The sequence below is a fragment of the Vibrio glycogenivorans genome, assembly GCF_051660965.1.
GTDB lineage: Bacteria > Pseudomonadota > Gammaproteobacteria > Enterobacterales > Vibrionaceae > Vibrio.
The window spans coordinates 230,687-288,357 of sequence record NZ_JBPVIS010000006.1; the positions used below are offsets into that span (position 1 = coordinate 230,687).

Below are 57,671 nucleotides of genomic sequence, written 5' to 3' on the forward strand. Positions count from 1 at the left end.
TACCGACATTTACCCCGCTGTTGAGTGAGTTGATTGAGGGAGCAAAAGGCGAGTTGGATACCGCTCACAGCTTTATTCGTTCCAAGCGTATCAGCTTATTTAACCGAGCGCGTGGAGGGGTGGATAGTGAACAAGCGGTGATCGCTAAAGGGTCGGTATTGGTGTATCGCAATGTAAGTCTCACTACAGCGCAGTTAAACTTAATCGGCCAAAAGGGGATTGGCATCAATCGCCAACAAGGACTGGGCTGGGTAGAGGTCAACCCGCACTGGGCAGCAAGTGCGCGGCTTAATAAAGCCCCTTTGTTTAGCCGCTATCTGCTAGCGCCTAAGCTGGAAAAACAGCCAGAGTCTGACGTCTCTCAACCTGAGTCACTTCTCGTGAAATGGGTACACAGTAAGCACCAAGAGCAAGTAGGTCAAGTTGAGCAGCACCAGAAAGTTAATGGATTGATCGCTGATATTCTCTCGGCATATCAACATGTTCGAAGTTATAACCGGGTTGGCACGCAATACGCTATAGGCCCGTCGAAAACACAATGGGGCCGAGTCAGAGCAGCCGTTGCGACCAAGCCAGAAAACTGGCAAGCGCTGCTCTTTGCCGGGCGAACAGAGGTCAAAGGTGAAGCCGTTTGTAAAAGTGCCAATGACCCGTTCGGCTGGGGAGCAGCTTGGAACAATGGCCAGCAACTAATTGACTTTTCGACCTATATTAGCAAGCTGTTTGCAGACTGTTCTCTCACTGTCATCGCCATCGCAACGGAGCGATTGAGTCGTTATGACTTGTCTTATGCCAATCAGGTGGCGCTGGCGCGTCATGAGTTACTGCAAACCGTCGAAACGCAAAAAGAGGTGCAAGCATGAGTGAATCACATCAAACCATCACAGTCACTCATTTAGTCTTGGAGACACAAAGTCCAATGGCGATCAATACGGGGGGCAGGGAAACTCAGTTCGACACGGAGTTAATGCGTAATGTCAATGGTCTCCCCGTGATACCAGCAACGGCGATAGCAGGTGTATGGCGCCATCTTGCGCAACAAGCACTACCTGACTGCGCCGATTTATGGTTTGGTTGTACTGAGCAGGCTTCTGTGGTCTCAATCTCCAATGGCGAGTTGCTTGATAGCCATGGCCGGCGAGTAGAAAATTATCTCAGTAAAGAGCAACTAGAGGACGATCCAATCCTTTCGTTGTGCCTCAACCAACGCCCTCACCACCGCGATAGAGTGGCTATCAATGACCGTGGGGTCGCCAAAGACACGGGCAAGTTTGACCAAATAGTCTTGCCGAAAGGGCTACGATTTCAAGTCACCCTAGAGTGGGGCGATAAGCCACACAAGAGTGGATTCGTGCCCCAGCAGGATGACTGGCAACAATTGTTGTCATTATGGTCGCTACGCACTTTTGCACTGGGGGCAAATACCCGCAATGGACTAGGGCAAATTAAGGTTATTGCAAGTACTGAGCATAAGATCAATCTCAAACAAAACCGCGCGGCGGGAACACAGTTAACCAAAGTAAGACAAGAGTGCCTGCCCACACAGCACCAGTTATCAGAGGTATTTGACGCGGATGATGCCGGTCAATCTTGGTCAATCCCTTTAATCGCGCTAGACAATTGGCGCTGTGGCCAAGGGACTCAACTGCTGTCGAAATCACTGCCAAGGGATTCAGTCAATATCATCACTTACTCCGAGCCGACGATAGACTGGCAAAAAGGCCAGGCCCGGATCACTGAGCCGGTGCCAATATTATGTGGCAGTAGTATCAAGGGCATGCTCGCGCACCGCATAGCTTATCACTATCGCCGCATCGAGCAACAATGGGCGCAAGGCATGGCTGACGCTAGTCATGATGAATGGCAGCAGCGCCCTAAAGCACTGAGTGAGTTATTAGGCTGCGCCGATGACGAGTCAGAAAACAATATTGCCGGGTCGCTTTGGGTCGAGGACGCAACCTTGGATTTTGAGCACACGGTCATTCGCCAACACAATAGTATTGATCGCTTTACCGGTGGTGTGCGCAAGGGGGCCTTGTTCAGTGAAGAGCTGCTTTATCAACCGAGATTCACCATCAATCTTTACTTGGCCAAACCGCTGACAGACACAAGTCTTGAGCAGGCACTGAATTGCACAATAGAGGATCTGCAAGCAGGCATGTTACCAATGGGAGCGGGCAGTGGTCGCGGTGCCAGTCTAGTTATCAAGGATGAACAAGGAGTGATGGCATGAGCATAAAACAGTACAATCATTTGGCCCAAGACTCGCATCAAACACTCGCGGTCAAAATACCTCAAATGACCTCAGCGCAACTGTCACTCCAAACAATGCAAGGGGAATGGGAGCAGGTTTTACAAGCCATCACTCGCCTTCAACCCACAGACGGTTGGGTCATGTATCGTGATAAGGTCGAACTTAGCGCTGACTTGCCCACTCGCCAAGACGTGTTAGAGGCGGAATATGCCAACGGCACTCGCAGCCTTGCGATTCGATTATTAAGCGCAAAGAGGTATCAAATGACCGAGTTTGATTCTTCAGACAATGAGGGTGAAACCCACGCCTATTACGAGCAATCGCTGATATTGCGTAAGCACCTCCAAGGTCAGGCACAAACGGCCCTTTATCGGATTTGGTTTGAACAAACTGACTCGCGCTGGTTACCAAAAGCCCAACAGTTTATCGGATTGAGCAAGGAGGCTCATTATGGCTGAGCAAATGCACGCACCTTACCATTTTGTGCCCCTGTCAAAGTGGGTCTATATGCCTGAGTGGGCACACCTCGTCAGTCATGATCACCCTTTTTCTGACGGGCATTCAGGCGTACTTGAGTACACCCTTACGAACCACACAGCATTGTGTGTGGGCGATCAGCCGGACTCAGACGAGTCAAGTTACGTGCCGTTTGTCAAAGACCCACAAAACCGGCCGATTATACCGGGCTCCAGCTTAAAAGGCATGCTGCGTAACGTCATGGAAATCGCCAGCTTTGCCAAGTTCGGCTCGATCGACGATCGACGCTTCGCTTATCGTGATATTAGTCATTCACGCACGAAATATGCAGAAGAGCTAAGAGATACCAAGGCGCAAGCCTATTGGTTGAAATACTGTCAGAAACGTCAAGCATGGACCTTTCGCAAGGCACGCCACACGGTGATCTTTCATGATGATCTCAATCTTGCCTACAATACCGCGATATCTAATGTCGTATTTAAAAATGAAAAAGGCACACGCAAAAAAAACCTAGTACCGACCCAAGAAAAGTACGCCAAGTTTCCCCTTGCGAAAAGGGTGACATTCTCTTTGGGTCAGCGAAGTGTTATGGGTACAAAAGGCAACATGGTGACCGTCGATTGTGCCACCAAGCTAAAACAGGGTGAACTGAGTGGCTCTGTGGCGTTCAGTGGTTTTCGCCCAGGCAAAGATAAGGATCAAAAGGTCCGCCTTAACTTCAGCTATGTGTTTTTTGCCGAGGCTGAAGAAACTCAGCTGAGGCCGACAGCCGCACGAGTTGTTCAAGACTTTTTTGACAATCATGATTCCGACCTTATCGATTATTTACAGCAAAATCCTCATCCAGACTATGGCATACCCGTGTTTGCACGCGAATCGAAAAATGGTGATATTGTCGCTTTAGGTGTGGCCAAAATGCCGAAGAAAAGCTACCAGTTGGCTACTCAAGATCTGTTGCAACAAAATCAATCGCTGGCACTCTCACCGAACACATTTGACTTGGCAGAGTTGATGTTCGGTACCTTGCGTGAGCACGGCTTTAGCCTGAAGAGTCGGGTGTTATTCTCTGATGCCAATTGCACTCGGGTCACCTCGCTGTCAAAGTCAGCGCCTGTTGTGTTAAGCAGCCCCAAAGCCAGCTTTCTTGCGGGGTATATCGAACAAGCTGACGAGCGCGTAGCGGGCGAACTTGCCAATTATCAAACTGGCAGTCGGCTTAAGGGTTGGAAACGTTACCCACGTCAGGCGAGTTTTTCGAACCAGGCGACCGTCCAAGCTGAGGGTAATGAAAAGATGCAAGCAAGCCTTGAGTTAATGGCGCCCAACGCACAGTTTTCAGGAAAAATCCTGTTTCACAACTTAAAAACAGAAGAGCTTGGTGCCTTGCTCTGGTGCATGCAGTTGGGTCAGCATCAAGCTGACACCCAACATAGCCTAGGGCATGGGAAACCTCTTGGGGCGGGGCAAGTGTCTTTCTCGTCAATACAGCTCACAAGCTTACGCTCTAATGGCGAAGGGACTGATCAGCCCGCTGCTATAACCGCGTTTGTGAATACAATGGAACAGGCCTATCCTGGTGATAGTTGGTCGTGTAGTCCGCAAGTACAACACCTGCTCGAAATGTCGAAAGCCAACGACGCAAAGCTAGAATATATGGACCTTGAGACCTATTCTTATCACCAAAAAGGCAACACCAAGCAAACTTTGCCTAAATGGAACCACCTTGAACGCAACGAAAACCTCAAGCAAGATCAAATTAGCAGCTTTGCACGGGGTAGATTAGCCAACCTGTTTGATAAGCACCGAGAGGCGGGATACCAGGTAACGGCCAAAGAGTCTGATTTGTTTGGCCATGCCGAGCAGTTGGCTGAAAAGGAGAAGTTCGCTAGCTTATCAAAAGTCGCCCAAGCTTACGCGACGCTGTGCGAAAAATTGGCAGCGGCAGAGGTGCGAGCCTCCAAAGAGCGTCGTCAAGGGCTTAATGCAGAACTCGAAAGCCTGTTAGCCTTGGCCTTAGAGGAAGATTTTGAGTATGCAGAGGAGCTACTGGTCATGTGTCAAGATACCCAGCGCACTGCCTATCTTGACCTTGCTAAGAATCCCAAAAATAAAAAGAAACTAGCGCAACGTAAAGCGACACTCGCCAAGCTCGCGCAGCACTATGGGTTGGAGTATCAATAATCGCCTATGTTAGATGCTTTGATCCCGATTGCCGAGTCTTTCTCTCTGCTTAAGTTGCAGCTCACCTTGAAGCTTGATGCGCCCACCAGACTGCCGGCGTTTAAGGGCGCGATGTGGCATGGACTGCTTGGCCATGCCCTAAGAGCCTATGATGCACAGGCTTATCATGTGTTATTTGGTGCTCACCATCAGCAGCAACCTAAACCTTACGCACTGGCACCCGACGGAGACCATAAAATCGAGTGGGGTCAAGGTGAACTGCTCAGCTGTGAGCTGAGTTTGTTCGGTGACGCCTGCCAGTTGGCTAATGTGGTTGTTGCGGCGCTGCAACAAGCCGGTGATCACCCTGAAATCGGTATTGGTGAGCGCAGAGTGTCTTATCAATTGCTGTGTGTTGGCTCATTGCAGCCTTTGGGCCTGACGCCTGGAATAAGAGTCACATACTTAGCAGATTGGCTGAGTATGCCAAGGCAAGCCGCAGAGCAGGAGGTTGCTTTGCACCTGCTCACTCCTGTGCGGATAAAGCACCAGAACCGCATTATCACAAACACAGCACCCGAGTTGGAGTTTTGGCTAAATCATACCCTCAGGCGTTTAACCCAGCTCAGTCGTTATTGGGCGATTGACAATGCAGGCTTGTTCGATGCCCTGTACACTCAGGTTTATTCTGTGGTTAGATCTCCCGTTGATACCCAGTCGCACTGCTATTTTGAGGACTGGCAACGCTATTCAGCACGCCACGAGAAAACCTTGCCTCTCGGCGGGCTGAAGGGGCTAGTGAGTTTTTATGGAGACTTAGCCCCAGTGATCGATGTATTAAAAGTGGGGGAGTTACTTCAGTTGGGTGGCAAGACCACATTTGGCTTGGGTAAGTATCAGTTAATCGCGAGCATATAAGCAAACAAGCATGAATGAGTTAGTTTTATGGTCTAGCTCTATGAGGTGAACGATGCTGGTCATATAATGCGCTCGAATAAACAGCCCTTATCTATTCACTTTGGTTATTTATATATATTTCAATGCTTTAAATTGAAAAATGCAACACTGTAATAACGTGGGTAAATTAGTGTGATAGATGTCAGGTTTTTTGCAGCAACTTGCCTCTGGAGGCCTTGATTTTAAAGGGCTGCAGAGGGTAGAGTATTGAAGGTGCCCTGATTAGAAGGGATTAAGACATATTACTCACGCCCGCAAAGGCACCCAAAACTAAGTATTGAAGGTGCCCTGATTAGAAGGGATTAAGACTGAGGAATAACACTGGGGTCTTGCCCTCCTCCAAGTATTGAAGGTGCCCTGATTAGAAGGGATTAAGACCACCTCTCCAGTCGCGTCCACCGATTGAACCGGTAGCGTATTGAAGGTGCCCTGATTAGAAGGGATTAAGACAGTTTTCACGTCCCATTTCATCGTCGGTGTATATGTATTGAAGGTGCCCTGATTAGAAGGGATTAAGACAGTGGTCAAGCGACCATCTCGCGTTAGCTAGTGGTATTGAAGGTGCCCTGATTAGAAGGGATTAAGACGGATTTTTCTTTTTTCTTCTTCTAGCGCCTCAGGCGTATTGAAGGTGCCCTGATTAGAAGGGATTAAGACATAAGAAACAACACCGGTTCCTGCCCTTCCTCCAAGTATTGAAGGTGCCCTGATTAGAAGGGATTAAGACACATTGTACCTGTCTGTTCATCTCATAAATTTCTTGGTATTGAAGGTGCCCTGATTAGAAGGGATTAAGACAGAGTAACTATCGACCCATGGATTCTTCCATCTGGAGTATTGAAGGTGCCCTGATTAGAAGGGATTAAGACAGATAGTCGAAGGTCAGAAAAGCGACAGTCCAGGTATTGAAGGTGCCCTGATTAGAAGGGATTAAGACAAGGGAGTGTAGGTAGATCCAGTAGGTGAACTTCTGTATTGAAGGTGCCCTGATTAGAAGGGATTAAGACACGAGGTCCGTGCTGTTGATAACTGCCCATAGGGTATTGAAGGTGCCCTGATTAGAAGGGATTAAGACACTACGAGAGTACGGCTATCATAGCCAGAAGTAGGTATTGAAGGTGCCCTGATTAGAAGGGATTAAGACATCTCATCCCAAAAGTCATCATTTGCAATTTGTTGTATTGAAGGTGCCCTGATTAGAAGGGATAAATCAACGATGTCCCTTTCCCGCCACTTGCTGTATTACGTATTGATAATGCCCAAATTGGATGGGCATAAATCAAACAACGTTGTTGCCAAATGCTAAATCTTATTTGCCTACCGAGCGATTTCTTCCCTAATAAGCCAGATTTTGCTCTACAAATTTGTCTTCCCCCTTTTAGCTCATAAAGCTTTTTACAATAGTTACACAATCGGATGATAAATCATTTCGGGGGCGTCTATGGAAAAGCTAACTACCGCGTTACGTCAATTAACCATTGCGATCAACAACCTTAGTCAAGCACTGAGTGAATTCTCTAGCCAATCAACTATACAGCTGGCGAACGAACCTAAGCACAGCATTATTCCCGAACCAGTCACTGACACGGTTATTGCAAAGCCGGTCATAACATCCGATACCAACAGTGAAACGCACGACTTTCCAGAGAGAATTGCGCAGTGGTTTCAAAAATATCAGTTGGGATTTGATCACTTTAACCCTGCGAAAGGTGAGACCAACAGCTCACGAAAAATTGCCTTATTGTTGGCAAAGCAGTTTGCAGATTGCCATGAAATGGTCGCACTTCTTAATCGGATGTCAGATGGCAATCGCAACATTGTTATGGATTTACGCAATCACTCAGTAGAGACTATCGCCAGTTGCTGCGCATTGAGTCATGCATTAAACGAAGCCGGTTTTTTGCAGCAACGGAGTTACAAAAAAAGCCCTGTGTGTCGCTTGAATCTAAGAAGTAACGGATTGCCTGTGACCAAGAGCTTTTTTAATGGTCGATGGTTTGAACAGGCGGTGGATATGCAACTGGCGGCCTTGTGTGAGAGATATAAGGAAATGTGCTGGACCAAAAACATCGTGGTAAGAACGGCGCAAGGCCAGCAGCGTGAGATGGATTTTATTCTTAGCTTCCACAAGCAGGTGTTTGTAATTGAAGTCACCATTGGTGCTTGGCAGAAAAAAGCCACACAGATGCTCTCGATGGCGAATAAACTCAGTATTCCCGTTCGCCAATGTGTCGTGATTTCACCTGGCACTTACACATCCGCAATGGATGAGTTTTCGCAACTACATGGGTGTCAGGTAATCACTTTCTCCAGACTGGAGCATTGGCTGGAGTCTCTGGACAATCAAAGCTCTAAGCAGATTGATCATGATGACATTATTGACATGGAGACTTATGCAGTATGAATGACATCATCAGCCCTTCACCCTGTGTTGACACTCAAGCGCTTGAGATGGCGTTTCTAAAAGTCAAAGAAAATAAGGGGGCGGCCGGTGTCGATGGTGTGACGATTGAGTGTTTCGAGCAGGGCAAGCAGCGTTATCTTTCTCAACTCAAGCTAGAACTGGAGAGGGACGCATGGACCCCGCAAGCTTTTAAAACCTATGATATTCCCAAATCAAACGGCCAATCCCGGCGTATCGCGGTCCCCACCGTAAGGGATCGAGTGGTACACACTTGGTTAGCCCAGCAAATCACCCCAAAACTTGACGCGATTTTTCTAAGCTCAAGTTTTGCTTATCGAAAACACAGAAGTTACATAGACGCAATAAAACGCGTTGAGTTTCTGCGCGACAGCGGATTTCAGTGGGTAGTAGATGCTGATATTAAACAGTATTTCGATAGTGTCTCTCATCGGATTTTATTCGAGAAACTATCAGTAACACTGGGCGATTCGCAACTGTGCCAGTGGATTGAGAGAGCAATCACGCTAGCGCAGTGTGATACACAGGGGCAACTTGCTTATGGGCGGGAAATAGGCAAAGGCATACCCCAAGGATCAGGTTTATCACCGGTTTTGGCTAACCTCTACTTGCATGAGCTTGATCATACGATGCAAATGCATAAATTTGCGCTGGTGAGATATGCGGATGATTTTGTGGTGCATTGTCAGACTGAACAGGAGGCGCACAGCGCCCTTGCACAAGTGGAAAGGGTACTGGCGAAATTAGAGCTTGAGTTAAATCCTAGCAAGAGTGGTATCCGGCACTTTTCTGATGGTTTTGTCTTTCTCGGCGCTCAGTTTATTGATCAATTGACCTTAGCCTCAAGCGAACACACCGAGCAATGTTATTACCAATATCCCACGCAGTCACTCACAGAGCAGGACAATGAGGCCGATATAACCGCGCAACCCGAGTTAGAGCATGTGCACGAGCCTTTATCTCCACACTACCAGCAATTAAACGCATTGATTGAGGGTGATTTCGAGTCTGACGACGTTAAAACAGAGCCTATAAAGCAATCACTAAGTCAGATAGCCAAGTTACGAACGCTGTATGTTCAACGCCAAGGGAGTGTTCTCTCCCTGAGAGGAGGGCAGTTGATTGTCTCTTTCAGAGGTGAGGAGTTACAACGGTTTCCAGCCTCTAGCCTAGATACGATTTGGCTGTTTGGTAACATTCATCCCACATCGGCCGTCACTAAGCACTGCCTTGCCCATGCGATCCCCTTAGTCTATTTGAGCCAGTCGGGTCAAAGGCAGGGAATGTTATCAAGTCTAGAGGTTAAGAACCCTTTGCTACTGCGTGCTCAGGTAGAAGAGGGGAATCAGCCCGAGATTATTATTCAACGCGCAAGATTTATCGTCACACAAAAATTGAGCCATCAGTTAGCACTGCTGCGTCGATGGAACAAGCAAGGCCTACCGACAGAAGACACAGTGATCAATGGTCTCATTGATGCTCGAGCACACAGCGGCCTTTGCCAAGACATCGCACAACTTCGTGGTTACGAGGGGATGGGCGCGCGTTTCTATTTCCAGCAATGGAAAGCATGGCTAGCAACTCAGTGGAGGTTTGAGGGAAGAAACCGTCGACCCCCTAATGATCCGGTCAATGCCTTATTAAGTTATGGCTACCAATTGCTTTTCAATAATATTCAGACCTTGCTTGAGTTGCGTGGACTGAGCCCATTGTTTGGTTATCTACATACGCAAGCAACCGGTTTTCCAAGTTTGGCCCTCGACATGATGGAGCAATGGCGTCCATTTGTTGTCGATGAGGTTGTGTTGCGTATGGTGCTGCGCCAACAGTTTTCCCCCAATGACTTCACCGTTGCAAGCGATGGCTGCGTGATGAGCAAACCGGTTCGGCAGAGTTTCATTGCTGCGATTGAGCAGCGGATGCAGCAATCATTCACTCATCCTCAACTAAGAATTAGGACTGATCTGCGTCGATTTATGGATATACAAATTATGGAGTTACGTGAGCTGATTTTACATCAACAAGGGGCGCTGACTCCGCTGCGCCTGCGTTGATAGAGGGGAAGTCAATGCGTGCATTATATGTGATTTGCTACGATATCAGTGATGACAAAATACGCCGATATGTTGAAAGAAGGCTTGCCTGTTACGGGCTTCGAGTGCAATACAGCGTGTTTGAATGTTTACTAACGCCCAGCCAGTTGGTTCGATTGCGCCAGCAATTGTGTCGATACATCGACCCAGAGACCGATGCATTACACTATTTTTCATTGTGCAAACATTGTGTCAGTAAGCGTCTATTGCATGGCAAGGCGCTTCCTTTCAGTTGGCAATCGCATGAGTGGGTAGGGTAAACGATGTTTATCTTGGTGTGCTTTGATGTTTCACAGTCTAGAGTTCGCCGCCGTTTGGTCAGGGCACTGCTCGAGCATGGTTGGCGGATCCAGTATAGTGTGTTTGAGATCCGACTGAGACGCGGAGAATTTACTCGCTTACAACAGAAAATTGATAAACTTTTACAGCCGGGCGACCGCGTTCACTATTACCCTCTGTGCGGCAAGGATATTGGGCAGCGCAAAGCTGATGGAAAAGGAACCATTGCTTGGCATTGCGATTGGTTAATCGTGTCATAATTTGGCGTTTTACCTAGCACAAATATATGGCAACCTGGTCGGATTCAAGGTCAAAGAGATTGGCCTCGAAATCGTCTGCTGACTTCCCCCACACTTTCTTAATGTTGTTTTTCCGTAGACCCCCATCTAAAGCGTTTTGTATGCTCGTAGCGTTTACTGTCTATTTACCTGTTCTGAAAATCTTTCAAGCGTGCTGTGTCGACATCTACCCGATAAATAATGTTGAAAATGAGGCATCGCTGGGGCACAAAAACACGGCCGAATTTGAAATTATCAATCGGGATCCAATAGAATGCGCTCGAATAAAAAAACGTTTAGTATTACTAATGGTTATTTATAATAAAAACATGCATTTAGAATAGATAATGTAACGATGAAAAAAAGGCTTAATACCAATGAGAATTGCGTCACGTTTTTTGCAGCAAATAGGCTCTGAAGGCCTTGATTTTAAAGGGCTCTAGAGGGTAGGGTATTAGGTATGCCCTGATTAGAAGGGATTAAGACATGCCGACGCAGCAGCGCCCCAGCCTAAACCTGCGTGTATTAGGTATGCCCTGATTAGAAGGGATTAAGACCAAAGGAGGAGGTGAAGCCGAACGACTGCTCGGCTGTATTAGGTATGCCCTGATTAGAAGGGATTAAGACTTTTAGTCGCACTTCATTTAGGCAGCAGAAGTTTTGTATTAGGTATGCCCTGATTAGAAGGGATTAAGACGTTAAAAAAAGTGGACTATATGCAAGAATTTCGTATTAGGTATGCCCTGATTAGAAGGGATTAAGACAGACAGTTCTCTTACTCTCTCAGCGACGCCTTGTTTGGTATTAGGTATGCCCTGATTAGAAGGGATTAAGACCGATTAACACGGAACTCATTACCGAGTACGTTGTTAGTATTGGGTATGCCCTGATTAGAAGGGGCAGTAGCTACTACTTTCACAGTCTAACAATGCGCTTGACTCCCTCAATAGAAAACTATCGAGAATATTATTATTGGCACTAAAAAGAGATGCCAAGTAACGACAACAAATTTGTCGGCGCTGAAAACCTCACCATTGGCGTTATTATTGCTCTGGTGAAATTGAGCAATAATGAGTTTCGGTTTCTACTCATGACTCACCACCTAGGTGAGAGAGATCCACTGCGATTGTGGGCAATTTGTGACGCTGGTTTTGAATGGTGAGGATAAAGGCTATGGAAAGAAAAAAGAACATTTTGCTCGCGGTGACAGGTATGTCGCCCGCTGTGGTAACCGAAACAATTTATGCCCTTCATCAAGAGGGCACAACGATTGATGAAATTCAGATCATCACGACTAAAAAGGGCAAAAAACAAGCCTGGTTGACTCTGGGCGTGTCAAAAAACAATCAGCCGACACCGCTTGAAAAGCTTCAGCGCGATTACCAGATACCAGCGATTAAGTTTGATGAGTCAAGTATTCATGTTGTGCCTGATGCCAAGGGTAACTTGGTTGAGGACGCTCGCACCAAGGAAGATCAGGTAGCGTTGGCAGACTTTATTACCCAGAAAGTGCGTGAGCTAACCAGTGATCAAAATAATACTCTGTTTGCATCGCTTGCGGGTGGGCGCAAAACCATGACCTTTTTCTTGGGGTATGCCATGAGTCTGTTTGGCCGTAGACAAGACAGTCTATCCCACGTATTGGTTACGCCGGGTTATGAAACCCTGACAGAATTTTATTATCCTACTCCGTACGTCGATACACACACCAATCGCGATGGGGAAAAGTTAGATGCTCGCGACGCGCAGGTCGAGTTGGCCGATATTCCGTTTATTCGTATGCGTGAAGAAATGCCCACTCGACTGATTGATGCAAAGCAGCCATCAACGTATAGCGAGACTGTCGAGTTGATGAACTTACTTGAGGAAGAGCCTAAGCTCACCATTCACGTCGACGGTAAAAGCAGCAAAGTGCTGTTAAATGGAAAAGAGCTGATACTCACGCCAGTCAACAAAATGTTTTATTGTTGGTTAGCCGTCAGAGCCAAATATTGTGTCGGTGGTATCCCATACGCGACCAATGTCGGTGCCCTAGTCAATCAAGACTTGCAGGATGAGGCGCAATTCTTCTATCAGGTCTTTATCGATAATGACGTTAAGTTTGAGCGCTTTGGTATCGACTTTATTCGCGATCGTAAAAACCAGATTGCTCAAGAGTTGAAAAAATGCTTGCCGGTGGTGTTGGCCAATCAATATAAGGTCACCACGACGGCGAAAACTGACAGCTTTAGCCTCAATGGGATCAATTTACCTCCAGAGCAAATTGAGATCGTTATAGAAGACCCGACTCTCAATGGCTTGCACCATTCATACAGCGGAATAAAGCAAGAGTTTGACTGGCAAGAGTACGTCAACTCCTATGCTCAGCTAACAAGGCAATGCCTGTTTGGCTAATATCACAACAAGGAACTGATCCCAAGCCACTTTGCTCAACCAAAGTGGCTTTTTAGTGTTTAGTGTTTAGTGTTGAGAGAAGTATTCTGACTTTGAGATAATAATGTAACTCACTATATAAATGCATGCCCAGAGGTAGAGTTAGCGGCACGAATAATTTGTCCCTCTTAATTTATTATTTACATAGTGAGATGCATAGAAGTGAACATAGATGCTAAATCTAGGAGGAAAAATTAAAAATCGAGTGATATTTATCTATGGATTGAATGACAGATAATAGGATGCTCTGTAATGGTAATGTTCTTTATATAAATGGATGCATGGTATTCAAATCGCGTTTTGATTAGGTGATAATACTGCAATTATTCTGCGTATTGATATGTAACGGTAATATGCTCTATAAACATTAGTGCTTTGAAGTAATGACACTAATGAAAACTCTACCTGAGATACGGCAGTCATAGTGATAAACAGTGAGAAAAGGACAATTCTCGATGAAGAAGTTACACTTATTATCTGTGCTAGTGCCAGCATTATTCATGGCTGGCTGTTCAGAAGCACCATCTCAAGCGGTATTTACTGATAATGACTCGCGTCTGAACACTCGCATAGAAAATAGAATGAGCAAAACTAGTTTTGATGTCGTTGTCAACTATCTTCAAGAGCAAGATATGAAAAATATCTATAATGCTTACCAAGTTTACGACTTGGTTGGAGACGAAATGAGTTTCGAAGTTCTCGATGTCTCGTCTTTTGATAACAGTGATGGAGAGATTAAGTTAGGCTATGTATTAAAATATAACCATCAATTAAACCTTGCAAAAGAAGAGTGGGATAAAAAACGATCAGAGATAATGCAAGAGTATGACAGCGTTGCGAATCCTAGCATTACAAAACTCGAGGAAGCACAAAAAAACCTGACACAACTTAGAGATTCATTGTCTGAGTATAGGAATTCAATCAAACAACTCGAGAAAGAGTATGAAAATTTAACGAAAAAAAGAAGTGACAATTTTAACAAAATCCTTCGTTTTGCGAATGACCACATAGTTGAGCATGAAATACCGATAAGAAAAGCAGGAAGGATGGATCAAGTAGTATACCTCCGATCTAGAGGCGCATGGCAAAACATTTGTGGTAAAAACGGGTATCATGAAAAACACTTGCGAGTAGAAGCTGGCGAAGGTAAGAATAAGCAATGTCGCTCGGTTGGACTTCACCATGAAATTGAGAAAAATGGTGACATAGAGAAGTTACTTAAAGCGATTGAACCCTTTGTCAATATCGCCTGGGATATAAGCACTGAACGAGCAAATAATCGCGCTAAGCTGTCAAAACTTAATAACGAACTGAGCAAGCGCACTATCATAGCCACGAACAAATTTGGTGATGAGAGGCAGCTCTCAACTACGATAACCAGAACAAAAAAAGAGATTGAAAAGCACAAGACTTGGTTAGAACCAAAGGTGAGTGATGAGGCTAGACGTCACTATATTTCGGCTAGAGTGAGCTCTGAGTTTCAACAACTAAAGCGCAACGCCTCTTCAACGTTTAGTGATTCGGTGAATTCAGCGTACAGTTCTAATCAGAGAGAAAGACAAACAATCGAAGGTGCGTTTACACCTTTTGCATTAGATTATAAAAATAATGACTTTGCCATAGTTTCGTTGATCGATTCCAATTACCCGGTCAGAAACGGTAGGGTTATTATTGATATGAGGTCAAATCTAGACGGCATGAAGCGAAACGCTGATAAGCAAGTTGAAATCGATATCTACCAGACTAGAGGGGTTAGTCCCTATGACCTTATCAAACGGTTCCTAAAGTCTAATGCTATTTAGTGTTTTAATTGATTAAGCACTAATTTAGTTGCGCTTATGAAAAGGGTAAAGAATGAAACTCAAACAGAAATTGATACAGATACTGAAGCTGGAACAGAAACTGAAACAGGAACTGGGGCCGTGGCTTGAACTGGTAAAAACAAAAAAAGAAGTGGAACTAGGGCATGTACAAGCCGGTAGGGATGCTGAAGACTTATTCCAAGGTATGGTTGAAAGACAGATGACCTTCAACCGAGGGACGATATATAGTGGCAAGCGGATACCGAACCCAAACGGAGGACGGTTTGAGATTGATGCGATCATTTTGACGCACTCGCGAATTCACTTAGTGGAAGTCAAGAACTGGAGTGGTATTCTACATGCGTGTGAGGGAGGCTGGAAACAGACAAAAAGGTCCGGAGAAGTCATCGAGCACAGAGATATTCTAGAGCTAAATAAGGAAAAGCTTGCTGCGTTCAGACAATACCTAGAGTCACAGGATGTCGAGTTACCGTCTTACCTTGACGAATTGTTCACGTTCAAGACGATCTTTATGAATGATAAATTGCGTATCGATCCCATCATTCAGCAAGACGAAGATGTTGTCTGTCGCTCTACTTTGGATGCGTATTTAAGAGACAGCACCACAAGTCTTCGCGAAAGGATGCTATCTGCTATTGTCGAAGTGTTGGCGAGTCGTGATGCAGAGATAATCAATGCTGGTCTAACGTCTCAGATGTTAAGTTCGCAACAACAAAGCATCGCGCAATGCCTTGAAAAACTCAGAACCTGGGACGAGGTGGAGCTGTTCGGCGGCCGCATCATTTCAGGGGATGCTTTAAAGTTGGTGTTAGAAAGTCAACCCTACGACCTGAAAGATAAACAAGGTGGGGAAGGGTTCAGGTTGAGATGGGTACGAAATAGGATTTGGAGCTTGCTGCTTGCAAAACGAGGCAAGTCACTCGGTAAGATCAAGCTGGCAAAGGGTAAGCTAGATGTTTCACCTCTCGCAGATAACTACGTACTTTTTCACGCTGCCGGCGACCCTAAACCAACAAAAATACCATTAAAACAGGTCGAGGCATTTGTTAAAGGTTAAGGTTGAGAGTATTTGCAAGGGATATGTATGTCGAACGTAAATATTAACGATTCTACGGAAATTAGCAAACAAGCAATGATTGCTTACTTTGAACAACCAAGTCGCGGTATTGATCTGAACGCAATGAGGGCAGAATACGCAATGTACAATGAAGACGTCACTGGTAAAAAGTGGTTTGAAACACATTATGGTGGTTTTTACGGATCTGAGCCTAGTACGCTTGAATCGACATTGAGCTTTTTCATTGGATCACCGATACTAACGCTTAGTATTCTATTTTTATGTTATTACACTAGGCACTGGTTACTTAGGTTTTGTTTATCAGTGATAACGAATTTACCAAAAGTAATTTATATTATTTTCGATGTTTGTACGAGCCCGCAAAAAGGCAATAGGCTCTATGAAATTGGCAAGCGAGTATCCTATCACCTGATTGAGAAAAGTGTGGATTGGCATGAATCCAGACAGCGTTTGGTGATTAGAAACATGATGGATATCAGAACGGAAAAATAGACTGATAGCGCGTTTTTTTTAGATTGAGTTAGAGGCAATATTGAGTCTATTGCCTCTAGTGTTTATTCGGCTATAGTAAATAGCCCATAGCCATTCGACGTTTTGGCACCGAGACCAAGAAAATCTAAGGCATCAGAAAGCGCTTTGGCGACCTTGGACATATCAATTGCGGCTTCTTGCCCGGGCACAGGTGCAATGGAGAAGTGAAGCACCGCAGGGGCGCAGGATAGAAATGGCACGGGCACTGGATTGATCCAGTCTGCAGGCGCGTTTTTTTGCCCGCCTTCTGACAACCAATTGCCGCAATGTGGTGTCATCACATCAAGCACTAAACTCACCGGCTCGACTGGAAGCGCATCAAAAAAGATTAATCCCCCCTGACTCGGTTCATTTTTGCACTTATCGGCACGCTTGTCCTCACTGCCGAACCATAGCTGAATGGCTTTAAGATCCGGTTGTTGCTGAGTTTCCATCCAGGCTCTGAGTAGACCTTTGATTGAACTACCCGAGAAAAAGGGTACCGCGAGGGTTGGATGCCATTTAAGTCCATTTTCCACCGGGTGAGCGTAGCCTAAACCCGACACCCAGTTCCACTCACTCTTATACTTGAGACTAATTCCGCCAAGTTGCTGCGACAATTGAGTCTGCCTTTGATAAAAACGCGATAATTTTTCTCGATCACCCACAGCGTTTTGACCTGAGCGGGGCGCGCCAGCACTGAGTATACTCTGCAAAAATTTCACTTTACTGCTGGTCTTCTCTTTGCCTTCGCCCTCTTGATCAATCTGCCATTGGCTATCATAGCGATTGAAAAAGCGATTAAACAGCAACCCAGTGTTGGCATGAGTCAAGTCCAGATCATTGAGTACGTCCTGACAACCGAAATAATGAGGTAGTTGATTGGCCATTATGCCTCCTCAAGCGTTTCAGGTTTTTCAGCGGCCACAAACGCTAGGACAAACTTTTGCACCCAGCCCAAAAAGGCCAGTAGCTCAATTTGCGCCATCCGATACTTGTGCATGTCTTCGCTAACCAGGGCAGTAAGCAAATCATGATGAGAGGGATAAACGGCTAACGGTCCTTTGCATAACCAATCTGAGAGCAAGTCGTATAGCTTTTGATAAGCCACCCCACCTTTGCTACTTTCACCGGCTTGAAAGCGTGAGCGGTAGAAAGCAATTGCTTGTCCCAGACCATTGATCTGCACCATGGCGGGTAGCGCCTGCACATAGGCTTTGAGCTCTTTTTGTGCGCTATTCGATAACGCACTGGGTCCCGAAGTGAGTTCAGTGATAACACTCAGTGCATATTTTGCTCTGGTTTGTTCGGCATTGAGCTGAACCTCGCGCGCAGCGGCCTGCTTTGGGGCAGTTTGTGTTTTTTTCGCTTGTTTTTTATACCTAGGCATTGCTTATCTCTCCATCACCGGGTGAGTGGAGAACCAACCCATTCCAACGGTTGTGTTTCCCCCAACTTGCAAATAGTTTCTGCTGCTGATCAAGTGCTTGTCGAAAAGGTCGCTGACTTGCTCTGCCGCCATAGTGAGCCGCCCTCTGCCTGAGCTAAAGCTTAAGCAGTTGTACATGATGGTTTCAGGTGGCAATGACTCTTCGTACCACAACGCGCCATCAACAACGACTTTGGTTTGACTGTTGATGGCAATTCTGGCTTGCAAGGGGATAGCAGCGCGACACAAGTAGTTGAAATGGTCGTTGCTGATGATGGTGAGGTTGGCTTGCAACTCATCACGGTAGTCTTCCCCCACGAGCTCCACGAGTAAGTCAAGCAAGGCACTAAGATCGGCACATTCTGGGCTGAATCGGTACTCTTCGAGATACAGCGTATCTGACTCAATGTCGGTTGCAACCAGCGCTTTTTGTGCGGTCACTTTCAAATCAAGCGCTTTATCAAGCTTAAATCCAAGCCGTTGACGATCTCTTACGTAGCGATTGATCAGAGCGGGGCAGGTTACCCATTTAAAATGGCTGGTCAGCGAACGCACTGGAAGCAGTACTAAGCGTGCGTCAGAAACCATCACCGCGCCTGCATGATCAGAGGCATTTTGCGTATCAGGACCGAATATCGTGATAACTTCATTGCTTGCGAGATCACTGTTCGTTTGCGCGGCACTGCGCCAAGCGCCCTTCATTCCAGAGCCTGCAATCACCGGCCAATCGGTATGCGCTTCACGTTGAATAGGCAGATCAATCAGGTTATCACTTGAAGATGCGCAGACATGAATCGAGGTTTGTGAAATCAACCCGACAAGTTTGTGCTGAATTTTAGACATTATTTTGTATCCTTACACTTATTGTTCTTTCCACGCTAACAGCGTCGCGTTACCGTAGCCAAACTGAGTCAACTCACCAATGGCTTCAACATCTTTTTGAACCAGGCTTTGCTCACTTTTAAGATACCAGCAGCTTCCCTGAGGTAAGTACGCTCGAAGAGGTTTGGGCTCACGCTTGATGAAATCCCAGCCACCAACCTGAATGGGCTTATCACTGATTTGGCAAAGCAGGTCCACTTGTTTGCCATTGATGCTAAAGCGCCAAATATCATGGTCGTATTCGCTCGATGAATCATGCGTTATTTTGAACGCATCGGGAGGTAGCCAGCCTAGGTCAGATTGTAGATAGACGGGTGAGCCAAAGACGAGTTGATAGGTACTGCTGTTAATCTGGTTGTTATCTATTTTATCGGGTTGAGACGACACGCAAACAAAAGCCATTCGCCCCTCACCACCAAAGCGAACAATTTGCTCGCTCTCGCCTAGTTCAGAGGCCAGCTCCATAGGAAGCCCATGCACAACCATTTTAATCGCCACATCTTCAAACCTGCTGTGACTGACCCGAACATGTCGAGTTTGATAGAGCATCCCATCAACGCTAGTCGCAGTGTGGTTATCTCTTGAGATCCCAAGGCGCGGCTCGTCAACAATGAGATCTTCAAGTGTGACGACGTCTTTATGGCTAACGGGGTGGCCAATCTTGTAGTTGTGCCAACCCTTGGGCAGCAGCCAAGATTTACCCAATGGTTTAGCGCGTTTCTGCTTCGGTGGAAGGCAAGGTAACCTGACTCGCCCCAAGTCACAGGCAATGGGCTGTTTGGCGATTAATAGCCGCACAAGCTTGTTGTCCTCGGTTTTCAGCAAGTCGGCCGGGGTTGGGGCGAGCTCTTGCCACTTTCCGGCGTGTTTGACCACAATCTTGGGATGCTCAAAACGCAGTTTCCCCGTGTCATCACCGTTACCGATGAGTTCGTTTGGATTAAGATTAAACTTGAGTTGTTGCTCTTGACCACGATGATATTTTTGCCAGTCGATACCTAAGGTTTCACCAATCAGAGAGCGGATCGTCCCGGATAAGGTGGCGCAAGAGGGGGGAAAGGCACTGGAAAGTTCGCTTCCTCCAACCGATTCCATCGGTCGTGATTCCTTGAAAAACCAAGTGTCTAGCTGAGTAAAAACAAAGCTTGTGGCCATTGGGTCATACTCCCTTTGCAGCAAGAAAACGAATAAGTTTGATAGCGTCAGGCTGATAAGTCGTCTCAGAGACACTGATTAAATTGTGGTGTTCGACGATGACACTTCGTTTAGGCTCAGTGGGGTCTGGCTTTACCTCATGCTGTCGAATCACTACTCGACACATATTCAGTAGTTTGTCGATGGCATCCTCAATTTGCTTTGGTAGGTTTTGGGCCGAAGTACTGTGTAAATACTCTTGCCTAACCAATGCTCGAAAAGCAGGCGGGTCGATGATGAGCTTTCCGGTTGTATCGGTCAGTTGAATCATCAATTGGTGGACACGGTTTAACCATCCATGGGTGGCTTTATTCTCACTCAACGTTGAGAGAGATTCGATGGTATAGAGCAGGTCACAGTCTTTGAGAAAGACCTTCCATGGCATACTCCACTCGCAATGAACACCCCCGGGTTTATTGACTCGTATGGCAATACTGTCGCGCCCGGTTTGGTCTTTGGCAATATCATCTAATAAGTGATGTGCATCAGCGATGATTTTCATTAACGGCGATTTGATGTGGGCGTATTGAATAGCTGCTGATATGGTTGATGCGGCTAACTCTTGGTCGAAAAGGCGCTCGTACGTTTCTCGGATATCGATAGCGCAGGGCAGAGCAAACTCCATTGGCAACAGCGCTAACACATCGTCTCCACCAGCATAAATTAAGAATCCATTGTGCTGTTTTACGATTTCTTGGACTTGTTGAGTAAATTGATTCAACGCATTACTGATACCTTCCTGCTTATATCCTTCACTCATTTGAGCGCCAAGGCTGTCTCCATCCATGATCAACAGCGCGTAAAATGGGGAGGGAGCCTGCATACCTGCCGATTTAAGTAAGTGGCGGAAAGAGTTCTCAAGTTCACGTTTATCAGCTCGGGTGTCTGCGTCATTGAGTCGATAGCTCATTTCGGAGGTGAGCATATGGGGAAAGAAGGTCATGCCATCAATTTTTGTGATTGGGTGATGATGGTTCTCGAAACACGCAAAGCGGATATTGCTGGCTGGTCGGCCATTAAATGCACTCTCCGATGTGACCACAATATGGTCAACCTCCATTTGAACATCACGATCACTCTGAGCACAATCAAGCACGTTTTTGAGCCAAGGCACAGCCGCCAAGTAGGGCAATGATGGCACATGCAGCGGCGTATTATGATCATTGTCTAACGGCTTGAAACTCCAACCTCGAATCTCAACCCCAGACTGGAGTGTGACCGCTAATCGATGAAAATGATGGGCAAATCGCCTTTTAATTAGGGCGAGAGCGCACAGTTGCTCACCCTTATTGAGATCTGTATGGCCCAGATACTGTCTGAGCTCTGCCCAAAACGTTTTGGAGTCAGGTTGGGCAGGGTTGACTGTCCCTGATAGCTCTTGCCATGACCCCATCATCATACATTTGCTGCCAAACTCTTCTGACGGGTAGTGAGATCGCCAGTTTTTACGTCGGTCGAGCAGGTTAGTCTGTGAATCATCTTCCGCCAGCACCCAACTGATATCCCAGATAGCCGCAATCTGGCGTGACCAGATGTGTTGAATTTGCGTTTGGTCGTATTGTGGGTGTGTTGACAAAAATGGCGCAAGGTCATTTTCCCATACTAACTGCGCTAGCGCTTTCCATGCCGCTTGAATATCCGCCACCACCTTTTCACCACTGAAATCGCTCGGAACCGAGCCAAGTAGTTGCTTTGTCTTAAAGCGATTTGGGATACCACCTTGCAACGGGTTGTGGTCTGGACGCTCTCGACGACCATCCATGGCTTGCATAAAAAGTTTATTAGGCTGGGGAAAGTGAATATCGCCCCGATACTGTTTCACAGACAGAATCGCGACACCAGATAGCCACGACAAAATAAACGAGCCCGCCCAGTAATCACGGCTTCTTCTGGCTTGTGCAACGAAGCCTTGAACCGGTCCAAGAGTCAGATGGAAATAGTGTTCGTTCATTCGCAAAGCTCCTCGCTTGTGTTTCTCTCAGTAATGGACAGGCGATGGACAAAACCTGGATAAGAATGCCCTGAGGGCGACTTATAACGTGGTAATTGCATATAATCCCGGATCACTTGCCAATCAATATCCTCGGCGCTTAATGACTTTTGAAGATGGTTATAAGTAAGATGGCCATCAAGAGGGTAAAATTGAGCAGGAATAAGCGTTTGAACTGCGGCGTAGCTGCCATCAGTAAACTTATGCACATGGATAAAAAGTGGGCTGGCTCTGCGACTGTCGTTTCCGGCCCCATTGATTTGAACCTTATTATTGTTACGTCTGTCGCGAATACTCGAAAAGTAATAATTGTGAGGTAAGCCAAACACAATACGCTGGGGGTGGCTGGCTAACTTTTTGCTCATTATAAAATCAAAAATAACATCATGGTCTTTGTGAAAAAGTTGTAAGGCCTGCTTACCAGCGACTTTATTATGTCGGCCGAAACTACGATAAACCTGTTGCTTATCGCCAATTTCCTGCAAGCATGCCTGCCAATCACGACTGTTTGAGACGGAAACATCTGACTCGGTCAGGGCGGAAAGTGCAGTGAACGGGGCGAGTGACGCACTGCGACGGCGGCCTTGAAATATTTGTTTGAGCTCATTGATATACTCGACTTGACCTGCAGGCAGGTGCAGGGGTTGGTCATTAAGCGACAAGGATTTAATCACGATAGACCCGAATCCTTTTCTATTGCGCGACCCTAATCCCCCAAGGAGGCCAAACAGCCGCACTGCATCGATAAGTTGCGATTGCTGAAGCTCCGATGCGCCTTTTAAAACCAGATCCAATGAGAACACACTCTCTGGAGCAAGGGATTGTTCCGTGACTAGGCCGCCTTGATGCTTGGAGCTATAGTTGTATAGGCCAATGCCCAGAAGGTAAGCTAGGCCATTGGCTTTTACGACACCCCAGTTGTAGTGTGTCGAGCGTTGTTTATTGACCCTAACCGAGACAATCCCTTGTCCCCCGCCGTGAGAGTCAGCGGGACCACCAAACAGTGATATCTCTTCTTCACGCAATTGAGCTAAGGCATCAGCGTCGTTGCTATGTCCAGAAATAATCTCATCCCACCTTAAGGCTCTCCACCAAAAACGCAATGCGCCCTTGATTGAAGTCGGTCTTACGCCTGAGGCCATTTGCTGACCATCCCGAATAAACATGGGGGTAATGATTTCAAACTCAGCCTTGATCTTGCTATACATAATTATCCTTTCCGCTGTTCAATTTAGGCGCGCAATAGTTTGGCAAACTTTTCCTTAGACCCTAGCACCACGATTCCTTTAATTGGCCGATCACAAATTTGTATAAATTGCAGATAAACAATATAGTATGTTGTATTTAACTCTTTGCATATAGTTCTTGGTCACGTTAAAGCAATGCGACTTAAAGAAAACAATAAGAAATATTGATAAGCAACAAAATAAGCTTCAAGTATACAAATAGTATATTCGCTCTATAGATAACAAAGTAACTATAGAGCGAGTGAAATTTGATCTACAACAAATGAACGAATCAAAGGGAGTGAACTTATGCGCGATATGACAAATTTGTTTTGGAAACGCTAACTGACGCTCTAGATTATATTGATGCTAACGCATATTTCAGGTTCTTTAGGAGGCAGTGATGAGTATTACAAATGTAGCCAAAAAGCTAGTTAATTCTCTGAAAACTTTCTTTTCGACAGAAAAAGCTACAGTGCAACAAGTCAGCACGGCCCCACATACGTCGACGATAGACCAGTATCGCAACAATGTGCGTTCAATTAATAATATGAACACCTACTTAAATATTGAGGAGTCAAATCGCTACTTTAATGCTTGGGAAGAAGGACTGAATGACGGGCCGGAGGGTGAACCTGCCGATGATGCTGTCGGGGTATTCACTCGTTTCGATAAGCAGGTGATCCATCACTACAAAAAGACGATAGAAAAACTGCATGCGATCACATCAGACTTCATCACTTCCCTCGTCGAATCAATCAGAAATGACACCCCTCAAGCAAGAGAGAAAAAATTTAATCAGCTGGTTGCAGATACCAAATCAGCGTTAGATAAAGACTTTGAGGCAGCGTACCAACAGGGCGAAATGGAGTTACGTGAACTGGAAAGTGAGATGATAAAGCAGCAAAGCTATCTGATGTACTTTCGTGAGCGTAATCAGCTTAACTTTCGTGATGCTTATTTGCCAGGGAGTCTAGTGTCAATAGGCATATTCTTCATCACTTTAATATTACTAGAAAGCATTTTTAATTCGGTGTTCTTTGTAGAGATGCAGGCAAATGGTCAAATCGGAGGCCTTCTAATATCACTTGGTACGTCAATCGCTAACGTATCATTTAGCGTATTTTTGGGGTACTTTTCTCGGTATACCAAAGTTCCTAATCGAATGATGAAAACTCTTGGCTACGTTGCTCTTGGAGGATTTGTCTTATTTGCCTTGGGTCTCAATGCGTTTGTCGCGCTATCGAGACTTGGCGATATGAACAGCTCTCTAGAAGAGCTATTCACTCCTTTACTTCAACTAGCCAATATAGGCCTACCTAGGTTTATGGAGAGTGTAATTTTGCTTGTGTTGGGTCTAGTGATTGGTGGTTTATCATTCAGAAAAGGCTACTGTGGTCTGAGTGACCCCTACCCAGAATTTACCAAAATGACCCTCAATGCGCTTCAAGCGAAACAGGCTTATCAGGATAAAGTGACTGGCTTTAAGCGCGCATTAGAGCAGATTAAAGAGCAATGTCTACAACCGGTAACATCACAGTATGTTGATATTAAGGCCCGTTATGGGCAAACACAGTCGAAACTAGAAACCTATGAACAGATCTGTACGGAAGAGTTGAAGGTTGCTCAAAGTATGATCGATGCTTGCTGTGGTGTGCTTGAAGAGTATCGTCGAGCCAACCTGAAAACTCGGGTCTATGCGCCAGAAACTCTCAGAGTCGTCCCGGTCGAGGACTTAACCACGGAAATGGCGATCGAAAGAGGCGATGGTCAAGAGATCTACAACTATGTCGAGGAGTGTGACGAAGTTTTTCAGAATATCTTGGAGCTTTATGAGCAACTGAAAAGTGAAGTTAACGACCAAGAGCAAGAGTTACTTACTCGCTGGCAACGGCTCTGTGGGGAGGTGGATTCAAGTGAGCGCCTTAAGTTTGCATTAAGCTCGAGCCCAAACGAGGTGGCCATGTTTGAAAAAATGCCCCAAAAAGAGGGTGAGTTACATGGGCATTAAGAGCTCCACAATTGATTTGCTCTGGTCCAGGAATTAAATATTGCCACGCGCGATCCTTGGCAGCAATAAGTGCCTGCGTTGACAAATTTGTAACGGTTATTGATGGCGAAATTTCGAGTTAGAGTCTCTATATCGACAAAATAGGAGAAGCGTTATGTTTGATCTGTCTACACGGGTAATGGCACCGTCAAAAACCTTTGGCTCAGCGCATTGGATGTCACGCCGCGACTTGTCAAATACTAACTTGTGCGAAAATCAGGGCAATCCTCTCCTTGGAGGACTTGCATCTAAGCACCTATTCAAAAAAGACTATTTACCCGTCTATCTGAATGCCAACACGCATAGCTTAACGATTGCGCCAACCCGCTCTGGCAAGGGAACCTGTCATATCATCCCCAATCTATTAACCATGGAAAAAACCTCCATATTTGTATTGGATCTGAAGTCTGAGAATCATGATATTACCGCTCAATATCGTGAAGAGCATTGTAATAGTAAAGTTTATCGTTTTGCACCCTATGACTTGTCGATCAGTGATTCATGGAACCCGATCAAAGCAATCTATGTCGACCCAAACCATCCGGAGCGTTTGTCGCTAGAGCAAGAGTATGCTGAGCACCTTACCATGATGTTGCTCTCTGAGCCGGATAAAAATGCTGATTCGTTTTGGATAATCACGGCGAGGCATGTACTTCAGGCTTTCATTATGTACGTTGCCTACAATGAATCGTTTGAGGGTACGACTGAAGAGTGTTATCCGCGGGAGCAAACGATGGCAGAGGTCGTTCGTCTGCTGGGGCTCAAAAAAGAACAGATGCGCAGTGTGATTGACATGATGCGTGACCATAGCAACCCAAAAGTTGCGGTGTATGCGGCTGAAATAGCCAACCTATTGGAGGTGGATAAAGCGTTTTCTTCTGTTCTAGCGCACATTAATAACGATCTTTCTGTATGGACCGACGAAAGAGTTAAGTCGGTAACAACAGAGCATAATATTGACTTTGCAACATTTCGCGAGAAATTATCCACCTTTTATTTAATGATCGACCCAGAACATATCCACCGTTACAAACCGGTTATTCGGGCACTGGTCGGCTGGGGGATTAAATCAATGCGCGCGAGCTATGATGAAAGTGTGCACCGAGACCAACTGCCGGTTTATTTTTTTCTCGATGAGTTTCTGTCACTGGGACGTTTTGAGCCGGTGCTCAACGGTATGACCTATCTAGCGGGATACGGGATCCGCATCTGGATGTTTATCCAAAACCTGGGGCGCTTGAAAGGCATTTATGGCAGCGACTGGGAAACCTTTATCGCTAACAGTGGCGTAAAGATTTTTTTTGGGGTCGCCGATTATGACACAGCGTGCCTAGTGTCACAGATGATGGGACAGCAAACCGTGCAGAGCATTCAGCGCAATTATTCAGCCACTCGCGGCAACTCAAGCTCTACATCCTCTAGCACCAATTACAGTGACAACAGCAGTAGCTCGAGTCGTTCAGAGGGCCGTTCTAGTGGTTACTCGCAATCTGAAACTGTGGGCGGGAGTTTATCTTACGTAGGGCGTAGTCTAATGACACCCGACGAAGTCATGCGTATGCAACCAGAAGAAGCGATTGCGTTATTTCAAGGCCAAGCGCCGATCAAGCTGCACAATATACCTTATTACAAGGTGCCAAGATTATTGGAGCGGGCGCAGAGCTGGACAAACCGTTTAGTAAAAGTGGAACAGGAACAGGAGCAAGACAATGAGTGATGTATACAGCAAAGAAAAACAGAAGTTTGCTCAGCGCCAAACTCTAGCGAAGCGTGTTCCGTTCAAGCACACTATTCCGACCCAAGCACATGCGATGAAACAAAAGCAGGTGTTGGTAGCGCGTCAAAAGGCACAGGCCAAACGTTTCTATCCACAGCAAAAGAAGCTTTGGGGAAAAATAAAGCAAAGAAGGGTGAATCAAGAGCAGATAGCAGAAGACGGTTATATGAAGTCTGCAGTTAAAGAAAATCCTTTGCTTAGCGCTATTTCAACTTGGACCGAACGTAAGTTGATTAACCGTAAGGCGATAGAGGGCTTAAACCCTGATAAACACGGTAAACTCTATAAAGCGGATCCTGCTAAGGTAAAAAAATCACGTCATAAACAATCACACTCTCATTACACTCGCCGTAAACAACATGAACCCAATAAGTCACAAAAGAAGCCAAAAAAATTGAACAATAAGCAGAAAGCGCTACTCCCTTATGAGCAGCGTCCAGGTTATATCAAGAAAACAAAAGAAACATTCATAACAGGTGTTATTGCTACCTGTATCTATCCTCCTATAGGTTTGGCAAAGATGGGTTACAGTGTGTTGCGAAGCGGCTTAACGCATAGAAATAAACTCACTAAAGCTCAAGCGCTAGCTTTGGCTGCAGCTCCAGTGATGCTTAAAGCTAATGGGGAAGTCTATAACAAATTACATAGCGAACTGACGAACCCAGTAAAACAAAAAGCTCAAGCCATCATACGACAATATCAAGATGATAGGGTTGTTAAGGACTTAGCTCACTATGGTGTCAAGATCGCAGATCATAAAATTGTCAAACAGGCCAAGATAACCGGCTCATCAGACAAGCGATTATTGAAGAAAGACCCGATAAATACCGACAGCACTGGTGTTGATAACAGCAAGCGACAAGTGCAACCCTCCAGTCAGGTGAAGGTGACAGACAAACTCTCCGTGCCAAACAAAGCCGAGAAGAAGGCGCCAAGTATCGACGCCCGTGATCAAGTAGCACTTGAGGATAAAGAGGCCAAGCAAGCCAAGGATAAAAAAGAGCGAGAAGCCGCAATGTTGCAAAAACTTGCCAAAATAAAAGCAAAAAATAAACAAAAACAGCGCGCACTCGATAAAGAGGCAAAAACGCTTAGCAAAGAGTCAAAATCGATGCAGTTAACCAAGTGATAACCGGGGTTACGTTAACGCAAATTTGTTTTTGACTAGAGAGTCAATTTGATTGGGTACATTTTAGTGAGATTCATTTTCTTGGTAGTGAGGAGAGTACTATGTTCGCTTTTGTTCAAAAATGGTTGAATCGCTCAGCTAAAAACAACATGGATAAAAAAGGTTCCCAATCTCCAAAATTCGAGGATGGTTTGACGCTGGAATACTATCAAGCACAAGCATCATCAATAATAAAGGCTGATTCAGCCCAGCGGTTGGATAACGGCAATAATTGTGCTGATAATCCAAATACGCTTCAAGACACAACCCAATGTTTGCAGTCATCTGTTGATAAGTTGCATGCGTTTACCGACAGCTTTACTGACAAAATATCATCTCTAGCGACGGCAAAGGGCAATGATCTCAGTGATACAAGGTTGCAGGAAGAGGTTAAGGTCGCCAAAGCTGCCATTGATGAAAGCTATGAGGCGATTTATAAAAAAACGCAGACCGAACTATGGGATCTATTTACGACGGCAAAAAGTAACCTGTGCTACCTTAAGCAGTTCCGCGAGCGGTATGGGTTAAATAACTTTGCCGTAAATCCTGATAAAAGCATGATTAGCGTTTGGGCTTTACTCGCCATATTATGGATCTTGGAGAGTTTGGCCAATGCGTACTTTTTCTCTGGGTTGCAAGACCTTGGGCTTGCAGGTGGATTTGTTATCTCCGCAGCGCTTTCAGCAAGTAATATTGTTCTCGGCTACTCTTTTGGCTGTTTTTCCCGCGATCTTAGAAAAAAAGTAAATAAGCACAGAAATATAAGTTATGCCTTTTTATTCACTTTTGCTGTTCTCGCAATAAGCTTGAATATGACAGCAGCGATGATCCGACTGGCAAAAGGTGATATTAGTGTTGATGAGTTGCTTTTTATTATTAGTAATTGGGAGCAAATTAGCGTAAAAGATGTGATGAATAGCTTACTGTTGTTTATTATTGGTATGTCTATCTGTTGCTGGAGTTTTGCCAAGTCATATGCGCTCTATAAAGTGAGACTTTCTGAGTTCACTAAGAAAAACCAACAAGCAGTTGAGTCCAGAAGGGACTTTATGTCTAAGATTGACGATTTGGAGTTGGAGCTAAAAAAATCTGCGGATCAACTGCTGTGCCATGTGAACGCCTCAGTTCTTAAGGCGCGGGAGAGTTTCAATATTATTGAAGCATTGCTTAAGAATCATGAAAAGATCTGCTTTGAGGAATTTAAGATGACGCAGAATTTGATAGCGACTTATCAGAGCAGAGCTATGCCTAACGGCCAAGACTCAATGAACGAGACTGGTGCCGATGCCAGTGAGGTATTATCGGCAGGAGAGCTAGAACTGCTAAAGGTTATGGCAAGAGAGGTAGACAAGGCGTTTTATGAACAGGTGCAATCCTATCACTTGATGATGACCAACATCGATGATCTTTACTTACAAGCGCACAATAATGCCAAACAGCAACAGGTGACATTACTTGGAGTATGGACACAGCGATATCACGACCTAGATCCTGAGCGTAAGTTGACCTTAGACCTTATCCATGACGATGACCATGTCGGTTACGATGCACAGCAGGCGATAGACATGGTTGATAGAGAGCTTAAAGGCTAAGAGGTTTATCACATGGCTTAAAGATTTACACGCCGTTTAGGCAGTTAGCCTTAAAAACCCAGCTTATTGAACAAGCTGGGTTTTTTCGTTAGGTATTAAAGAGTTGACTTTTTCCAATCGGCTAGCGCAGTTTTCAAAGTGTCATAGTTTTTAACTTCCGTCACATCGAGGTTCTGGATGCCATCGGAGCGATTCTTAATAGTTTGGGTAGGCGGGAACACAGTGACCAAGGTTGCTTTGCCGAAGGCCCCGCCATAGTTTTTATTTAAACTATCAAGCTTAGCCGTAGCGACTTGACCTTGCTTGTGTTGCTTTCTCCAGTTAATGGTCTTGGCCTCTAAAATTTTCAACTGATTGTTGTGCAGTAGCACAACATCAAACTCATTCTTCACATCGTTACTGTCTTTGTTTTGGTATAGTAAGTGTCCCTCGACATTGATCTTAACCTTATCGATCCCAACCTCTTGTGCGGCTAGATAGATCAACTCTTCAAGCCAGCCTCCACCCAAATATCGCGCATCATCGGCAGAGGAAAAAACCACAGATGTATTGTCATAAGTCAGTAAACCGCGGTTTTGCGCGAGGCTTAGAATTGATTTAAACTCGTGCCTAGGGGCATAGCCAATCTTTACCTTGGGTGTGAAGTTACCTAGCTCACTAAAGTTAGAGTGTTGGCATAAGCGGTTGATTTCAGATATTGCATTAGTGTTACGACTGGCATAACCGATAATAGACTTAGTAAGCTGTTCTCTCTCGTAAATTTCATCTTTAATGTTGTTATTCTGCTTATGGATAATAAAATTGTTAAGGTTGAAATAGTCTTTTATATCCAGAACGTCATTGTATGGTAGGGGGTCAAGTTTAACTTCATCGTTCAAGATTATGACACGCTTTTTAATACTATCAGTATAAATAGCCATACAGTCGTTACTAGGGTCATCGAACACCTTAGTAAAAGCCAACGACATGGGTTTGGTACCGCATGTGGCATTTAAAATGACCATCTCGTCGTTGTACTCGGTTTTGATTTTGTCGAGTAAATACATTGCTTGAGACTTTAGGTCATAAAAGTCATTAGGATCATTACAATGAAAAAGCTCAATATTATTGATATCTTTGCGACGATAGAACGCCTCTAAGTGTGCTGCACTCTGTCTATACTGCTCACCCGCGAGTACAAGATAAATTTTAGTGATTGACTTTGGATCAGATAAGACTGGGATGACATTAGGTATGAGTTGCTGTGAGAGAAGATTAATGTGGACGGCCATAAATATTCCTTTATCTATTGCTTAATTAATCACCTATCAACCTTAACAGCATGGTATTGGGTTAGTCTCGGTTGACACTTGGTTATTTGATCAAGATCGAGTTCGACCCCGCGCATACTCTCAGGCAACTGAAGAGAGAAGTGGATATAGGTGATGCCTTTCTCACACAATGACGCGACAATATTGATTGGCAAGGTGCCGATAACTGTATCGCCAGGCATGAGGGTATCGACATCCTCTAAATGAGTCAGCCATTGAGTCACCTCAAGGTGCTGAGACCGAGCCCAAGCTATGGTTGCTTTATGGCGACTTACAAAGTAAATAGTCAATATATTTTCTCCGAGCGGTGGGTGGAAGGTTAGTGGGTGCTGCCCCAGTTAGCCTTAATTGTGCCTAACAGAACATGAATGCAGCGATATTTATCGTCAATACTGCTATGACAAGATGAAGTTATACTAACGCTTTCTAAAAGATGCTCGGTGTAACGTTGGTCAAGTTCAATGATCAATTTTTTTAACTGCTCAGGTAACAAAACTGTACTATATAGGCCGATCAGCTCTATTTTATAGTCATTGAGCGTTTCAATACCTTGTTGAGTCAGCTCGATATCATATCTGCCTGTCATCGTGATACTCCCCCTCTATCAATATCGTGAGGAACATGATATACCTTTTGTTACTGTAGCTTTTGTTGGACAAATTTGTTTGGCTAACAACTGATAGTTTTGATATTAAATTTTATTAATGATGTTGACTTGAAGCGCAAATTTGTTTGAACCCGTGCAATAGTAAGTTTAGGTTACTCTTTCTCGTGAGTCATATTATGAGGGGTTGGCAATGAAAATATCACGTACAGATACAGTGTCACTGATTTGTTTGATTGTGCTGCTTGTCCTAGTTGGATTTGGGGTCTATCAAGTGATGGCTAAAAACAATTCAATGAAAACGGATATTGACTTGTGTCTGGTTGAGGGCGGGCCGGCTCGAAACAGTATTCTATTAGTCGACCAGACCGATGATTTCGGTTTCCAGCACAAAGTGGACAATTTTGTCCAGTCACTGATTATGACCAATGACGCTTATCAGGTTCAACACAATGAAAAGTTGGGCCTGGTCGGGATAAGTAACGATCCCACTACAGCGCTCCAATTTAACTTCATCAAATGCAACCCAGGAACAGGGTCTGACTTTAATTCTTTGTACACCACCGGCTCTGTAAAAGACGAGATCAATGTACAAGAGTTTCGTCAGCCGCTAACAACAGAGATTTTGGCGATGTTAAGTGAGGAGTCGATGCAAGGCTCAAAAATTGTCGAGACAATCCAAAAAGTGTCTGAGAGCGAGATGTTTAGACATCAGGATCGCCCACGTCGGCTTATGATCGTATCCGACATGCTACAGAATAGCCCGGGAGAGTACTCACAAAATGCACACGTTTTTCGCAAGGACTTTGAGGCAGAGTGGAAGCGGTTTTACTCTCACTATCAGTACGTGATTGAGGAAACTGACCTAAGCAATGTACAGGTCTATATCTGGTTGCAGCGTCCAGTCGAACGCCGGCCCGTCGATGTCAAAAACATGTCATCGGTCATTCATAAAAAACTATGGCGTCGCTACTTTGCGGAAGTTGGTACCGATCAGGTAGTTTTTGTCGATGGTAGACTGTGACAATTTAGTCATCCTCACATGGTAAATAGTCTGTGTTTAACAAATCGTTGACGGGCGGTATTTGCAACAAGTTAGGCCTAGACATCAATAGTTAGCAGAAGCTCTGGTTTGGTAGCAAAACAGCGTGCATTGGCTATAATCATCTGATATTTATGGAAAATATGATAAAAATGTGTGGTCTCTTTTCGGTCATTGTGGTTAGGTTGGTTTTTTTAGTTAATTTCTCTATAAATCATTTACTTAGAGATGTGATAGCGAGTAAAATCGTGACGAAGACCACACATGTTGTTGTAAATCATAGGCTTAGAAGCCTTTCTAAGTAGATTACTGGACGTTTTTCATGTGCAAAAAGTCAAATTTGGCCGATTCTTATGATTAAGAAAAACATAGGTGTTGTAAGTGCTCGATTTATAAGCGATTATATTGAGGGTCTGTTGCAGCGACCTTGGCCGTTTAGGCCGTTGAGACCTTCAAAATTTGGAGTTGCTTTTTTCATCATTTGTTGCAGCGACCTTGGCCGTTTAGGCCGTTGAGACAATTTTCTCCTTAGTTATGAACTATTAGAAAAGTTGCAGCGACCTTGGCCGTTTAGGCCGTTGAGACTAAGTGTAACCAGAAATATACGAAATTTCATATGAGTTGCAGCGACCTTGGCCGTTTAGGCCGTTGAGACCTCCACAAAATTACTCATTTTCATCTCCTTAATAGTTGCAGCGACCTTGGCCGTTTAGGCCGTTGAGACCATTTCTCTCTCTTTAGTGTTCTAGTCTAACGGAGTTGCAACGACATTGGCCGTCTAGGCCTTTAAGGATTCCTTATATGACCTTGTGTGCATTTATATTAGCCCCAAGGTCACATTTCTTTGGGTAGGTAAAGCGTATCAATTGATTAAATATCAAGCGTTTAATAACCTGTAAAGGTCGCGCCTGCACAGGAATACGCTATGAGCTCATCCGCCACTCCTTTTCCAACTAAGCCAGAGCCTTCTGCCAAGCAAATGCCTCTGACACTTCAGCCGCTTTTGCCCTTACGCAGCATTGTTGTCACATTGCGTTTTTTGGAGCCGGCATCAATAGATTTTTTCCATCAGGTTCCGTTAAGCGCTTATTTGCGCAGTCTGCTTGGGTCACCCAAAGACTATGAACACTTCTGTATGGTGGATGCACCTGAGGGAGGGCGGATCCACTATAAAGCGGGTGATTTGTATCGCTTTCAGATAAGTTTTCTCAATGGGGGGGAGCTGCTGTTAAAGCGTTTGTTAACCGCCTTGTATGAATTACCTCAATCGGCGCTAGAAGCGGGCATTGTCTCTAAGCGGCCATTTGGCGCCAATATGGTGTTGGAATCGGTGTTGGATAGCTTTACTCACTACTCGATAGAAAAGTGGCATGAGTGCAGTGAGTACGACAATCAGATGCTCACGGAGGAAGCCTTGTCTTGGCAAGGTGTGCAGACCGTGAACTTGAACTGGCTTAGCCGAGTCCGCCTTAGCCTTGGCAAAGGTAACAAAGTCAAATCGGGCGAGGCCAGGTACTGTCATGATAACGAGCAGGTCAGCGCAGAGTTATTGTTGTCCCGATTATACGATGCTGCGCGTCAACTTCTGCAGTTACGCGGTGATGGTGTCGCATCAAGACAGCAATTACCCGATGTAAAGACAGTCAACAGTCACTTGTTCTGGCTGGATTATCACTACGGTGGGGGGAAAGACAAACCCGTGAAGCCCTTGGGCGGGTTGTCAGGGCAAATGCAATTGCAGCTCGATAATGGTTTTGATTTAAGTTGGTGGCGTTTACTGATCTTGGGTCAATATCTGGGGATAGGTCAGGGGCGAGTGTTTGGCTTGGGTCGTTATCAACTAATGACATCAAAACTGGGCTTTAGTTATCGACGTGCCTTTGCCGCGAGTTCACTTATTGATAGGGTCAGCGATCCCGATAACCTGGCTAGTGCATTGTCTCACGTTAGAAAGAACAGTAGCCTTAGCCAAGATTTGCAACCCGATACTGATGAACTACTTCCGGAGTCTTTGGCCCTCAGTGCTTATGATCCCCCGAGCGACATTGAGAATGACGATGGGCAAATTGCCCTGTTGCAAGCTCAGTTTAACAAGGTTGTGCAGGGGCATTATTCAACACCTCAGCTAAACGGTTGGGTGATAGAAAAGAAAAATGGTGGCCAACGGCCACTTGCAGTGCCGCCTTTTCTCGATAGAGTCATGCAGCGAGCGTGTGCTCAGATCCTTACGCCGTGCTTTGAGAAGGTGATGAATCCGTCAAGCCATGGATACCGGCCCGGACGCTCGCGCCTTACGGCAAAAGATGAGATCAACTACTGGGTACGAAAAGGCTATACCTGGGTATACGAATCGGACTTAAAAGATTTTTTTGAGAGTGTTGACCACAGGCACCTCGAGGTCAGGCTGCGCGCCCTGTACGGGAATGACCCTTTGGTTATGCAGTTACTGAACTGGATGGCTGCAGATGTGCGCTTTATGGGCGAGATGATCAAGCGAGAAAAGGGGCTGCCTCAAGGATCGCCCCTGAGCCCTCTGCTAGCCAACCTTATGCTTGATGACTTTGATCATGATATGCAAACGCGCGGTTTTAAGTTGGTTCGTTTTGCCGATGATTTTGTGGTGCTGTGCAAATCTCCAGAGCAAGCACGGCGAGCCAGTCGTTATGCAACCCAAACATTAGCTGAACATGGGTTGAAGTTGAATCAAGATAAAACTCACATCAAGCCGATAGGTCATGGCGTGCAATACCTTGGCTATCTGTTTGTCGGCGATCTGGTACTCGATCTCTCAGGCAGTGAATACAATGATGGAACCGCATTGGTAAAAGGAGAGACAACGATCCAACCGGGTTGGCTGGCCAATATTTCTCAACACAAGCAACATAAAATTGCGGAAAATACGTCAGCGAAGACTCTAGAGACGATCGCCACACCTTCTACCGAGACCATTAAAGCGGTAGGAGAATGTGATTCAACCGGTGAAATTGTTTGTGTCAGTGGTGCCATGAGTGTCTTGTCTACACAGCAAGGACGCTTAGTCATCAAGCGTGATGATGAATGCATTTTTAGTGCTCCTTGGCGCAACCTACAAGCGGTCACCTTGTTTGGGCTTCAACACATTACTACACCGGCACTAAAAGCGGCGATGTCGAACAGTGTCCCGGTACATTTCGCTGATACGATGGGGCGATATCAAGGTGTGGCATGGAATGGGCGCGCTGAGCTCGGTCATCAGATGTGGTTGGCACAACAGAAGGCGTTTTTAGATCAAGAGGCGAGTTTAGCCGCAGCAAAAAGTGTGGTTTGCGCGAAGATTTCACATCAATGCAGTGTACTTCGCAATCGGCGCATCGCTGTCCCGGCCTCTATGAAAGCCGTCAATACTCGTGTTACCGCGGCAGAAGATTTCCAAGCATTAAACGGGTATGAAGGCGCAGCCGCTGCGGCCTATTTCAAAGCGATAGCAGGGGATTTAGATCCCAAATGGCAGTTTGATAATAGAAACCGCCGTCCTCCAACGGATCCGCTCAATGTTCTTTTGTCGCTTGGCTATAGTCTATTGCATGGGTATGTGGACAGTCTGGCCAAAACGCAGGGGCTTTTGCCTACCCAAGGGTTTTACCATCAATCCCACGGTACTCATTCTGCACTTGCCTCAGATCTTATGGAGCCGTTTCGATATTGGGTTGATGGTGTCGCACTGAGGATGCTAAACAAAAACCAGCTTAGTGTGGATGATTTTGTTTTATCGTCTGATGGTTGTCAGATAGACAAAGCGGCGCGCAATAAGTTTCTAGCCGAACTTGCACTGTCATTTGAGACCCCTCGCAGGGTAGTGGGAATAGACGAGCCAAAGCGTTTGACTGATATGATAATCATACAAAATCAGCGTGCAATCGACTGGGTACGCGAAAAAGGTGAATTTGAAGCAATAAGATTGCTTTAAGGAGCGCTTTATGCACTTATATCTGGCCTGTTTTGATATCACCGACGACAAATCTCGTCGAGTCGTTGCTAAAATGCTAGGTGAATATGGTGATAGGGTTCAGTTTTCGGTATTTGAGATCGTGGTGAAACACACCAGTGAGATAAATCTAATATGTAATGAGCTTGAGGACTGGCTCGAACCCGGTGACAGCCTGAGGTTCTATCATTTGTGTGTAAACTGCCGGCAAAAATCACACGATGCGTTTGATGAGCCGATTGCCACGCTGCCCGCTGCGGTAGTGATTTAGTCGGGGTAGCAGCGTCAATTAGTAAACAAAACAAGAGTAAAAATAACTCAAATGTGTGGTCTTTTTGATAAAGATATAAACAAACGATAACTTTTGGCATTTTTGTAGTTAAAACAATATATTATCAGATTTTTCTCTACTAATTAGCGTGTCGAGACCACACATGTTGCTAATAATCAATGGGTTAAGCAGAAACCAAGCATCAAAAAGTAAGGGCTTTTGCTCGAAACACCTCAAAAATGAGCGGTTCTCAACGCCAAGAAAAATAGGGGGCTTGTAAGTGCAAGATTTATCAGCGATTATAAATGGGTCTGTTGCAACAGGCTTGGCCGCTAAGGCCGTTGAGACCATTTTAGGTAGTGTGATCATAATTGTTTCCTTAGTTGCAACAGGCTTGGCCGCTAAGGCCGTTGAGACCCTCAAAAAAACTTTGCTTTTTCATAAACCATCTGTTGCAACAGGCTTGGCCGCTAAGGCCGTTGAGACCAAAACGGGTTGTAGTGATATCGACTAGGTCTGTGTTGCAACAGGCTTGGCCGCTAAGGCCGTTGAGACAGATCATGTTAGCGTATTCTAAATCCTGAATTGCGTTGCAACAGGCTTGGCCGCTAAGGCCGTTGAGACTAGCAATAACAGTCATCCATTCGTGTACTCGAGAAAGTTGCAACAGGCTTGGCCGCTAAGGCCGTTGAGACAGAAGCGTTATTTTTGCAATTTGAGTGTTCATAGTGTTGCAACAGGCTTGGCCGCTAAGGCCGTTGAGACGCCATAATAGGCTCCTTAGTGTTGTGGTTTAAAGTTGCAACAGGCTTGGCTGCTAAGGCCGTTGAGACGAATGTCCATTTTGATGCGAGGTTTGCGAAGGTTGCAACAGGCTTGGCCGCTAAGGCCGTTTTGATTAAATCTGGGCCATAAGTAGGGTCGGAGCTAAGAACCCCTCTAAGGATGCATGTAATGTGCTTGCCTAGTCAGTTAATGCATAGCTAATAATGACAACACACCTACCGATAAATGATTTCAATGCCCCCAAATATAATGCCTAGCATACAAATTTGTAATTGATAGTTAGCTCAACTGTAAACAGATAGACCTCGTCAAGTTTTCAGATAGTGTTGGTTGATTTTTAAACAGTGCGCTGCTAAACAAGAACTATTATTATCACAAATAGTCGGTGGCAAAGTTATGTTTGAATCAGTATTGAATCTATCAAAAAAAGCATACGATAAAGCAAAAGACAAGTATGCTGAAAATAAGCAAAAGAACGAAGCATTAGCAATGGCAGAGAAGAATTGCACGGCTTTGTCTTCATATGCAAATTACCTTGATCAAGAGATCAGCGATCTCATTGCTGAGTATCAAAAAAATAAAAAGAAAAACTACCAGGCAATGCTCGACTTAAATATGCAAGAGATACTGCAGGTTGCCGTTTCTAGAGAGGAGGAAGCAGAGCGAATAGCAAGTATTGAGCGATATAATCACATTAAGAAAACTTGTGAGAAAATCACGGAGTTTTATGATGATAAGTCAAATTGTATTTCGTTTGATTCTGGGATGATCACAAAAATCATCGGGGTAGACAAAATATACGATGAGACGGTAAAACAGCTCTCTAGCTATAGTATGGACGCATCATCTGCTCATAATGCCGGTGCAATGATTGGACAAAATATAAGAGTTGCCGCATTTCGAAGTAGCTATAGAGATACATTAAACGCAGATGCTTATTCTAAGCCAGTTTTTACTTACCAACGATATCTTTCTGACATGTCTCCGCGGGAACTCGTAGTTCTGAAACTTATAGAAATGTATCGCTGTATAAGTGATGATCATAATGCTGAATTGCAGAACTATATGTCAATCATCTTTAATAGAGAAAAATGTACTATCTATAAAGAGCGTGATCCAGACGGATTGGCTGAAACACATGCTTACAATACAATTTATGAATATGTAAAAAGATTTTCTGTAGATCCACAGACCAGTTGCTCTAAGATGATATCAGACTTTATATCGGTATCAGAGAGTCACCCGGATGACTTGCTCTCAAAGTATATTAGAGAGGAGTTGGTTGGAGGAAATAGTCTATTTTCCTCAAGTGATAGTCGCTCGACTAAAGTAGATTTAGAAGGAGTAAGGTATAGTCCTGATGACCGCTTGTTGCTAGGTATGCTAGATGGAGAACACTATGCCTATTACACCGGCGAAGGCTCTATACTCACCATTGCGACCCCCGGGGCAGGGAAAACGCAAAGCAATGTGTTACCCAATCTTCTCGCATACAATGGCCCAGCAATCGTTTTGGACATTAAAGGAACATGTTATGAAAAGTCAGCTGATTGGCGAAGAGAGCATGTTGGGCCGGTTTATCGATTTGCACCTTTCGACAATGTCGACTCATGCCAAACCAACCCGTTGGCTTTTGTGAGAAAAGATCCCAATTATGTTTGGGATGACTCTAAGGCCATCGCCGATATGTTGTTGATACCACAAAGTAATTTAGACCAAACCTGGGAAAGAAAAGCAAAGGACTTTATCGCATCAATAATCGCTACATTAACTTTAGACCCAGAGGTCGAGCAACCCAACATGCAGGATCTGCTGGATGTGCTGTGCATGTCAGGAGATGAGTTAGATGAGTTCCTTTTCAAACTGAGTGGCGAACATGACCTGTTTGATGCGCCTCGCTCTATGACAAGAAGCTCAAAGAACTTTGCGTCTTTACCTGAGAAACAACTAATAACAATCAAAGATACGGCCATGGAGCATCTATCCTCATGGCAATCATATGATGTTGAGCAAGTGACGAAGCAAAATGATATTGATCCTGCGATGTTTAGAGATGGCAGCAACAGTACATTATATATATGTATGCCTCAAGATAAGGTTGCGGAACACGCATCACTTCTAAGAGTTATACTGGGCAATATAGTGAATAACTTATTTAAGGAAGTGCCGACTGAGAAAGAAGAAAGTGTCGTCTTCTTCTTAGATGAGTTACCACAACTTGGTCGAATGGCAATTATTGATAAAGCGCTAGAGTTGGGTCGAGAGTATGGCATCAGACTTTGGATGTTTGCACAGAATAAGAAGCAATTAGCAAAAATCTCAGATAACCCCGAGGGTATTATTGAGAATACGGATGTAAATATTTACATGAAACCCTCTTATGAGACTGCGGAAGAGTTATCGACCAAACTAGGGAAAACGACCGGTATTGTCGATGGTTTACAAAAACCGTTAGTTGAGGGCAGCGAATTAGTAAGTGGTAAATACAAAGATCATGCGATTGTTCTAATTAGAGGTGAGAAACCAATGATTATAGAAAAGGTTATGGCGTATCAGTTTTAGTTGACCACTTCGGAACGATAGATATGGCTAAAAATCGCTAAAGATAACTTTACTGTCTTTAGCGATTTGGTTGGAGGTTTGAATGACAAAAGATCATGATGAATTAAGCAAACGTCAGGATGAAAAAAACATAGAGGAGGAAAAAAAACGCCAAGAGGAAAAAAAGAGACGTGAAGCCTTAGAGAAACGCAAGGAAGAAACGGGCAACCTGGCGAGCCTTTACAAAGATATCATAGTGGAGAAAGAGGAAAGAACGGATAAGGAACAAGGCAAGGCCGAAAAAGAGCTTGGTACACAGGAGATGAAGTTGGTAGATAACCATAACATACCGGTTATCAAAGAACTGTATCCAGACCCGCTTACTGCAACTATGATGGCTGCGGGTGGATTAGTATGTGCGGGTAAGCACTATGGACAGATTATATCAGATAGGCTAGGTGCTCTTGCTGATGCTTTAGAGATTAAGGAATTATTTCAAAAATATATAAAAAAAATCACTCGTGATAAAGAAATAAAACCGATAAAAATAAAACCATCTCACAAAGAGAAAGAAAAATCACAGTCAAAAGCAAAAGAAATTCCAGAACAAACCAAGCTAGATAAAAATAAAACAAAAGACGAAAAAACAAGCAAGGCTAAAAGTGATGGGTATCTCAAAGGCTTTATGAAGTTTAAAGGAGAAAGAGCCAAAACAAAAGAGAAGGACAAAGAGAAGGACAAAGAAAAAGATAGAGATGAATTTAGGTTCTAACTGTCGGCCTATAGGGATACTAGTTCTATGGCGAGCTAAGGAGGTTTCAGTGACCACATTGCTAACTCGTGTTTGGTTAGTTTAGTCATTAGCTCAAAGGTAAAACTAGAGTAATAACAAATCAAATGTGTGGTCTTTTTGATAAAGATATAAACAATGGATAACTTTTGGCATTTTTGTAGTTAAAACAATATATTATCAGATTTTTATCTACTAATTAGCGTGTTGAGACCACACATGTTGCTTATAATCAATGGGTTAAGTAAAAACCAAGCATCAAAAAGTAAGGGCTTTTGCTCGAAACACCTCAAAAGTGAGCGGTTCTCAACGTTAAGAAAAATAGGGGGCTTGTAAGTGCAAGATTTATCAGCGATTATAAATGGGTCTGTTGCAACAGGCTTGGCCGCTAAGGCCGTTGAGACTTAGTGAAGAAAGTGTAGAAAAAAGTTTTGAAAAGTTGCAACAGGCTTGGCCGCTAAGGCCGTTGAGACTGATAGTGCCATCATAAATAAACAAGCTAGTTTTTGTTGCAACAGGCTTGGCCGCTAAGGCCGTTGAGACTCTGCATCACGGTCGCCTTTTAGTAGCACTAAGGTTGCAACAGGCTTGGCCGCTAAGGCCGTTGAGACAACATGCCATTTGCTAGGGCGAAACCAAAAAAGTTGCAACAGGCGTGGCCGCTAAGGCCGTTGAGACTTCATAGTCAGTACAGTGAAGGCGTCCATAAGTTGCAGCAGGCATGGCCGCTAAGGCCGTTGAGACAATGTTTTGAATGTATTAAATAGGCCCATAATTGTTGCAACAGGCTTGGCGCTTAAGTCTGTTGAGATTTATCCATTCCATCATTCACCTCTCTATCTGTTGCAGCAGTTGTGGCCGAGTTAAGCGTAACAACGATCGATAATTGAATATCTCCACTTGACCTCCCATACTGTTATGCATCGAGGCTTATAACGTCTCTTGATGCCACCACCATCTAATTCATCGCACGCTGCCAAACTTCTGTTTGGTTAGAACAGAGACTTTGTACTCGTTCAAAAAGAGGACCTTATGTCGGCTACTACCCAAGAGTTCGAGACGATTTTCTTTGAAGAGATGGCTGAGCATCTGGATGAGATGGAGTCTTTGCTGTTAGAGATGAGCGATAACGCGGATGAATCCTTGATGTTAGAAGCCCTTGAGGCGATCTTCAGGGTCGTTCATTCAATTAAAGGCGGGGCAAGCATTTTTGGCTTTGATAAGATCTCAACGCTCACCCATAGACTTGAAAATCTGCTGGACAAACTTCGAGTCGGTCAAATCAAGCTACAACAAGCAATGGTTGATACCTTTCTTCAGTCTCGAGACATACTCGAAGCCTTGAAAGTCGCCTATCAATCTAACGATCACCAAGGTGTATCAGAAAAAACGTTGCAAGAGCTGTGCACCACATTAGATGGTTTTAGTTCTGATCCAGTCCCTTCTATCAGTAAGCCTCAAACATCGGAATTGCAAACGGATACTGTTATCAAACCACTCACCGTTGGCCAAAAACTGTCATTGAAGATTTTGCTGGTTGAGGATAGCAAAGTGGTGCAAAAGGTCGCTTGTCATACGCTGAATAAACTCGGCTACGGCTTGGTGGAAGTGGCGGAAAATGGCCAGCTGGCGTTGGATATGCTTAATGCCTCAGTCGATGACCCGTTTCAAATTGTGCTGCTTGACTGTCAGATGCCAATCCTAGATGGCTATCAAGCAACGGATCAGATCCGGGCTGGAAAGGCAGGGGAAGCGCATCAAGCCGTCGCAATCATCGCCATGACGGCAATGTCCGGGAAGGAAGAAGAGCAAAAGTGCTTAAGTGCAGGTATGAATGATTACCTAGTAAAGCCGATTAAAGCAGAGTTGGTGGATGAAAAAATCGCTTACTGGTTTAGCAAACTGAATCAAGATTGCAAGCAAGAAAGTAACGTGAAACCCAAGGAGCAAACAGGCGCGGCTCAAGCAAGTCAGATGTCCAAGAGGAAAGCGATTGTTAAGTCTCATGAGGCTTCGTCAATCAGAGTCAGCACTGAGAAAGTCGATCTGCTGATTAACCAAGTGGGCGAACTGATTATCACCCAATCGATGCTGCAAAACTTGACCTATGACCTTGGTCTGGATTCAAACGCCATATTAACGGCACGATTGAATCAGTTGGAGGCGAACACTCGCGATCTGCAGGCAACAGTGATGTCCGTCAGAATGATGCCTATAGGCACTGTGTTTGGCCGTTTCCCGCGCATCGTGCGTGATTTGTCAAACTCATTGGATAAACGCATCAAGTTGGTCATTGAGGGAGAGCAGACGCAACTGGATAAGGGGCTATTGGAGCTGCTGGTTGATCCCTTGACGCATATTGTGCGCAACAGTATCGACCACGGCATTGAACTGCCGTCGCGGCGAAAAGAGCAAGGCAAGCCAGAGCAGGGGACCATTGTTCTCTCTGCCGTTTATCGTGGTGGAAACGTCATCGTTAATATCCAAGACGATGGGGCTGGGATTGACCCTCAGATTGTGCAAGAAAAAGCCAAAAAAAACGGCATGGTATTGCCCAAGCAAATGAGTGAGCAAGACATCTATCAATTGATTTTTTCTGCTGGGTTCTCAACCGCGGCGCAGGTGACGGAGGTCTCTGGTCGTGGTGTGGGCCTAGACGTAGTCAAACGAAACATTGCCAAGATGGGCGGTACGGTCAGCATTGATTCAGCACTTGGGGTGGGCACCAAAATCTCAATCGAGCTACCGTTTACCCTCGCCATACTCGAGGGTATGACTGTCAGCGTGGGTGAGCATGTTTACGTTATTCCGCTATCCAATATTGTTGAATCGTTGCAACCGAAAGCGGCGAGCCTGAAATCACTCAATAGTGGTGAGGTGATGATAAAGGTTCAAGAAGAGTACATCCCAATTGTTCGCCTGCATAAGCTGTTTAACATCGATAGCGAAATTACCGATGTCTGTGACGGTATTGTTGTTCTGCTCGAGCATGGCAGCAAAGTCATCGCGTTGTTTGTTGATAGCCTGATTGGTCAGCAGCAAGTGGTGGTGAAAAGTTTGGAGCAAAACTTTAAAAAGGTCCCCTGTGTTTCTGGCGCCACCATTATGGGCGACGGTCGAGTGTCTCTGATCCTTGATGTGGCGGGTTTGGTTAATCAGAGGCAATAGAGCGCTGGGCAAATGATTCTAGTTTAAATCTTTTCTTATCCTAGAATGCTCTCGAGCAAAGTGATTTAGGCCAGTTGAAAAAGGTGTACTTCAAACCGGCTGCCATACTATTTAGTGACAGACATGGGAAATGACTGTGGACAGCAACTCTAAATCAAATAAAAGTACTGACTCTAAGTCAAATAGCCAAACTGACTCGAGTGAAAAAGGGTATCTCACCTTCTGGCTTGGCCAGGAATATTATGGGGTGGATATTTTAACGGTACAAGAAATCATCACCTACAGCCAAGTGACCTCAATCGCGAATATGCCCGATTACATTAAGGGTGTGATGAACCTTCGTGGCACGGTTATTCCAATTGTTGACATGCGGATTAAGTTCAATCTGACGGATATCACCTATCACGAAATGACCGTGGTGATCATACTCAATATCGGTGAGCGGATTGTTGGCATAGTGGTTGATAGTGTCGCCGACGTTGTCGCGTTAGATTCTATCGACATACAACCATCACCAGACTTCGCGGCGGCGCTCGATGCTAAGTTTATCCAGGGTCTTGCCTCACAAAATGAGCTGATGCTGATTTTGATTAATATAGAAAAGTTAATGAATAGCCAAGATATGGCGCTGTTTAATCAGATAGAGACAGACGTAAGCAGCGGAGAACTAGAAGGTCACCCCCATGAGTAACAGCCAAGAGTACATCCTACAACAGAACGAAATACTCATATCGACCACGGATATGTCGGGCAAAATTACGTTTGTTGATGACAACTTCGTTCGGATCAGTGGCTTTTCAAGAGAAGAGTTAATAGGACGGCCACATAATATTGTTCGTCACCCTGATATGCCCAAAGAGGTGTTCGCAGATTTATGGAAAGAGATTAAGTTGGGCCACTGTTGGTCTGGAATAATTAAGAACAGGCAAAAGGGAGGCGGTTTTTATTGGGTTAAATCGGATGTCACGCCCTTATATAAGGATGGTGCTCAAGTTGGGTTTATGTCTGTACGTTCGATGCCTAACAAAGTGGATGTGGAGAAGATAAAATTACACTATGCGAAGTTTAAGCAAGGCGCTCAGGGGAACCATATTATTAGGCGAGGCAAGGTGGTCAACAAGCAGAAAAAACGCCTTTTCAGAGCGCTCAGTATTAAACAGCGCTTGTTCGGCTTAGTCTCAGTGGCCACCCTTGCTCTACTTACCGTGCTTGGCATTGGCATCCATAGCTCATACACAGAGAAACAGGCGGTTGAAAATCTTTACTACAACCATATCGAAGCCTATAGCCGTCTGAGGGTTATCGATAATTTATGGACGGAAAATCGGTTTATCCTGCAGAGCCTACTGTTGTCAGATGAATTTAGCCAAAACCTTGAGGCGGCGCAGAGGCTTAAAGAGAACACCTTGGAGCTAGAGCAAACAACTCAGGTGTTAGTCGGCAGTTTAGACGCTAACAATAACTCCAACACGAGTAAGTATCAGATAATCGCTCAGCAGAGCGATCAGATAGCCACAACCACCCTGCCTAAAATTTACTCAGACCTTATATCAAATGATATCACCAAGCTTGACAGCGAGAACTATCAAGCATTGATCCAAGCAGCCCAGTTGGAAATAGACACCTATCAAATAAACCTCAATAACCTGGTGGATGAAAATCGCCAGCAATCACTGATGATTTACCAGCAGAGCAATGTGGTATTTTGGTCTGAAGTTGCATTGTCGTCGGTGATGACACTTTTGTTCATCGCCGCCTACCTCTGGTTTGCTTTTTCATTTAATCGCGATATAAGCTCAAGGCTTGAAGAGATCCGCCACTACTTTACCCGTCTGGTGAAACAAGACTATTTGTTCGAAATCGATGTGAAAAAGAACGATGAGATTGGATTAGTACTGCAAGCACTCAAATCGATGAAAGTGCAGTTAGCGTATAGCATGGAGAGTGTGCGGCAAAAAGCCGTATCGGCGACGCGAATCAAAATTGCGCTCGATAATGTCAGCACCAACATGATGATCGAAGACAGTGATAACAATATTATCTATGTCAATCCGGCGATCGTTGATATGTTCAAGCAGGCTGAGCAAGACATTAAGGCGATTGTGCCGAGCTTTGATGCAGATAAGTTAGTGGGCTTGAATGTTAGGGATCTGAATCTGAAACAGCTTAAATCCTCCTCGCTGATTGCTAGTGATAGTGCTTCGTCTGACTCTGCCACCAATACAGATAGTGCTAAAAAGACCATCGAAATCGATATTAATGGTAGAACATTTAAGATAGTTACCAACCCGGTGATTGATGCAAAAGGGCAACAGATTGGCTATGTCACTGAGTGGGTTGACCGAACATCAGAAATTGCCGTGGAAAGAGAAGTTGGGCTCGCGATTCAGTCAGCCGTCGATGGCGATTTTTCTAAACGTATCGACTTTGATGGTAATAACGCCTTTTTCTCCATGCTGTGCAGCAACATCAATCGACTGCTAGAGATCAACCAGGTGAGCTTGACTGATATTGACTCCGTCCTATCTGCGCTGGCAAAAGGCGAGTTAACCTCGCAGATCACAGCTGATTATTCTGGCACGTTTGGCGAGCTGAAAAATAGCTCCAATCTCACCGTCAGCAAGCTTAAGGAGATGATCCAACATATTAAGGTGTCCGCTGACACCATCAATACCGCAGCGAAAGAGATTGCAATTGGTAACGTTGATTTAGCCCAGCGTACCGAAAAACAAGCGAGAAACCTTGAAGTCACCTCATCGAGTATGGAACAGCTCACCACGACGGTAAAACAGAACTCAGAGCACTCGAAAAAAGCCAATCAACTTGCCAAGCAGACATCGAGTAATGCGCTTGAGGGAGGTAAAGTGGTAGAGCAGGTAGTTGAGAATATGGCCGAAATACACTCCAGCTCGCGTGAGGTAATGAACATCATTTCTGTGATTGACAGCATCGCGTTTCAGACCAATATCCTTGCGCTTAACGCTGCCGTTGAAGCAGCGCGTGCGGGTGAGCAGGGACGCGGTTTTGCTGTGGTGGCAACAGAAGTGCGTAACCTCGCACAGCGCTCTGCCTCGGCGGCGAAAGAGGTCGAGAGCCTGATCAATTCATCGGTCACTAAGATAGAAACCGGCACCAAATTAGCGAGTCGAGCAGGGGAGTCCATCTCAGGTGTGGTCAGCTCGGTTCAGCAAGTTGCCGAGTTGATGGAGGAGATCACCCAAGCCTCTGTTGAGCAGAGTGTTGGTATTGATCAAGTCACCCAAGCCATATTAGAAGTAGACGATGTGACCCAACAAAACTCTGCCTTGGTCGAGCAAGGCTCAGCAGCAGCCAGTTCACTCGAAGAGCAAGTCGCCAACCTTGCTCTCTACGTTTCGATGTTTGACACCGGTGAGGCAGACATGGATGAGCCGTATATCGAAGATAAATACCACGATGAAAAACCACAATCTCGGGAGAAAACCAATCAAGTGTCAACTGAGCCACTGGTCCACTGTGATGATGATTGGACCGAGTTTTAATGACCATACTGGCGCAGTTCGATTACACGGATGCAGACTTTAATCATCTTGCGGCATTGATCCATCAAAGGGTCGGGATCTCACTGCATCCAAATAAGAAAAAACTGGTCTATAACCGGCTCGTGGGTCGGTTAAGAAGGCAGGGCTTTGAGAGCTTTGCGCAGTACGTCAGGCTGTTAGGTGATCAGCATGATAGCGAGTGGGAGCACTTTATTAATGCGCTGACCACCAACCTGACCTATTTTTATCGCGAGCACTATCACTTTGAGTTGCTCAAGCAACACGTCCAGCAAAACCTGCTTGCCCGCACGCGCTCACAGCCGCTGACAATATGGTGTGCGGCTTGTTCGACGGGTGAGGAGGCGTACAGTATTGCCATGACGTTGGCAGAAGCCTTTCAAACCAGTAAGCCCCCGGTCAAAATACTGGCGACGGATCTCAACACATCGGTTCTTTCTCAGGCCAAGCAGGGCCGCTACAGCTTGGACCAACTCGAACGAGTAACACAAGAGCAACTTAAGCGTTTTTTTACCTATGAAAAGCACACGCAGGTGTATGAAATTAAGCCCGAGATCAAAGCATTGGTTCACTTTAAGCGCTTAAATTTAGTGGAAGGCAGTTGGCCAATGAAAAAACACTTCCAGATTATATTTTGTCGCAATGTGATGATCTATTTTGATAAGGAGACGCAGCAAAGGCTGCTGCAAAGGTTTGCCGACTACCTGCCTAAGGGAGCACTGCTGTTTTTAGGGCATTCAGAGAACTTAGCCTCGAATATGGAGTGCTTTAAATTGCTCAAACAAACCACCTACCGCCGAGTGTAACTATGTCGTTAAAGGTGTTGATTATAGATTCGTGCCATCAATCTTGTGACTTTCTGCAGCAAATCGTCGCGAGTCAACCGAGTATGTCCGTCGTTGGCATCGCGCATGATGCCCAGCAGGCGCGCCACTTGATCAAGCAGCTCAACCCTGATGTAGTGACTCTCGCCATTGAGCTGTCAGGCATGAACGGCCTCGATTTTTTGAGCAAGATAATGGCGCTCAGACCTATGCCAGTGGTTATTGTCTCCAAACTGGTTAATAACAATCCTGTCCTTGTCGATCAGGCGCTTAAAATCGGCGCAACGGCTTGCGTGCAAAAGCCTAACCCTAGCCAGTTACGTGACAATAGCTTGGATACCTATTCGCTTGAGGTTATCAAGCAGCTGCGACAGGCTAGGCTGAGGTTTGATAGTCCTCGAGCAACTATCTCTACAAAACCCGCGGTTAAACCATTGAAAAGGGCCAATACTGAACAGCTGGCGAATCGTGACTTCTCACCCTATCTTGTCGCGGTTGGTGCATCGACAGGGGGCACAGAAGCGATCACACAGCTTTTGACCAAGCTGCCGAAAAATTGCCCGGGCATTGTGATTGCCCAGCACATGCCATACCGGTTCACTCAATCTTTTGCAGCGCGTCTGCAGAGCCTGTGCGTGATTGAGGTACAAGAAGCTAAACATGATCAAGTGATTAAGGTCGGTCACGCCTATATTGCGCCTGGCGATAAACACCTGGTGATTCACAAACGCTCGGGTTGCTACTACACCATGTTAAGCGATGACGAACCGGTTAACTTGCATAAGCCTTCGGTAGACGTGTTATTTGACTCTGTGGCTGAAAATGTAAAGCAGCTTGGACTTGGGATTATACTCACCGGCATGGGTAAGGATGGTGCTAAGGGGTTGCTGAGAATGAAAAGGGCTGGGGCTATGACGCTTGCGCAAGATAAGGATAGCTGCGTAGTTTACGGAATGCCGCGTGAAGCGAAAAAAATCGGTGCAGTGCACAAAGATATGCCCATCTCTGAGCTCGTTGAGGCCATCCTAGAGCTGAATATAAAGCCGGTTGTGAGCACTAGTTAGTATCAAGCCCTGAGCTACGAACTATAGGCGGGTTGCTTAATAACCTGAACTGGTCAACTTAACCAACAATTTAAGGCTGGCTGAGTAGTAGTCATCCTGATCGCTCACTTTGGTTGAACTTGGCGAGAGCTCTCCCATGGTGAAGTCTCGTACCGCCAGCAACCCACCACTCATCGGATACCCAGCTTTTTGGTCGCCAGTCACAGTCTCCCAAGCGGGCGTGTTTGATCTATCGTAACCTGAGAACAAGTCTTGCCAACGTGACATTAGCGGATGACTAGGGTTGTGCCAGCCAATATACACAGGCACGCGAATCGCATCATAACTTGCACGAGCCGGCCACTGCGCGGCGGGAGATGTGGTGCCGTCGATGTAGAGAGTGACCCAATCGGTGGCGATTTTGTGATTGCCCCAGTTGATATCCAGCATCAACTGTAGCGTGTCGTCGATCAGTGATTGCAAGTCCAATAGATGGGTGTGAGCGAGAAAATCTTGCCAAGCAGGGTAGATAAAATAGGACGGGTTTAGCGTGATACTTGATGGGAAAGTAAAGCCGACCGTGCCTGGTAGCATGACTTTTTTACCCGCGAAATCGATGATGTTGTGCGTTAATAATGAGCGCAGTATCTGATCAGACGCTTGAAGGTACTGTGGCTGGTTCCATCGTTTGCTCGCTTTGAGTAGCGCCCAAGCGATCAGCACATCGCCATCGGAGGCATTGTTTCTATCCTCTATCGGATCTGCGACGTTGGGATTGTATTTCCAGCAAAATAGGCCCGTGGTCTCATTGCGCAGGTTATCTTGAGTCCAGTGCCATAACCGTTCGAATGCCTGCCTGTCGTCATACGCAACCGCGAACAACATTCCAAAGCCCTGGCCCTCACTGTGGCTGATATTTTGGTTGCCGGTATCGACAACTCGACCATCCGCGTGAACAAAGCGCTGTTTATAGCGCAGCCAGTCGACATCACTTGCCGCATGCACTGGAGCGCCAAAGATAACCAACACAACAGCTAGCCATTTTCGAGACCCTATCAGCCATTTGCTCAACCACATAGACTTCCCTTTGTAGGTCACTTAGGTCTCTAGTACTCATCAAAGTAGTGCTTCAGCCAAATCTGGCCGCGCGCTTCGTTATAATCGCCAAAGGTGTCATAAAGCGCCCGTGCTTCGAGCACCAAGCTACGCTTAATGGCGTACTGTAAGCTGGCATTAAACTGATAACCGATGCCACTGACCGAGTCACCGTCATAATACGCTTCTTTGGCGTAACCCTGGCTGACGTAATCCTCTAGCTCAGCCTGAAGGGCACGATTATCCGGGTAGTAAGCCACGGAGTCTAAGCTATAAGACTGGTAACCTAATGCGCCGCCGATAGAGTAATTTAGACCCATATAGGTATGTTTATAATTAAACGGGAACGCGATATTGACGTAATTTTGCGGGCTAAAGTATCCACCATGACCAACAGTGAAGTAGCTCAAGTTATCAGTAAAGTTGAGATAGGACATGCTGATGCCAGCTTGCAGCTCGGCATCCTCCTCAACGTGGGGCCTGAAATAGAAACCTGAACCAAATCCAATGCTGGTGTTGTCAGCAACATCATTGCCAAGGTAGGCCCACCCGTCGGCGCTGACGTAATAGCCCGCGAAACCGTCATCATAACTCAGCTCGGCCCTGGCGCCATTTTTGGTCACCTGACCCCAAGAACGACCTGAGAATTTATCGACCGCACCTGCGTAGGACAATAAACTGTCTTTGATAACGCGTCTCTGCGCGGATAATGACAGGCGAGTATAGTTGCTAAGCTTGGGTCGCCACTCAATACCACCGACAAAGGTATTTTCTTCAAAGCCAAGTGGGGTAGTGCCAATATCTAAGGTGTAGTCTTGCCCTTGGAGTGCCATCGCGATGTCGATCCCGGCTTCTTGCTGCGAACCTTGTGAGGCTACCGTTGGCAGTGGGCTGGTTTGGTCCTCATCCTCTGCAACCTGTCCTTGGATGGTAGCTCCAGTACCAAAGCGTCGGCTGGCATCACCCGATGCCGAGCCTGCATTGAGCGACACCGCACTGACCTTAGCCTCGACGCGAGTATTGGCGAACGGCTGGGTGGACCAAGTGAGGGAAGAATTAGCCTCGGTTAACTTACTCAGTCCCGCCTCACCATCTCTTCCTCGGACCTCAAAATCTGCCTGTAGCCACGACGAAGTCTCTTTACCTATTGTCGCCAGCATTTGATCAACTTGGGCTAAGGTCTCCTGACGTGGGGTTAACTTTGGCGCATCGATGCGGTAGTTATTGGCGGTCTCAATTTGCCAAGGCATTTGGGTGCTGTAGACCGATGGATTATTAGTCCCTTCAAATTGACTGGCGTCCGCTTTAAACGGGTTATCGGCTAATAGTCGTCCCCCTTGCATCGGACTAGAGGAGTTCGATGACAGCGGCATGCCCAATAATTGGCTGCGCGCATTACGCAGTGTCGCCATCGCTTGCTGGTGGTTCCCCTCAGCGTGAGAGACCCGAGCCAACAGCAACATTCTCGATGGGCTTTGGGTATCTTTTAACTCTTGGCTAAGCTCTCGTGCGGTTTGCGGATCGTTATTGGCGAGAGCTAGATTAATGGCCCCGACATGGGCGTCCTGTTGAATATTATCTCGATTGGTCGAGATCAGATAGTCATACACCACTGACGCCTCTTGTTGCATCTTGCCGGATTCGTACAATCTTGCCATAGCGAGCATCAGCTCAACGCTATTCGGGTCTTGCTGCAAAGCCATGGTTAACACATCATAAGCCGAGGCATAGTGACCGGCCGAGCGCAGTTGTTCAGCCTCGTTAATGACATAGACATTCCTCGCTCGTATCAGCTGCTCTTCGCTACTGTTAGCGGTGATACGTGGATCATTCAGCAGATTTTGTGCCGCTTGCTTTAAGCCGGCTTGATGGAGGATCTTAATGTGGCTGGCGTAATCGAGGGCATTGCCCTCGATGTCTTGGTCGAGGTTATTTTGGATGGTTTTCAGCGCTAGGTTCATGTCACCACTTTGCACCATCAGCTCCGCAGCTTTCCCCGCCTGATAAGGCTTATCAAACGGCTTTGACGCCAATGGCGCTAGGATCTCGAGCGATTTATCTCGGTTGCCCTGGGCCATATAGCTGGCAGCCAGATCTAAGGTCTGATTTAAAAGCCCCTCTTGATAGAGGCTATCCATAGTATCGCTTCGCTCGGCTTCTGGAATGCGTGCAAGATAGGAGTTAGAGCGTCGCCACTGCTCTTGACCCGAGTAGAATATTGCCGCGGCATACAGTGACTCATTGGATGCCTGTGGGCGATACAAAGGGGCGATCACTTGCTCGGCTTCAAGCTCTCTGCTATTCGAGCTGAGCAAGTTAGCTAATTCGAGCCTGATCCACGGGTTATTTGGCAGTCTCTCCACGCCATTTTCCAACACAACAATCGCCGTCTCTATATTTCCTGCAGCAACGGCCTGATCGGCTAGGCTGCGAATACTGCCGAACTGATCGCTCGCTCGGATCTTGCGCTGCTGCTGCGCTGGAAGGTTAGCAAGCAGTTTCTGCGCTTTTTGCATCTGATTTTGTTCGACTAACACGTAATACAGTTGCTCATTGGCCGCTGAATTATTCGGACTGCTGTTCAGTACAGCCACTAATAGCTTTTCTGCTTCGCTATAATCACCGACTTCTCTTAATAGTTGCGCTCGAAATAGCTTGGCAGAATTCCCCAGTTGATCGCTGCGCGCGGCCAGCGGGTGGCTTAACTGCAACGCCTGCTTGATGTTGCCGCTTTGCTGTTGCTGCTTAGCCTTGTTGAGGTCGGCGTAGAACTTGGCTTCGTCGGCCTGTTTTCTTCTGGCACTGGCCTGAGCGCCGCCTAAGTTTGCCGAGCGATTTAGGTAGGTGGCGGCATTGGCAAAATCTTCTTGCTGAGAATAGACGTAACCGAGACCTGCGAGGGCGTCGGCGTCTTTCGGATTGGCATCAATCGCTTGTAAAAAGGCCCGTTTTGCTTGAGCTAACTGCCCCTTGTTGAGCAGTTCAAAACCGTTACTTCTTACCTCATTACTGACTTTCTTTTCATACAGGGCTTTGATCTCGGTATCTTGTGGATGCCTTTGTACCCAAGCCTGATAATAGCGCTTATCAGCCGGGGTCGGCTCTAGCCACAACAACGTCTGCCGAAGGCTGGCGTCGGCTTCTGGGTTGGACTGCGCCATGGTTTCTAATAGGTCCATGCCTTGGCGGCGGGTGTTCTCGCGGTAGGTCAGTACTTTGGCATAGGTGAGCTTAACCGCGGTGCTCTCTGGGTAGCGGCGATACAATTGGTCAAGCGCGCCCTTGGCCTGATCATATTGGGCATCGATACTCGCCATGGTGAGGTAGTACTCTGGCGCGAAGGCTAAAGGCGGCTCCTCGCCTTGGAATACCCCTTGCCACGCCTGCAATGCTTGTTGCAAATTGCCGGTACTGGCAAGGCGGCGGGCCTGCTCGATTTGAGCTTGGGAGACGGGTTTAACCTCAGGTGATGAGTCTAACTGCTGAATATAGGGTGAGTTTGGCGCGGCCTGAGCCAACCTTTGTTTCCATTGCAAGGCTTGCTCGGCATCACCACGCTGCTGGGCCCAGAGCGACAAATAGTAGAGTGCACGGTCATTGTCAGCATCCACCATTAGAACTTTTTCAAGTGACTCGCTCGCAAGCGAATCATTAGACTGCGCGTGCCAGTACTCAGCCTGCTCAAACAAGGTATCCAGTGCGCCGTTGTTTGCTTGCGATTCAGTGGCATAAACGCTCATGCTGAGAGCCTGAACCAAGCACGTGAGTGAAATCATCGATTGAGTTTTATTTTGCATCTTAATTACTGATCTCTATGTTGGTTGTCAGGAGAAGCCAGTCGTCTTTTTGCGACTTTGACCAGCGCGGGATAGATAGAGAAACCTAAGATTGTAGAGAGTAACAACAGAACCCCTACCAGCATGATACTGTGTTGGTTGGCGTACCACATGATCACTTGATACCAGGGAAGCTCCCCAGACGGGAAGCTGTTGGAGACTCGATAACTGACCACATCCTTGTCGCCGGTGATGATTGAGGTATCTCCGCGAATAGCGGCATTAATGGTAGCAGACTGCAAGTCACTGCCAATCTTCGCCAGTTCATTGCTGTGCGATGCCGACGCTAACACAACGACTCGCTCCTTGTCCCAGGGTGAACGATAGCTTAAAAAACCACGCCACTGCGATGTCGAAGCAAAATATCGCTCGGCTTCCAAGCGTTGTAAATGCCATTCGCCAAGGAGGAGATTGAGCCCCTTTTTGAACCAGCTAAATTCTTTTAAGCCAATATAATTTGCTCGCATGGTATAGGGAGAGTCTGCGAACAGCGCCTGATTAAAAGTCGCGTCAGAGAGCAGTGATACCGCAAGTATGTCTTTTGACACCAAACGACTGGGTGCTGGCACCCCCAAATACACATCGGGATAGCTGGCAATCGTGCCAGTGGCATTGCCTGAGCGAGAGGTTAGGTCGAGCAACACTTCGATTTGCTCTGGCTTTGGATTTTCCGGCAGAATAATTGCCGTGTTGGATAAATCTGAAAAGCGGCTAAACGGGAATGAAGCCCCAACGAAGAAAGACAAATTAGGCAGTTTGGAGAAATGGCGAGTTTTGGAAAGATCTAGGTTGGAGTCTTCTCCAATTGTGCTGCGAATGTTGGCATTGGCTAGGTTATTACATGGCGTACCTGGCTGATAAGAGATGTTAAAGAACAGCGACAGCTCGTTATCGCCATAGATCATATAAGGCTGAACAGGAACGCGAGCATTCTCTCTTCTAATATCTTGTCCCAACCAATGCCAAACCCGCTCGAGATAGCCGGTTTTATTGACGCCTAATCCAGTCAGGTACTGCTGATTGAGGCTGATACTGAGCTGTGATTGATCGTCATTCATCCAATCCACAGTGGGGAAACGATAGTCGATGTTGAGGGGAATGCTTTTACCATCCCACAAAAACAGATCAGGCGAGGCTCGAAAGCTGATTCTCATCGGCTCGTGCCAAACGCCGGGAGTCACAAGGCTTTGTGAGTCTGAGAGCAGTTCACTCAGGTAAGTAGGGCGATCGGTGGGCAACCAGCGGGGTGCATCATACGCCTGACGTCTAGTGATCGTCTGAGCTTTGACATCAAAAAATTGTGCGCTGTGGGGGAAGGTCTCATGGACCAGAGTCCAAACCGCAGAGCGAAATTGCTGCTTACTATGACCTGCGATCATTAGTAGGTTATGGTTAGGACTTATCGGGTTAGTGACAATTCTTATGTAGGGCTCATCACTGGCAGGGAAGGTTAATGAGCCGATGGTTTGGCCAGGCTCGGCGATCACAATGCCATTTTCTGCCGGAAGGTCACCGAGGGCGACTACATAGCTGCTGGAGAGATTGTTTGCCTGAGTTCCGAACCAAGAGGAGAGCATGGCTGCAGATGAAATCTGGGCGCTGGATGGTGACTCTGGTAAGGCGATATAGATATTACCGCCGTCGAAATGGCCAACATCAATAAACGGCTCGGGGAATCGACTGAGGTCAGGTGTGATCTTTAGCTCGGTACCGTCAACGATGATCCGGCTGGTGGGCAGAATCGTTAAGTCGGGTGTTGGTCTCTCTTCTGGATAGCATAACACCTGCTCGGCCTGATTGACCTCAAAGCCAATCGTGACTTGCGAAGTCATCAGCACAGCCGGAATATCGAGCAAATAACTTTGCTCATTTTCAAACATGTTGCCAAAGGGCAATTGGCCAACTTGCTGTCCGTTGACACTCACAGCCAAACTATCGCCCCGGTCAATTAGTGTTTGCTTGACATCGACGTCTAACACGAGCTGTGCGTTAGTGACCAATTGATTCGCTGGTATGCCGAGGCCCAAACCTGCTTGGGTTTGCCCCTGCATAAAGCGGATACCTTGGGTATGTCCCAGTTGCTCGAAAGTCACTTGCTTGGCACTGACTTGCTCGACATACAAAGAGCAAGTGAGCAGCAGGCCAACGAGAAAATAGGTCAACTTAGACACGCTAAGCAACGAGGATCGTATCATGACACCGGCTCCTTTTTTGTGGCTTGGGCGTTTTTTAAGTCTTTATCACGACGACGGTCATCAATCGCCGCGATCAACACGTCAAAGATGCATTGGAAAATGGTTTTCAGTGAGCGCAGTGGGTGGTCTTTAGCCCTTGGTCGAGAAACCCAAGCATCGGCGCGAGCCAACACAATTCTCACCAGTTCACGTCGCTGGGTTATGGTCATATCATCAAACTGTAGTGCACAGCCTTTGGCACTGTTGATGGTTTTTGCCACTGGAATTGACGTCGCACCGGAGTTGAGCTCTAACTCAATATGTTCAATTGGGCAGTCCGGCTGCGTATCAAGGTTAAGTAAGCAGCCGCCCATGGAAATCTCTTTGGTGCAGGTGCGAGAGGCGACGCCGTTGACATAGTGCACCACGGCAGGAATGTTGACATTTAAGCGAATTGTGTTGCGTATCTGCTTAGTTTCTCTTGCTGTTGCGATGGCCGCCGCCAAGAAAACCAGGCTGTAAAACGCCCAGCCAATATTGAGTGCAATAACGTTGGGATTGACGTCAAATTGGTCAGGGAACAGAGTCCTCCAGCCGCCCCACAGCACCGCA

General features: G+C 45.9%; 40 protein-coding genes and 4 CRISPR repeat arrays (2 of these 44 running past the window's edge). Of the genes, 27 read left to right on the forward strand and 13 right to left on the reverse strand.

Annotation, left to right across the window (positions count from 1 at the left end; all coding sequences use genetic code 11):
- The 13 genes from ACSTTG_RS13770 to ACSTTG_RS13830 form a co-directional block, all read left to right on the forward strand.
- Nucleotides 1-863, forward strand: the 3' portion of a protein-coding gene (locus ACSTTG_RS13770) for a hypothetical protein (protein WP_438475223.1). The gene continues 724 nt to the left of window position 1, outside the view; the window shows 863 of its 1,587 coding nt (coding positions 725-1,587); its start codon lies off the left edge, out of view; it ends in the stop codon at nucleotides 861-863.
- The gene (locus tag ACSTTG_RS13775) at nucleotides 860-2,233 is read left to right on the forward strand and encodes an RAMP superfamily CRISPR-associated protein (RefSeq protein WP_438475224.1); all 1,374 of its coding nucleotides are present in this window, start codon (nucleotides 860-862) and stop codon (nucleotides 2,231-2,233) included. Before ACSTTG_RS13770 ends, ACSTTG_RS13775 begins: the two co-directional genes overlap by 4 nt.
- Nucleotides 2,230-2,712, forward strand: a complete 483-nt coding sequence (locus ACSTTG_RS13780) for a hypothetical protein (protein ID WP_438475225.1) — start codon at nucleotides 2,230-2,232, stop codon at nucleotides 2,710-2,712. The genes ACSTTG_RS13775 and ACSTTG_RS13780 overlap by 4 nt, the downstream gene beginning before the upstream one ends.
- On the forward strand, nucleotides 2,705-4,912 hold the full coding sequence (locus ACSTTG_RS13785) for a TIGR03986 family type III CRISPR-associated RAMP protein (RefSeq protein ID WP_438475226.1): 2,208 nt from the start codon (nucleotides 2,705-2,707) through the stop codon (nucleotides 4,910-4,912). The genes ACSTTG_RS13780 and ACSTTG_RS13785 overlap by 8 nt, the downstream gene beginning before the upstream one ends.
- A gap of 6 nt (nucleotides 4,913-4,918) precedes the next feature.
- Nucleotides 4,919-5,809: a CRISPR system precrRNA processing endoribonuclease RAMP protein Cas6 gene (cas6, locus tag ACSTTG_RS13790; protein WP_438475227.1), complete on the forward strand. Its 891-nt coding sequence runs from the start codon at nucleotides 4,919-4,921 to the stop codon at nucleotides 5,807-5,809.
- Nucleotides 5,810-6,052: 243 nt separating this feature from the next.
- Nucleotides 6,053-7,062: direct repeats of the CRISPR family, unit length 36 nt; unit sequence GTATTGAAGGTGCCCTGATTAGAAGGGATTAAGACA.
- 227 nt (nucleotides 7,063-7,289) lie between these two features.
- On the forward strand, nucleotides 7,290-8,252 hold the full coding sequence (locus ACSTTG_RS13795) for a PDDEXK family nuclease (RefSeq protein WP_438475228.1): 963 nt from the start codon (nucleotides 7,290-7,292) through the stop codon (nucleotides 8,250-8,252).
- On the forward strand, nucleotides 8,249-10,324 hold the full coding sequence (cas1, locus tag ACSTTG_RS13800) for a CRISPR-associated endonuclease Cas1 (protein WP_438475229.1): 2,076 nt from the start codon (nucleotides 8,249-8,251) through the stop codon (nucleotides 10,322-10,324). Before ACSTTG_RS13795 ends, cas1 (ACSTTG_RS13800) begins: the two co-directional genes overlap by 4 nt.
- A gap of 14 nt (nucleotides 10,325-10,338) precedes the next feature.
- Complete coding sequence (cas2, locus tag ACSTTG_RS13805; RefSeq protein ID WP_438475230.1) at nucleotides 10,339-10,623, forward strand: CRISPR-associated endonuclease Cas2; 285 nt, start codon at nucleotides 10,339-10,341, stop codon at nucleotides 10,621-10,623.
- A 3-nt stretch (nucleotides 10,624-10,626) separates the two neighbouring features.
- On the forward strand, nucleotides 10,627-10,902 hold the full coding sequence (cas2, locus tag ACSTTG_RS13810; RefSeq protein WP_438475231.1) for a CRISPR-associated endonuclease Cas2: 276 nt from the start codon (nucleotides 10,627-10,629) through the stop codon (nucleotides 10,900-10,902).
- A gap of 469 nt (nucleotides 10,903-11,371) precedes the next feature.
- Nucleotides 11,372-11,756: a CRISPR direct-repeat array (repeat unit 35 nt; unit sequence GTATTAGGTATGCCCTGATTAGAAGGGATTAAGAC).
- A gap of 337 nt (nucleotides 11,757-12,093) precedes the next feature.
- On the forward strand, nucleotides 12,094-13,314 hold the full coding sequence (csm6, locus tag ACSTTG_RS13815) for a CRISPR-associated ring nuclease Csm6 (RefSeq protein ID WP_438475232.1): 1,221 nt from the start codon (nucleotides 12,094-12,096) through the stop codon (nucleotides 13,312-13,314).
- A gap of 494 nt (nucleotides 13,315-13,808) precedes the next feature.
- A complete protein-coding gene (locus tag ACSTTG_RS13820) occupies nucleotides 13,809-15,155 on the forward strand; it encodes a hypothetical protein (RefSeq protein WP_438475233.1) in 1,347 nt (448 codons plus the stop codon).
- Nucleotides 15,156-15,207: 52 nt separating this feature from the next.
- The gene (locus tag ACSTTG_RS13825; protein WP_438475234.1) at nucleotides 15,208-16,233 is read left to right on the forward strand and encodes a nuclease-related domain-containing protein; all 1,026 of its coding nucleotides are present in this window, start codon (nucleotides 15,208-15,210) and stop codon (nucleotides 16,231-16,233) included.
- A 27-nt stretch (nucleotides 16,234-16,260) separates the two neighbouring features.
- Complete coding sequence (locus ACSTTG_RS13830) at nucleotides 16,261-16,746, forward strand: hypothetical protein (RefSeq protein WP_438475235.1); 486 nt, start codon at nucleotides 16,261-16,263, stop codon at nucleotides 16,744-16,746.
- Between the two features lie 62 nt (nucleotides 16,747-16,808).
- Here ACSTTG_RS13830 and cmr6 read toward each other — a convergent pair whose 3' ends face one another.
- Genes cmr6 through cmr1 form a run of 6 tightly spaced genes read right to left on the reverse strand, consistent with a single transcriptional unit; the run spans nucleotide 16,809 to nucleotide 23,467 of the window.
- Nucleotides 16,809-17,654 (reverse strand): type III-B CRISPR module RAMP protein Cmr6, encoded by an 846-nt coding sequence (cmr6, locus tag ACSTTG_RS13835; RefSeq protein WP_438475236.1) that lies wholly within the window; start codon nucleotides 17,652-17,654, stop codon nucleotides 16,809-16,811.
- Nucleotides 17,654-18,154 (reverse strand): type III-B CRISPR module-associated protein Cmr5, encoded by a 501-nt coding sequence (cmr5, locus tag ACSTTG_RS13840; protein WP_438475237.1) that lies wholly within the window; start codon nucleotides 18,152-18,154, stop codon nucleotides 17,654-17,656. The genes cmr6 and cmr5 overlap by 1 nt, the downstream gene beginning before the upstream one ends.
- Nucleotides 18,155-18,157: 3 nt before the next feature.
- On the reverse strand, nucleotides 18,158-19,036 hold the full coding sequence (gene cmr4, locus ACSTTG_RS13845; RefSeq protein WP_438475238.1) for a type III-B CRISPR module RAMP protein Cmr4: 879 nt from the start codon (nucleotides 19,034-19,036) through the stop codon (nucleotides 18,158-18,160).
- Nucleotides 19,037-19,054: 18 nt separating this feature from the next.
- Nucleotides 19,055-20,230: a type III-B CRISPR module-associated Cmr3 family protein gene (locus ACSTTG_RS13850; RefSeq protein ID WP_438475239.1), complete on the reverse strand. Its 1,176-nt coding sequence runs from the start codon at nucleotides 20,228-20,230 to the stop codon at nucleotides 19,055-19,057.
- A gap of 4 nt (nucleotides 20,231-20,234) precedes the next feature.
- Nucleotides 20,235-22,220: a type III-B CRISPR-associated protein Cas10/Cmr2 gene (gene cas10 / locus ACSTTG_RS13855; RefSeq protein ID WP_438475240.1), complete on the reverse strand. Its 1,986-nt coding sequence runs from the start codon at nucleotides 22,218-22,220 to the stop codon at nucleotides 20,235-20,237.
- The gene (cmr1, locus tag ACSTTG_RS13860; protein WP_438475241.1) at nucleotides 22,217-23,467 is read right to left on the reverse strand and encodes a type III-B CRISPR module RAMP protein Cmr1; all 1,251 of its coding nucleotides are present in this window, start codon (nucleotides 23,465-23,467) and stop codon (nucleotides 22,217-22,219) included. Before cmr1 ends, cas10 begins: the two co-directional genes overlap by 4 nt.
- A gap of 421 nt (nucleotides 23,468-23,888) precedes the next feature.
- Between cmr1 and ACSTTG_RS13865 the strand changes: the two genes are divergently transcribed.
- From ACSTTG_RS13865 to ACSTTG_RS13880, 4 genes are all read left to right on the forward strand, one after another.
- Nucleotides 23,889-25,496: a hypothetical protein gene (locus ACSTTG_RS13865; RefSeq protein ID WP_438475242.1), complete on the forward strand. Its 1,608-nt coding sequence runs from the start codon at nucleotides 23,889-23,891 to the stop codon at nucleotides 25,494-25,496.
- A 154-nt stretch (nucleotides 25,497-25,650) separates the two neighbouring features.
- On the forward strand, nucleotides 25,651-27,252 hold the full coding sequence (locus ACSTTG_RS13870) for a type IV secretory system conjugative DNA transfer family protein (RefSeq protein ID WP_438475243.1): 1,602 nt from the start codon (nucleotides 25,651-25,653) through the stop codon (nucleotides 27,250-27,252).
- Nucleotides 27,245-28,441, forward strand: a complete 1,197-nt coding sequence (locus tag ACSTTG_RS13875) for a hypothetical protein (protein ID WP_438475244.1) — start codon at nucleotides 27,245-27,247, stop codon at nucleotides 28,439-28,441. Before ACSTTG_RS13870 ends, ACSTTG_RS13875 begins: the two co-directional genes overlap by 8 nt.
- 101 nt (nucleotides 28,442-28,542) lie before the next feature.
- Entirely contained in the window at nucleotides 28,543-30,072 is a 1,530-nt protein-coding gene (locus ACSTTG_RS13880; RefSeq protein WP_438475245.1) for a hypothetical protein, read from the forward strand.
- Nucleotides 30,073-30,167: 95 nt separating this feature from the next.
- Here the strand turns inward: ACSTTG_RS13880 and ACSTTG_RS13885 are convergent, their stop codons facing one another.
- From ACSTTG_RS13885 to ACSTTG_RS13895, 3 genes are read right to left on the reverse strand one after another with little or no spacing between them, the layout of a single operon-like run.
- Nucleotides 30,168-31,343, reverse strand: coding sequence for a Card1-like endonuclease domain-containing protein (locus ACSTTG_RS13885; protein WP_438475246.1), 1,176 nt, complete (start codon nucleotides 31,341-31,343; stop codon nucleotides 30,168-30,170).
- A gap of 29 nt (nucleotides 31,344-31,372) precedes the next feature.
- Entirely contained in the window at nucleotides 31,373-31,672 is a 300-nt protein-coding gene (gene csx16 / locus ACSTTG_RS13890; RefSeq protein ID WP_438475247.1) for a CRISPR-associated protein Csx16, read from the reverse strand.
- Nucleotides 31,673-31,701: 29 nt separating this feature from the next.
- Complete coding sequence (locus ACSTTG_RS13895) at nucleotides 31,702-31,968, reverse strand: hypothetical protein (protein ID WP_438475248.1); 267 nt, start codon at nucleotides 31,966-31,968, stop codon at nucleotides 31,702-31,704.
- A gap of 211 nt (nucleotides 31,969-32,179) precedes the next feature.
- On the opposite strand from ACSTTG_RS13895, the gene ACSTTG_RS13900 reads away from it, so the two are divergent.
- The 10 genes from ACSTTG_RS13900 (at nucleotide 32,180) to ACSTTG_RS13945 (ending at nucleotide 49,975) form a co-directional block, all read left to right on the forward strand.
- The gene (locus tag ACSTTG_RS13900) at nucleotides 32,180-33,010 is read left to right on the forward strand and encodes a hypothetical protein (RefSeq protein WP_438475249.1); all 831 of its coding nucleotides are present in this window, start codon (nucleotides 32,180-32,182) and stop codon (nucleotides 33,008-33,010) included.
- A 433-nt stretch (nucleotides 33,011-33,443) separates the two neighbouring features.
- Nucleotides 33,444-33,821: direct repeats of the CRISPR family, unit length 35 nt; unit sequence GTTGCAGCGACCTTGGCCGTTTAGGCCGTTGAGAC.
- 132 nt (nucleotides 33,822-33,953) lie between these two features.
- Nucleotides 33,954-36,974 (forward strand): CRISPR-associated endonuclease Cas1, encoded by a 3,021-nt coding sequence (gene cas1 / locus ACSTTG_RS13905; RefSeq protein WP_438475250.1) that lies wholly within the window; start codon nucleotides 33,954-33,956, stop codon nucleotides 36,972-36,974.
- A 10-nt stretch (nucleotides 36,975-36,984) separates the two neighbouring features.
- Nucleotides 36,985-37,263 (forward strand): CRISPR-associated endonuclease Cas2, encoded by a 279-nt coding sequence (gene cas2, locus ACSTTG_RS13910; protein ID WP_438475251.1) that lies wholly within the window; start codon nucleotides 36,985-36,987, stop codon nucleotides 37,261-37,263.
- Nucleotides 37,264-37,576: 313 nt separating this feature from the next.
- A CRISPR array of direct repeats spans nucleotides 37,577-38,162; the repeat unit is 35 nt; unit sequence GTTGCAACAGGCTTGGCCGCTAAGGCCGTTGAGAC.
- Between the two features lie 283 nt (nucleotides 38,163-38,445).
- Complete coding sequence (locus tag ACSTTG_RS13915; RefSeq protein WP_438475252.1) at nucleotides 38,446-40,611, forward strand: type IV secretory system conjugative DNA transfer family protein; 2,166 nt, start codon at nucleotides 38,446-38,448, stop codon at nucleotides 40,609-40,611.
- Nucleotides 40,612-40,693: 82 nt separating this feature from the next.
- On the forward strand, nucleotides 40,694-41,362 hold the full coding sequence (locus ACSTTG_RS13920) for a hypothetical protein (protein ID WP_438475253.1): 669 nt from the start codon (nucleotides 40,694-40,696) through the stop codon (nucleotides 41,360-41,362).
- 1,050 nt (nucleotides 41,363-42,412) lie between these two features.
- Nucleotides 42,413-44,548 (forward strand): chemotaxis protein CheW, encoded by a 2,136-nt coding sequence (locus ACSTTG_RS13925; RefSeq protein ID WP_438475254.1) that lies wholly within the window; start codon nucleotides 42,413-42,415, stop codon nucleotides 44,546-44,548.
- A 136-nt stretch (nucleotides 44,549-44,684) separates the two neighbouring features.
- Nucleotides 44,685-45,239: a chemotaxis protein CheW gene (locus tag ACSTTG_RS13930; protein ID WP_438459445.1), complete on the forward strand. Its 555-nt coding sequence runs from the start codon at nucleotides 44,685-44,687 to the stop codon at nucleotides 45,237-45,239.
- Nucleotides 45,232-48,069: a methyl-accepting chemotaxis protein gene (locus ACSTTG_RS13935; protein ID WP_438475255.1), complete on the forward strand. Its 2,838-nt coding sequence runs from the start codon at nucleotides 45,232-45,234 to the stop codon at nucleotides 48,067-48,069. The genes ACSTTG_RS13930 and ACSTTG_RS13935 overlap by 8 nt, the downstream gene beginning before the upstream one ends.
- Nucleotides 48,069-48,893, forward strand: coding sequence for a CheR family methyltransferase (locus ACSTTG_RS13940; protein ID WP_438475256.1), 825 nt, complete (start codon nucleotides 48,069-48,071; stop codon nucleotides 48,891-48,893). Before ACSTTG_RS13935 ends, ACSTTG_RS13940 begins: the two co-directional genes overlap by 1 nt.
- Before the next feature lie 2 nt (nucleotides 48,894-48,895).
- Nucleotides 48,896-49,975, forward strand: a complete 1,080-nt coding sequence (locus tag ACSTTG_RS13945; protein ID WP_438475257.1) for a protein-glutamate methylesterase/protein-glutamine glutaminase — start codon at nucleotides 48,896-48,898, stop codon at nucleotides 49,973-49,975.
- A 36-nt stretch (nucleotides 49,976-50,011) separates the two neighbouring features.
- Here the strand turns inward: ACSTTG_RS13945 and ACSTTG_RS13950 are convergent, their stop codons facing one another.
- The 4 genes from ACSTTG_RS13950 to bcsA all read right to left on the reverse strand — a co-directional run.
- On the reverse strand, nucleotides 50,012-51,031 hold the full coding sequence (locus ACSTTG_RS13950; RefSeq protein WP_438475258.1) for a family 8 glycosyl hydrolase: 1,020 nt from the start codon (nucleotides 51,029-51,031) through the stop codon (nucleotides 50,012-50,014).
- Between the two features lie 29 nt (nucleotides 51,032-51,060).
- The gene (locus ACSTTG_RS13955; protein ID WP_438475259.1) at nucleotides 51,061-54,789 is read right to left on the reverse strand and encodes a cellulose biosynthesis protein BcsC; all 3,729 of its coding nucleotides are present in this window, start codon (nucleotides 54,787-54,789) and stop codon (nucleotides 51,061-51,063) included.
- Nucleotides 54,790-54,851: 62 nt separating this feature from the next.
- Nucleotides 54,852-57,080, reverse strand: a complete 2,229-nt coding sequence (gene bcsB / locus ACSTTG_RS13960; protein ID WP_438475260.1) for a cellulose biosynthesis cyclic di-GMP-binding regulatory protein BcsB — start codon at nucleotides 57,078-57,080, stop codon at nucleotides 54,852-54,854.
- Nucleotides 57,077-57,671: the 3' portion of a UDP-forming cellulose synthase catalytic subunit gene (gene bcsA, locus ACSTTG_RS13965; protein ID WP_438459438.1), read on the reverse strand. The gene runs 1,505 nt beyond the window's last position; the window shows 595 of its 2,100 coding nt (coding positions 1,506-2,100); its start codon lies beyond the right edge, outside the window; the stop codon is at nucleotides 57,077-57,079. The genes bcsB and bcsA overlap by 4 nt, the downstream gene beginning before the upstream one ends.

Coding starts and splice junctions, on each gene's coding strand:
- ACSTTG_RS13775 (WP_438475224.1), top strand. CDS start 860: ATGAGTGAATCACATCAAACCATCACAGTCACTCATTTAGTCTTGGAG.
- ACSTTG_RS13780 (WP_438475225.1), top strand. CDS start 2,230: ATGAGCATAAAACAGTACAATCATTTGGCCCAAGACTCGCATCAAACA.
- ACSTTG_RS13785 (WP_438475226.1), top strand. CDS start 2,705: ATGGCTGAGCAAATGCACGCACCTTACCATTTTGTGCCCCTGTCAAAG.
- cas6 (WP_438475227.1), top strand. CDS start 4,919: ATGTTAGATGCTTTGATCCCGATTGCCGAGTCTTTCTCTCTGCTTAAG.
- ACSTTG_RS13795 (WP_438475228.1), top strand. CDS start 7,290: ATGGAAAAGCTAACTACCGCGTTACGTCAATTAACCATTGCGATCAAC.
- cas1 (WP_438475229.1), top strand. CDS start 8,249: ATGAATGACATCATCAGCCCTTCACCCTGTGTTGACACTCAAGCGCTT.
- cas2 (WP_438475230.1), top strand. CDS start 10,339: ATGCGTGCATTATATGTGATTTGCTACGATATCAGTGATGACAAAATA.
- cas2 (WP_438475231.1), top strand. CDS start 10,627: ATGTTTATCTTGGTGTGCTTTGATGTTTCACAGTCTAGAGTTCGCCGC.
- csm6 (WP_438475232.1), top strand. CDS start 12,094: ATGGAAAGAAAAAAGAACATTTTGCTCGCGGTGACAGGTATGTCGCCC.
- ACSTTG_RS13820 (WP_438475233.1), top strand. CDS start 13,809: ATGAAGAAGTTACACTTATTATCTGTGCTAGTGCCAGCATTATTCATG.
- ACSTTG_RS13825 (WP_438475234.1), top strand. CDS start 15,208: ATGAAACTCAAACAGAAATTGATACAGATACTGAAGCTGGAACAGAAA.
- ACSTTG_RS13830 (WP_438475235.1), top strand. CDS start 16,261: ATGTCGAACGTAAATATTAACGATTCTACGGAAATTAGCAAACAAGCA.
- cmr6 (WP_438475236.1), bottom strand. CDS start 17,654: ATGGCCAATCAACTACCTCATTATTTCGGTTGTCAGGACGTACTCAAT.
- cmr5 (WP_438475237.1), bottom strand. CDS start 18,154: ATGCCTAGGTATAAAAAACAAGCGAAAAAAACACAAACTGCCCCAAAG.
- cmr4 (WP_438475238.1), bottom strand. CDS start 19,036: ATGTCTAAAATTCAGCACAAACTTGTCGGGTTGATTTCACAAACCTCG.
- ACSTTG_RS13850 (WP_438475239.1), bottom strand. CDS start 20,230: ATGGCCACAAGCTTTGTTTTTACTCAGCTAGACACTTGGTTTTTCAAG.
- cas10 (WP_438475240.1), bottom strand. CDS start 22,220: ATGAACGAACACTATTTCCATCTGACTCTTGGACCGGTTCAAGGCTTC.
- cmr1 (WP_438475241.1), bottom strand. CDS start 23,467: ATGTATAGCAAGATCAAGGCTGAGTTTGAAATCATTACCCCCATGTTT.
- ACSTTG_RS13865 (WP_438475242.1), top strand. CDS start 23,889: ATGAGTATTACAAATGTAGCCAAAAAGCTAGTTAATTCTCTGAAAACT.
- ACSTTG_RS13870 (WP_438475243.1), top strand. CDS start 25,651: ATGTTTGATCTGTCTACACGGGTAATGGCACCGTCAAAAACCTTTGGC.
- ACSTTG_RS13875 (WP_438475244.1), top strand. CDS start 27,245: ATGAGTGATGTATACAGCAAAGAAAAACAGAAGTTTGCTCAGCGCCAA.
- ACSTTG_RS13880 (WP_438475245.1), top strand. CDS start 28,543: ATGTTCGCTTTTGTTCAAAAATGGTTGAATCGCTCAGCTAAAAACAAC.
- ACSTTG_RS13885 (WP_438475246.1), bottom strand. CDS start 31,343: ATGGCCGTCCACATTAATCTTCTCTCACAGCAACTCATACCTAATGTC.
- ACSTTG_RS13895 (WP_438475248.1), bottom strand. CDS start 31,968: ATGACAGGCAGATATGATATCGAGCTGACTCAACAAGGTATTGAAACG.
- ACSTTG_RS13900 (WP_438475249.1), top strand. CDS start 32,180: ATGAAAATATCACGTACAGATACAGTGTCACTGATTTGTTTGATTGTG.
- cas1 (WP_438475250.1), top strand. CDS start 33,954: ATGAGCTCATCCGCCACTCCTTTTCCAACTAAGCCAGAGCCTTCTGCC.
- cas2 (WP_438475251.1), top strand. CDS start 36,985: ATGCACTTATATCTGGCCTGTTTTGATATCACCGACGACAAATCTCGT.
- ACSTTG_RS13915 (WP_438475252.1), top strand. CDS start 38,446: ATGTTTGAATCAGTATTGAATCTATCAAAAAAAGCATACGATAAAGCA.
- ACSTTG_RS13920 (WP_438475253.1), top strand. CDS start 40,694: ATGACAAAAGATCATGATGAATTAAGCAAACGTCAGGATGAAAAAAAC.
- ACSTTG_RS13925 (WP_438475254.1), top strand. CDS start 42,413: ATGTCGGCTACTACCCAAGAGTTCGAGACGATTTTCTTTGAAGAGATG.
- ACSTTG_RS13935 (WP_438475255.1), top strand. CDS start 45,232: ATGAGTAACAGCCAAGAGTACATCCTACAACAGAACGAAATACTCATA.
- ACSTTG_RS13940 (WP_438475256.1), top strand. CDS start 48,069: ATGACCATACTGGCGCAGTTCGATTACACGGATGCAGACTTTAATCAT.
- ACSTTG_RS13945 (WP_438475257.1), top strand. CDS start 48,896: ATGTCGTTAAAGGTGTTGATTATAGATTCGTGCCATCAATCTTGTGAC.
- ACSTTG_RS13950 (WP_438475258.1), bottom strand. CDS start 51,031: ATGTGGTTGAGCAAATGGCTGATAGGGTCTCGAAAATGGCTAGCTGTT.
- ACSTTG_RS13955 (WP_438475259.1), bottom strand. CDS start 54,789: ATGAGCGTTTATGCCACTGAATCGCAAGCAAACAACGGCGCACTGGAT.
- bcsB (WP_438475260.1), bottom strand. CDS start 57,080: ATGATACGATCCTCGTTGCTTAGCGTGTCTAAGTTGACCTATTTTCTC.